Annotated in this window: 62 protein-coding genes, 2 pseudogenes and 2 riboswitches (1 of these 66 cut by a window edge); of the genes and pseudogenes, 2 read left to right on the forward strand and 62 right to left on the reverse strand. The window is 54.9% G+C overall.

Translation table 11 applies throughout. The annotated features are described in order from the left end of the window. From ACVBDQ_RS10190 to ACVBDQ_RS10385, 40 genes and pseudogenes are all read right to left on the reverse strand, one after another. Positions 1–142 (reverse strand): annotated as a pseudogene (locus ACVBDQ_RS10190) (RNA-guided endonuclease TnpB family protein); the annotation flags it as partial. A gap of 4 nt (positions 143–146) precedes the next feature. Continuing rightward, positions 147–545: pseudogene (gene tnpA / locus ACVBDQ_RS10195) on the reverse strand (IS200/IS605 family transposase). A gap of 193 nt (positions 546–738) precedes the next feature. After that, positions 739–1,833 (reverse strand): GerMN domain-containing protein, encoded by a 1,095-nt coding sequence (locus ACVBDQ_RS10200; RefSeq protein ID WP_011231736.1) that lies wholly within the window; start codon positions 1,831–1,833, stop codon positions 739–741. Beyond that, positions 1,811–2,356, reverse strand: a complete 546-nt coding sequence (sigX, locus tag ACVBDQ_RS10205) for an RNA polymerase sigma factor SigX (RefSeq protein WP_011231737.1) — start codon at positions 2,354–2,356, stop codon at positions 1,811–1,813. Before sigX ends, ACVBDQ_RS10200 begins: the two co-directional genes overlap by 23 nt. A 113-nt stretch (positions 2,357–2,469) precedes the next feature. Further along, entirely contained in the window at positions 2,470–3,186 is a 717-nt protein-coding gene (locus tag ACVBDQ_RS10210; protein WP_015375286.1) for an AIR synthase related protein, read from the reverse strand. Then, positions 3,179–3,667, reverse strand: coding sequence for an ECF transporter S component (locus ACVBDQ_RS10215; RefSeq protein WP_011231739.1), 489 nt, complete (start codon positions 3,665–3,667; stop codon positions 3,179–3,181). Before ACVBDQ_RS10215 ends, ACVBDQ_RS10210 begins: the two co-directional genes overlap by 8 nt. Then, a complete protein-coding gene (locus ACVBDQ_RS10220; RefSeq protein ID WP_011231740.1) occupies positions 3,664–4,242 on the reverse strand; it encodes a cob(I)yrinic acid a,c-diamide adenosyltransferase in 579 nt (192 codons plus the stop codon). Before ACVBDQ_RS10220 ends, ACVBDQ_RS10215 begins: the two co-directional genes overlap by 4 nt. 14 nt (positions 4,243–4,256) lie before the next feature. Beyond that, positions 4,257–4,673, reverse strand: coding sequence for a bifunctional adenosylcobinamide kinase/adenosylcobinamide-phosphate guanylyltransferase (locus tag ACVBDQ_RS10225; protein WP_011231741.1), 417 nt, complete (start codon positions 4,671–4,673; stop codon positions 4,257–4,259). Beyond that, positions 4,625–5,257, reverse strand: coding sequence for a histidine phosphatase family protein (locus ACVBDQ_RS10230; protein WP_014196225.1), 633 nt, complete (start codon positions 5,255–5,257; stop codon positions 4,625–4,627). Before ACVBDQ_RS10230 ends, ACVBDQ_RS10225 begins: the two co-directional genes overlap by 49 nt. Then, on the reverse strand, positions 5,215–6,003 hold the full coding sequence (locus ACVBDQ_RS10235) for an adenosylcobinamide-GDP ribazoletransferase (RefSeq protein ID WP_011231743.1): 789 nt from the start codon (positions 6,001–6,003) through the stop codon (positions 5,215–5,217). Before ACVBDQ_RS10235 ends, ACVBDQ_RS10230 begins: the two co-directional genes overlap by 43 nt. Then, positions 6,000–6,557, reverse strand: coding sequence for a bifunctional adenosylcobinamide kinase/adenosylcobinamide-phosphate guanylyltransferase (locus ACVBDQ_RS10240; RefSeq protein WP_011231744.1), 558 nt, complete (start codon positions 6,555–6,557; stop codon positions 6,000–6,002). Before ACVBDQ_RS10240 ends, ACVBDQ_RS10235 begins: the two co-directional genes overlap by 4 nt. Next, positions 6,554–7,624: a threonine-phosphate decarboxylase CobD gene (gene cobD, locus ACVBDQ_RS10245; protein ID WP_011231745.1), complete on the reverse strand. Its 1,071-nt coding sequence runs from the start codon at positions 7,622–7,624 to the stop codon at positions 6,554–6,556. The genes ACVBDQ_RS10240 and cobD overlap by 4 nt, the downstream gene beginning before the upstream one ends. Further along, positions 7,581–8,555 (reverse strand): adenosylcobinamide-phosphate synthase CbiB, encoded by a 975-nt coding sequence (gene cbiB, locus ACVBDQ_RS10250; RefSeq protein ID WP_069304390.1) that lies wholly within the window; start codon positions 8,553–8,555, stop codon positions 7,581–7,583. The genes cobD and cbiB overlap by 44 nt, the downstream gene beginning before the upstream one ends. Continuing rightward, positions 8,552–10,024, reverse strand: a complete 1,473-nt coding sequence (locus tag ACVBDQ_RS10255; RefSeq protein WP_011231747.1) for an adenosylcobinamide amidohydrolase — start codon at positions 10,022–10,024, stop codon at positions 8,552–8,554. Before ACVBDQ_RS10255 ends, cbiB begins: the two co-directional genes overlap by 4 nt. After that, positions 10,021–11,076 (reverse strand): FecCD family ABC transporter permease, encoded by a 1,056-nt coding sequence (locus ACVBDQ_RS10260; protein WP_011231748.1) that lies wholly within the window; start codon positions 11,074–11,076, stop codon positions 10,021–10,023. The genes ACVBDQ_RS10255 and ACVBDQ_RS10260 overlap by 4 nt, the downstream gene beginning before the upstream one ends. Beyond that, positions 11,042–12,001, reverse strand: a complete 960-nt coding sequence (locus ACVBDQ_RS10265) for an ABC transporter substrate-binding protein (RefSeq protein ID WP_011231749.1) — start codon at positions 11,999–12,001, stop codon at positions 11,042–11,044. Before ACVBDQ_RS10265 ends, ACVBDQ_RS10260 begins: the two co-directional genes overlap by 35 nt. Positions 12,002–12,142: 141 nt before the next feature. Next, positions 12,143–12,341, reverse strand: a riboswitch (cobalamin riboswitch). A 337-nt stretch (positions 12,342–12,678) separates the two neighbouring features. Beyond that, positions 12,679–13,293 carry a PH domain-containing protein gene (locus tag ACVBDQ_RS10270; RefSeq protein ID WP_069304619.1) on the reverse strand — a complete coding sequence of 205 codons (615 nt, stop codon included), beginning with the start codon at positions 13,291–13,293 and terminating at the stop codon, positions 12,679–12,681. A gap of 184 nt (positions 13,294–13,477) precedes the next feature. Next, positions 13,478–14,842, reverse strand: a complete 1,365-nt coding sequence (locus ACVBDQ_RS10275; protein ID WP_011231751.1) for an APC family permease — start codon at positions 14,840–14,842, stop codon at positions 13,478–13,480. Positions 14,843–14,855: 13 nt separating this feature from the next. Next, positions 14,856–15,761, reverse strand: coding sequence for an acetamidase/formamidase family protein (locus ACVBDQ_RS10280; RefSeq protein ID WP_011231752.1), 906 nt, complete (start codon positions 15,759–15,761; stop codon positions 14,856–14,858). A gap of 218 nt (positions 15,762–15,979) precedes the next feature. Then, positions 15,980–16,516: a hypothetical protein gene (locus ACVBDQ_RS10285; protein WP_446663203.1), complete on the reverse strand. Its 537-nt coding sequence runs from the start codon at positions 16,514–16,516 to the stop codon at positions 15,980–15,982. After that, positions 16,516–16,626: a helix-turn-helix domain-containing protein gene (locus ACVBDQ_RS10290; protein ID WP_227016043.1), complete on the reverse strand. Its 111-nt coding sequence runs from the start codon at positions 16,624–16,626 to the stop codon at positions 16,516–16,518. The genes ACVBDQ_RS10285 and ACVBDQ_RS10290 overlap by 1 nt, the downstream gene beginning before the upstream one ends. Next, complete coding sequence (locus tag ACVBDQ_RS10295) at positions 16,610–17,002, reverse strand: sensor histidine kinase (protein WP_014196232.1); 393 nt, start codon at positions 17,000–17,002, stop codon at positions 16,610–16,612. The genes ACVBDQ_RS10290 and ACVBDQ_RS10295 overlap by 17 nt, the downstream gene beginning before the upstream one ends. A gap of 225 nt (positions 17,003–17,227) precedes the next feature. Continuing rightward, the gene (locus ACVBDQ_RS10300) at positions 17,228–18,145 is read right to left on the reverse strand and encodes a DUF7916 family protein (protein WP_014196233.1); all 918 of its coding nucleotides are present in this window, start codon (positions 18,143–18,145) and stop codon (positions 17,228–17,230) included. Positions 18,146–18,194: 49 nt separating this feature from the next. Further along, a complete protein-coding gene (gene nagE, locus ACVBDQ_RS10305) occupies positions 18,195–19,559 on the reverse strand; it encodes an N-acetylglucosamine-specific PTS transporter subunit IIBC (protein WP_021322078.1) in 1,365 nt (454 codons plus the stop codon). Then, on the reverse strand, positions 19,559–20,290 hold the full coding sequence (locus ACVBDQ_RS10310; protein WP_011231757.1) for a GntR family transcriptional regulator: 732 nt from the start codon (positions 20,288–20,290) through the stop codon (positions 19,559–19,561). Before ACVBDQ_RS10310 ends, nagE begins: the two co-directional genes overlap by 1 nt. After that, the gene (nagB, locus tag ACVBDQ_RS10315) at positions 20,287–21,048 is read right to left on the reverse strand and encodes a glucosamine-6-phosphate deaminase (RefSeq protein WP_446663204.1); all 762 of its coding nucleotides are present in this window, start codon (positions 21,046–21,048) and stop codon (positions 20,287–20,289) included. The genes ACVBDQ_RS10310 and nagB overlap by 4 nt, the downstream gene beginning before the upstream one ends. Then, positions 21,020–22,240 carry an N-acetylglucosamine-6-phosphate deacetylase gene (nagA, locus tag ACVBDQ_RS10320; RefSeq protein ID WP_069304392.1) on the reverse strand — a complete coding sequence of 407 codons (1,221 nt, stop codon included), beginning with the start codon at positions 22,238–22,240 and terminating at the stop codon, positions 21,020–21,022. Before nagA ends, nagB begins: the two co-directional genes overlap by 29 nt. Positions 22,241–22,379: 139 nt before the next feature. Further along, the gene (locus tag ACVBDQ_RS10325; protein ID WP_069304393.1) at positions 22,380–24,173 is read right to left on the reverse strand and encodes an ATP-binding protein; all 1,794 of its coding nucleotides are present in this window, start codon (positions 24,171–24,173) and stop codon (positions 22,380–22,382) included. Further along, entirely contained in the window at positions 24,173–24,919 is a 747-nt protein-coding gene (locus tag ACVBDQ_RS10330) for a response regulator transcription factor (RefSeq protein WP_014196239.1), read from the reverse strand. The genes ACVBDQ_RS10325 and ACVBDQ_RS10330 overlap by 1 nt, the downstream gene beginning before the upstream one ends. 75 nt (positions 24,920–24,994) lie before the next feature. Further along, on the reverse strand, positions 24,995–26,182 hold the full coding sequence (gene ccsB / locus ACVBDQ_RS10335; RefSeq protein WP_011231762.1) for a c-type cytochrome biogenesis protein CcsB: 1,188 nt from the start codon (positions 26,180–26,182) through the stop codon (positions 24,995–24,997). Next, complete coding sequence (locus ACVBDQ_RS10340) at positions 26,169–27,833, reverse strand: cytochrome c biogenesis protein ResB (protein WP_014196240.1); 1,665 nt, start codon at positions 27,831–27,833, stop codon at positions 26,169–26,171. The genes ccsB and ACVBDQ_RS10340 overlap by 14 nt, the downstream gene beginning before the upstream one ends. Positions 27,834–27,846: 13 nt before the next feature. Continuing rightward, entirely contained in the window at positions 27,847–28,371 is a 525-nt protein-coding gene (gene resA, locus ACVBDQ_RS10345) for a thiol-disulfide oxidoreductase ResA (RefSeq protein ID WP_011231764.1), read from the reverse strand. Positions 28,372–28,513: 142 nt separating this feature from the next. Further along, the gene (locus tag ACVBDQ_RS10350; protein WP_011231765.1) at positions 28,514–29,245 is read right to left on the reverse strand and encodes a pseudouridine synthase; all 732 of its coding nucleotides are present in this window, start codon (positions 29,243–29,245) and stop codon (positions 28,514–28,516) included. 132 nt (positions 29,246–29,377) lie between these two features. After that, the gene (locus ACVBDQ_RS10355; protein WP_011231766.1) at positions 29,378–29,911 is read right to left on the reverse strand and encodes a spore maturation protein; all 534 of its coding nucleotides are present in this window, start codon (positions 29,909–29,911) and stop codon (positions 29,378–29,380) included. Beyond that, positions 29,911–30,507: a nucleoside recognition domain-containing protein gene (locus ACVBDQ_RS10360; protein ID WP_011231767.1), complete on the reverse strand. Its 597-nt coding sequence runs from the start codon at positions 30,505–30,507 to the stop codon at positions 29,911–29,913. Before ACVBDQ_RS10360 ends, ACVBDQ_RS10355 begins: the two co-directional genes overlap by 1 nt. After that, positions 30,500–31,648: a D-alanyl-D-alanine carboxypeptidase family protein gene (locus ACVBDQ_RS10365; protein WP_020278277.1), complete on the reverse strand. Its 1,149-nt coding sequence runs from the start codon at positions 31,646–31,648 to the stop codon at positions 30,500–30,502. The genes ACVBDQ_RS10360 and ACVBDQ_RS10365 overlap by 8 nt, the downstream gene beginning before the upstream one ends. 349 nt (positions 31,649–31,997) lie before the next feature. Next, on the reverse strand, positions 31,998–33,311 hold the full coding sequence (locus ACVBDQ_RS10370) for a superoxide dismutase (RefSeq protein WP_069304620.1): 1,314 nt from the start codon (positions 33,309–33,311) through the stop codon (positions 31,998–32,000). 357 nt (positions 33,312–33,668) lie between these two features. Then, entirely contained in the window at positions 33,669–34,070 is a 402-nt protein-coding gene (locus ACVBDQ_RS10375) for a hypothetical protein (protein ID WP_011231771.1), read from the reverse strand. Positions 34,071–34,088: 18 nt separating this feature from the next. After that, on the reverse strand, positions 34,089–34,742 hold the full coding sequence (gene scpB, locus ACVBDQ_RS10380; protein WP_011231772.1) for an SMC-Scp complex subunit ScpB: 654 nt from the start codon (positions 34,740–34,742) through the stop codon (positions 34,089–34,091). Positions 34,743–34,917: 175 nt separating this feature from the next. Further along, positions 34,918–35,673, reverse strand: coding sequence for a segregation/condensation protein A (locus tag ACVBDQ_RS10385; RefSeq protein ID WP_047752861.1), 756 nt, complete (start codon positions 35,671–35,673; stop codon positions 34,918–34,920). A 194-nt stretch (positions 35,674–35,867) separates the two neighbouring features. Here ACVBDQ_RS10385 and ACVBDQ_RS10390 point away from each other — a divergent pair, with 194 nt between their 5' ends. Further along, the gene (locus ACVBDQ_RS10390; protein ID WP_069304394.1) at positions 35,868–36,407 is read left to right on the forward strand and encodes a DUF309 domain-containing protein; all 540 of its coding nucleotides are present in this window, start codon (positions 35,868–35,870) and stop codon (positions 36,405–36,407) included. 22 nt (positions 36,408–36,429) lie between these two features. On the opposite strand, the gene ACVBDQ_RS10395 is transcribed toward ACVBDQ_RS10390, so the two are convergent. From ACVBDQ_RS10395 to ACVBDQ_RS10425, 7 genes are all read right to left on the reverse strand, one after another. Then, the gene (locus ACVBDQ_RS10395) at positions 36,430–36,786 is read right to left on the reverse strand and encodes a GNAT family N-acetyltransferase (RefSeq protein ID WP_011231775.1); all 357 of its coding nucleotides are present in this window, start codon (positions 36,784–36,786) and stop codon (positions 36,430–36,432) included. A gap of 120 nt (positions 36,787–36,906) precedes the next feature. Next, entirely contained in the window at positions 36,907–37,371 is a 465-nt protein-coding gene (gene ribH, locus ACVBDQ_RS10400) for a 6,7-dimethyl-8-ribityllumazine synthase (RefSeq protein ID WP_011231776.1), read from the reverse strand. Between the two features lie 20 nt (positions 37,372–37,391). Beyond that, complete coding sequence (locus tag ACVBDQ_RS10405) at positions 37,392–38,585, reverse strand: bifunctional 3,4-dihydroxy-2-butanone-4-phosphate synthase/GTP cyclohydrolase II (RefSeq protein ID WP_014196246.1); 1,194 nt, start codon at positions 38,583–38,585, stop codon at positions 37,392–37,394. A gap of 20 nt (positions 38,586–38,605) precedes the next feature. Further along, on the reverse strand, positions 38,606–39,250 hold the full coding sequence (gene ribE / locus ACVBDQ_RS10410) for a riboflavin synthase (protein WP_011231778.1): 645 nt from the start codon (positions 39,248–39,250) through the stop codon (positions 38,606–38,608). Then, on the reverse strand, positions 39,205–40,347 hold the full coding sequence (gene ribD / locus ACVBDQ_RS10415; RefSeq protein ID WP_014196247.1) for a bifunctional diaminohydroxyphosphoribosylaminopyrimidine deaminase/5-amino-6-(5-phosphoribosylamino)uracil reductase RibD: 1,143 nt from the start codon (positions 40,345–40,347) through the stop codon (positions 39,205–39,207). Before ribD ends, ribE begins: the two co-directional genes overlap by 46 nt. A gap of 206 nt (positions 40,348–40,553) precedes the next feature. Then, positions 40,554–40,686, reverse strand: a riboswitch (FMN riboswitch). A gap of 47 nt (positions 40,687–40,733) precedes the next feature. Further along, a complete protein-coding gene (locus ACVBDQ_RS10420; protein WP_014196248.1) occupies positions 40,734–40,862 on the reverse strand; it encodes a hypothetical protein in 129 nt (42 codons plus the stop codon). Beyond that, a complete protein-coding gene (locus ACVBDQ_RS10425) occupies positions 40,849–41,289 on the reverse strand; it encodes a peptidylprolyl isomerase (RefSeq protein WP_011231780.1) in 441 nt (146 codons plus the stop codon). The genes ACVBDQ_RS10420 and ACVBDQ_RS10425 overlap by 14 nt, the downstream gene beginning before the upstream one ends. A 185-nt stretch (positions 41,290–41,474) precedes the next feature. On the opposite strand from ACVBDQ_RS10425, the gene ACVBDQ_RS10430 reads away from it, so the two are divergent. Then, the gene (locus ACVBDQ_RS10430; protein ID WP_011231781.1) at positions 41,475–42,353 is read left to right on the forward strand and encodes a DUF1002 domain-containing protein; all 879 of its coding nucleotides are present in this window, start codon (positions 41,475–41,477) and stop codon (positions 42,351–42,353) included. Between the two features lie 71 nt (positions 42,354–42,424). Here ACVBDQ_RS10430 and lysA read toward each other — a convergent pair whose 3' ends face one another. From lysA to deoB, 15 genes are all read right to left on the reverse strand, one after another. Further along, on the reverse strand, positions 42,425–43,744 hold the full coding sequence (gene lysA / locus ACVBDQ_RS10435; protein ID WP_014196257.1) for a diaminopimelate decarboxylase: 1,320 nt from the start codon (positions 43,742–43,744) through the stop codon (positions 42,425–42,427). A 313-nt stretch (positions 43,745–44,057) separates the two neighbouring features. Beyond that, on the reverse strand, positions 44,058–45,536 hold the full coding sequence (locus ACVBDQ_RS10440) for a spore germination protein (protein WP_446663205.1): 1,479 nt from the start codon (positions 45,534–45,536) through the stop codon (positions 44,058–44,060). After that, positions 45,484–46,095, reverse strand: coding sequence for a stage V sporulation protein AE (locus ACVBDQ_RS10445; RefSeq protein ID WP_011231784.1), 612 nt, complete (start codon positions 46,093–46,095; stop codon positions 45,484–45,486). The genes ACVBDQ_RS10440 and ACVBDQ_RS10445 overlap by 53 nt, the downstream gene beginning before the upstream one ends. 5 nt (positions 46,096–46,100) lie before the next feature. Next, a complete protein-coding gene (locus ACVBDQ_RS10450) occupies positions 46,101–46,451 on the reverse strand; it encodes a SpoVA/SpoVAEb family sporulation membrane protein (protein ID WP_012820684.1) in 351 nt (116 codons plus the stop codon). Positions 46,452–46,490: 39 nt separating this feature from the next. Continuing rightward, entirely contained in the window at positions 46,491–47,519 is a 1,029-nt protein-coding gene (spoVAD, locus tag ACVBDQ_RS10455; RefSeq protein WP_011231786.1) for a stage V sporulation protein AD, read from the reverse strand. A gap of 18 nt (positions 47,520–47,537) precedes the next feature. Continuing rightward, positions 47,538–47,966, reverse strand: a complete 429-nt coding sequence (locus tag ACVBDQ_RS10460) for a SpoVA/SpoVAEb family sporulation membrane protein (protein ID WP_013144836.1) — start codon at positions 47,964–47,966, stop codon at positions 47,538–47,540. 17 nt (positions 47,967–47,983) lie between these two features. Continuing rightward, on the reverse strand, positions 47,984–48,415 hold the full coding sequence (locus tag ACVBDQ_RS10465) for a stage V sporulation protein AB (protein ID WP_011231788.1): 432 nt from the start codon (positions 48,413–48,415) through the stop codon (positions 47,984–47,986). After that, entirely contained in the window at positions 48,402–49,025 is a 624-nt protein-coding gene (locus ACVBDQ_RS10470) for a stage V sporulation protein AA (RefSeq protein ID WP_011231789.1), read from the reverse strand. The genes ACVBDQ_RS10465 and ACVBDQ_RS10470 overlap by 14 nt, the downstream gene beginning before the upstream one ends. Positions 49,026–49,379: 354 nt before the next feature. Then, positions 49,380–50,132: an RNA polymerase sporulation sigma factor SigF gene (gene sigF / locus ACVBDQ_RS10475; RefSeq protein ID WP_014196263.1), complete on the reverse strand. Its 753-nt coding sequence runs from the start codon at positions 50,130–50,132 to the stop codon at positions 49,380–49,382. 13 nt (positions 50,133–50,145) lie between these two features. Next, complete coding sequence (gene spoIIAB, locus ACVBDQ_RS10480) at positions 50,146–50,586, reverse strand: anti-sigma F factor (protein WP_011231791.1); 441 nt, start codon at positions 50,584–50,586, stop codon at positions 50,146–50,148. Beyond that, positions 50,587–50,937: an anti-sigma F factor antagonist gene (gene spoIIAA, locus ACVBDQ_RS10485; RefSeq protein ID WP_014196264.1), complete on the reverse strand. Its 351-nt coding sequence runs from the start codon at positions 50,935–50,937 to the stop codon at positions 50,587–50,589. 125 nt (positions 50,938–51,062) lie between these two features. Further along, positions 51,063–52,238 (reverse strand): D-alanyl-D-alanine carboxypeptidase family protein, encoded by a 1,176-nt coding sequence (locus tag ACVBDQ_RS10490; RefSeq protein WP_011231793.1) that lies wholly within the window; start codon positions 52,236–52,238, stop codon positions 51,063–51,065. Between the two features lie 167 nt (positions 52,239–52,405). Continuing rightward, complete coding sequence (locus ACVBDQ_RS10495) at positions 52,406–53,707, reverse strand: pyrimidine-nucleoside phosphorylase (protein ID WP_014196266.1); 1,302 nt, start codon at positions 53,705–53,707, stop codon at positions 52,406–52,408. A 5-nt stretch (positions 53,708–53,712) separates the two neighbouring features. Next, a complete protein-coding gene (locus tag ACVBDQ_RS10500) occupies positions 53,713–54,549 on the reverse strand; it encodes a purine-nucleoside phosphorylase (RefSeq protein ID WP_011231795.1) in 837 nt (278 codons plus the stop codon). Between the two features lie 29 nt (positions 54,550–54,578). Continuing rightward, positions 54,579–55,696: the 3' portion of a phosphopentomutase gene (deoB, locus tag ACVBDQ_RS10505; RefSeq protein WP_020278266.1), read on the reverse strand. It continues 70 nt past the right edge of the window; only the last 1,118 of its 1,188 coding nucleotides appear in the window; its start codon lies off the right edge, out of view — the gene reads right to left on this strand; the stop codon is at positions 54,579–54,581.

The raw sequence follows: 55,696 nt of genomic DNA on the forward strand, positions 1-55,696 counted from the left end.
TTTTACTCGTCGCTTGATTCAGTTCTGGATGATCCAACAGCCAATTCGCAAACTCTGTGTTCACTTCTGTCATCCGTTCATACATTTCCTGTTTGACTTTCGTTGGGTTGTGCAGTTCCAGCCTTAGTGTGATCGTCGGCATGGGTTCACCCCCTTTTCTTTTGAGATTCCACATAATGTTTGATGGTTTCGCTTGATCCATTCCCTGCTGTACTCACGAAGAAAGAGCGTGTCCAAAGACTTGGCAGATGAGACAAGTGTTGAAATTCTTCCCTTCATCGTCGGGAAGTCACTCCTTTCACTTTTGCCATCATATCTGATGGAGAATCAGAAGGGAGGCCATTCAAGAACAAATGACAATGATCAGGCATCACTTCCATCGCAAGGATGACCCCATCATTCTCTTGGCAAATTTCTTCTACTAACTGCCTGAATCGCTCTTCCACTTTGTTCACTAACACGTTTCTTCGATAACGCGGGCAAAAAACAAAATGATAGTGAATCAACGATACAGTTGTTTTCGTTCTTCGATATTTTTGTTCCATATTATTAATTGTATCAGTTTAATGGTCATACTCAAACAATTAAAGATAAAAAATGGTTGCTCTAAGCAATCCCATGAAGAGATTACCGAGCAACGCCGTCTTTCATCCCACGATTCAAACCGTGGGCTTTCAGACGGCATTTTCTGTAACAAAATGATACCGTCTAAAAACCGCTAAGAGCTCACGCTGGCGGCTACGGGCCGGTTGCCAGCAACGCGGCGTTCGGTCCGGCCGGCACGTTGATCGGCTTCCCAAGCGGATACGGGCCAAGAGTCGATAACCCGCTCGATTCGAATGTGACGTCAAGCAGCCCAAACTCTTTCGCCGTCAGCAGCACGGCCTCCGCCATGCTCGCCGCTTCTTCCGCGCTTGGTCGAGCGGACAAATGAAGCCGGACCGTAGCATGGCGCGCATCGACATCGACCGAATCAACTTCCACCCCTGGTGGAATGGCCGGCTCAAGCCCGTGGATCGTCGATTTTTTCATCTGCTGCAGCGCCTCAGGAAACGAGCGGGCGCTGCCTAGCGCCGGGATGAGCACCGGATAGCCGAAGGAGGAGGAGCGGTTTTGATAATACATTCGCTTCTGCTCATTGATTTTTGTCGTTTTTAGACGACCCAACACTGGCAAATCGAGCCCCTCCTCCTCCCCAGTGAAAAAGCGGATGCTTCGCCCGCCCATCTGCCGCACTGTTTCCATGACCGCGTCGAAAAAGAGGCGCTGTTCCTCATGGCTGGCGGCAAACACGCGATGGCTCGCTGGAACGCGAACAACCCATACGCGCCCATCGCCTGCCGCCGGGGCCATCTTCACACCGTCGAGCCACGCGGACGCCTCACGCAACGGGGAACGGGCAAGCTCACCGAGCGCCGCGGACAGCCGTTCTTTCGGCGCAAAACGGCCAGGAAGGGGAACAACCACTGGCACCACTTGGCCGATTCGCTCATCGGGCAAGGCAATCACCACTGCATTCGCCGGTTCGCTGGCGGCCATCATCGCTTTTGGGTGAGAGGAAGCGCCATCCGCCTCTAGCGTCTGAACAGGGGATGAGGAAGCCTCGTTTTTGTCCGAACGTGTTGGAACGATAAAATGCGGACCGGCATAAACCGCCAATGCAAGCACGGCCGCCGATGCAACCGCTGGGAGCCAACGCCGCTTCCAGCGCGCCATCCGCTGAGCGCGCACCAGCCGGACATACACTTCTTCTTTCGTGCGCCGGTCTTTGATGACGGGCAACTGTTCAAGGCCATGTTCAATGCATCGCTCATTCCAATTGAGCTTTTTCACACCGCCACCCCTCCTGTTTTGCCTCTTCCTCCATATATTGCTTGAGCGCCTTTAGTGCGCGGTGCTGCGTTGTTTTCACTTTACTTTCCGTCCAGCCGAGCGCTTCCGCCGTTTCCGCGATCGACAGCGACTGGATGAATCGAAGGACGAGCACAAGCCGCTGATCAACCGTGCAGCGCGCCAAACCACGGTACATAAGCTGAATTTCCTCTTTTTGAATCGCCATTTCCTCAGGAATCGGCTCGTCGGCGCCGATTTGTTCCTCGCTCCATTCCGCCGAACCAGCCCATTGGCGTCGGCGTTTTTGCTTGCGAAAAAAATCAATGGCCACATGGCGCGCAATGGACAGCAGCCACGTTTTTTCGCTGCACTGCCCTTTAAATCGTTTGTATGAGCGCAGCACTCTGACGTACACTTCCTGAACCAAATCTTCGGCCTGCTCTCGATTCCGCACCATGTAGAATAAAAAATTAAACAAATCATGATGGTACTTTTCATACAACTGTTCAAAGACGGGGTCCATCGCTTCTCTCCCCCTATCTCCTCCATGGACCACGACAAAAAAATCCCATTATCTTCATGATAACGGGTCCGAGCGAAAAAGGGAATGATTTTTTCACCAAAAGCAGCCGGCTTTTACCACTCGACGTGCAGTGGAAAAAAGAGAGAGCCGGCTTGCTTTTTGATTTCACGTTCGCCATCTGGATCATAACTGACAAGCACCGACGTCGCCGGGCCGCCGGAGGAAAAGAGCGGAAGCGGGCATGCGCAGGCCCGCCCTTGGCGGCCGTTAGCGGCTAACAGCTGTGTCCATTCGTAATAAATACCTTTCGAGCCGATGGGAATCAATTCGTAAATGTATGGTGTGCGGAGAAGCGCGGCAAACAGCGGAAGCGGCGCAACCCATTCCGGATGCGAAAGCACGGCCGAGCCGACGAGAGGACGGCCGATGACGGCAAACTTCGCCTCTTCGGGTGTGATGCCGATTCGTTTCCGTTCGTTGGCCACCGTCCCGATGGCCGTCACTCCAAGCGCCGACTGCACGGTGGGAAAATTCGATTCCGTGCTGCCGGTGATCGGGAGATCGATCCCCAGCTCGCGGCACGTTCTCCTGACACCGCGGCAAAGAGCTTCCCACCGGTCATCAGCGATGAAGTTTTGCAGCACGACGACCCTCGCTTCCGCTCCGACGCTCAACAGCTCCATCAAGGCAACGCGGGCGGAAAAATACGCAACAACATCCACCGAGACGGACACCGCATCACCCGGCTTGTCCCCGACCGCCGCCGAACCGTCGGCCGCAACGGCGAGCTCCATGCCGTCGGCAAACGGAAGGAAAAGCACATCACGCATGCGGCGCCTCCACCCCCGCTTTCGCCGCCAACCGGACGACAACCGGCATGACGGCCAAAGCGATCAACACGTTGACCGCCGCGGCTGCCGAAAGCGGCGGAATGACGGCAAAAACAAACGGCCAGCCGAACGAAACGGCAAGCGGCAACGGCGCCAAAAACGCATTGCCGATGAAAAAGACGACAGCGCTGCCGATTTTCCATCCCCGCCGATGCAGCACGGCGAACAGGGCGCCAAGCCCCGCCATTTCAAGAGCGACAAACCAATGAACTGGGCCGAGCGGAAAACCGCCGATCAACGCCGAAACCAAATGCCCAAGCCCAGCGACCGCCGCTCCGGCGCGCGGGCCAAGAACCCCGGCGGCGACAAGCGCCGGTGCGCTGTCCAAAGCGATGCTGCCGACAAACGTCGGCAGCTTGATGAACGATCCGATCGCCGAAAGCGCCAAACAAACGGCCGTCCAAGCCAAGCGGCGGTTCATTGTTTCTCCTCCTTGTCGCGGAACACAATCGCGCTCCGTTCATACTCGATGTCCTTCACCCCTAAACGCGCGTTCACGACCCGGGCAGCGGCGAACAAATAATCGGACAGGCGGTTCATATATTTGAGCACAACATCGTTGATCGGCTCCGCTTTTTGCAAGGAAACGATGCACCGCTCCGCCCGTCTTGCCACCGTACGCGCCATATGGAGCGCCGCAGCCGCCTTGGAGCCGCCCGGCAAAATGAATTTTTGCAATGGCGGCGCTTCTTGCACGTGCGCATCAATGCGCTCTTCTAAAAATGTGACCATCGCCTCGGTCACCTTATACGGAAGCTTGCCGTTGACGATGGCCAGGTCGCCGCCGCAGTCAAACAGCTCGTGCTGGATTTTTTGCAGCTCAGCGCAAAGGTCGCGAAACCGTTCATCGCCGGCCAATAACGCAAGCGCCCATCCGATGAACGAATTCGCCTCGTCAATCGTTCCGTACGCCTCGACGCGCAAATGGTCTTTGTCCACGCGCCCGCCGACTAAACTCGTTTTCCCTTGGTCTCCTGTTCGCGTATACAATTTCACTGTTCCTCTCCCCCTTATTTCAATTGTTCCGCCAGTCCGCACCAAAGCCGGTCGACGCGGCAGCACAAGGAAGCTAGTCGCTGGTAGCACATTCCCACGGCGTCGCGCCAGCGCCGCTCTTGCGGATCAACCGGAACAACGCCTTGCGTCACATCGGTGCCGATCCAAACGACCGTGCGGTTAGGCGCTGCCGCTTCCCACCGCTGCCAAGCGCGGAAATAGGATTCCCACTCGTCTGGGTCCGGACGGGGGCGGATGGCGGCTTCCAACCCGTCAAAGACGACCGTTTTTGCCGTTTCGATGCCATCCGGCGGCCTATACGGCTCCACATAACCGTTATGCCATACAATATGAACCCCATCATTTATTCCATACCGTTCCCTCACCCATTTTCGTTTTCCTTGAAACGCACCACCGATAACGAAATGCACCGCTCTCCCCCTTTCCAACGCTCGATCGTCGATTCCAATGTATATCCGCCGGCAAATGGCACCTCCCATTCCCAAAACGAACGAGCATCGGGCGCATACTGCTCGAGCAGGAGGCGAATCGGGCCGCCATGGGTGATGACAGCCACATGACGGGCGCCCGCCCGCTCAGCGAAAGCAATCGTCTCCGCAAGCGCCTGTTTGATGCGCGCTTGAAAGTCGGCATAACGCTCCCCGCCGGGCGGCGCCGCAGAAAAGGGCGACGCAAGCCATTGGCGGTAGGCGGGCTCCGCTTCCAGCTCAGCAAACGTTTTTCCTTCCCAAGCGCCAAAGTGAAGCTCGCGCCAACGGCTGGTGCACCAATCTGCCCCGCGTCCGCCAAACAGCAAGGCGGCCGTTTCTCGACAGCGGTGAAGGTCGCTTGTAACCATGCAGTCGACCGGATACGGCCGCTCAAGCTGCAAGCGGCACAACCGATTGCGCTCCGCGGCCGCAAGCGGCGCGTCCGTCCAGCCGATATACGCCCGACGTCGGTTTTGTTCCGTCATCCCATGACGGATGAGTGTAAGAGCCAAATGACGCCCCATAGCACCGTCTCTCCTCCTTCGATCAGCGCGCCGAGCACATCACCGGTGATGCCGCCAAACTGTTTTTCCGCCCACGGCTTTGCCGCCGCCGCCAAAACGACAGCCGCTGCAGCCAGCGCCGCCCCTGTTTGCACCGAAATGGCGGTGGATGCACAAAGAAGCGAAAGCAATACAAAAGCGAGTCCAAGCGCCCAAATGGCATCACGCCATGAACTATATTCGCGAAGCGATGCAGCCATTCCTGTCGGCTTTGCCAGCTTGCCGACGGAAAGAAGCCAGGCAGCCCCGGCCCGCGACAACAGCGGAACGGCGGCGAACAGCGCCGGCGGAATGCCTGTCTGGAGCGATTCGTACAGAAACAGCCAACGAAATGACAACAAACAAATAAGCGACAACACCGCAAACGCGCCGACGCGCGGATCGGACATGATCTCTTGCCGCCGCTTGACGTCGCGGTACGAAAAAAACGCGTCGCTCACATCCATAAAGCCGTCAGCGTGCATCCCCCCGGCCATCCAAATGCCGAGCCAAAGAAGAAGAAGCGCCCAAACAAGCGGCGAGCTGAATGAAAACGTGGAAAAGAGTGCATACACTCCGGCCGAAAGCGCCCCGATCAGCGCCCCCGCAAGCGGCATACAGCGCACGAGCCAGCGGACATGGGCGGCGTTCCATGCGATCGAGCGCCGAATCGGGATCGTGGTAAACAGCTGCAGCGCCAACAACCATCCGTTCCATGCTTGCTTCATCCCGGCCACCGCCCTTTTTTCACGCGGAGAAGGCCGCATTCAACGACCGCGGCGGCCGCCGCTTCCGCGACCAACTGTTGGTGAAGCAAGCCAAGCGTTTTCATGTAGCGAAATGTGCCAGGATCATCCGGAACACCCCCGGCAAACAGCTCGTTCGATACAATCACGACCGCACGGCAGGCATCCGCCCACGCCCGCACTTCATCGAGCATGCGGCAAGCAACAGCTTGAGCGGTTGCGTCTGTTTTCCAATTTTCACCAAAGAACAGCTCGTGGGCGAGCCATGTGGTCAAGCAATCAAGCAGAACAACATCATCAGGGTGCAAGGAAGCGGCAATCTCCTGAGAAGAGAACGGGGCTTCCCACACTGTCCAATGCGCGGCCTGCGCCGCGCGCCGCTCTTGATGACGGCGGATGCGCTCCGTCATTTCTTCATCCATTGCCTGCGCGGTGGCGATATAGTGAAGCCGACCGCCGCGAGAAAGCCGGATGGCGCATATTTCCGCCGCTTCACTTTTTCCGCTGCGCGCGGCGCCGCTGACAAACACCATCATCCGCTCCACCTCGCAAGCGCTTCAAGAAGCCGATCGTTTTCCACCTGCGTTTTGACCGCAAGCCGCACGTAACGTCCGTCCAGTCCAGGAAAATTCATTGTATGCCGCGGGACGATTCCTTGCTGCAATAAATAGAAAAACAAATCCTCTGTCCGTCCGGAGAGCGGACGCAGCAAGTAAAAATTGACGACCGACGGCGAGACGGCATACCGGCCGGCCGGCAGCGACCGAAACACGCGCTCCCGCTCGGCGGCGATCCGTTCTTTCGTCCACTTGACAAACGATTCCATCGCCATGAAACGAAGCGCCAATTGTTGGGCGATGCAGTTTGTGCTCCATGGCGGCTGATGCGTTTTCAGCGAAGCGATCACCGCCTCGTCGGCAGCGACATAACCAAGGCGCACGCCGGCCAGATGATGAATTTTCGTCAACGATCGAAGCACAATGAGGCGCGGATAGCGATCCAGCCAACGCATGGCTGTAAATCCGCCGCGCCAAAACGGATAGAACGCCTCATCCACCACGATATACGTCCCCGCTTGGTCCGCTGCAGCGACGAGCGAGCGGAGATCACGCTCCGGCATCACGGTTCCGGTCGGATTGTTCGGATGACAGAAAAAAACCGCGTCGCATTCCGCCGCCCATGCCGCCGCTTGGTCAATGTCGTACGAAAAACCGCGGCTTTCCTCTGCCAGCAAAGACTTGACTTCGCATCCGTAAGCAAGGCAGGCGCGCCGATACTCGGAAAACGTCGGCTCCAAGATGCCGACGCGCCGGCCGGCAAGCAGCGCGGCCAACAAATAAATCGCCTCCGCTGCCCCGTTCGTCACCAGCACTTGTCCGGGTCGAATCTGCTCCTGCTTGGCAACGAGCTCCCTGAGCGCCTTCGCTTCCGAATCCGGATACTCACCGGCCCAGCGAATCCATTCCTCGCCGTTCGGCCAAGCCGACGGCGGCAGGCGATATGGGTTCGTATTGACGCTGAAATCAATGTATTCGTCTGGAGGGGCCAATCCGCATTGCTCATACAACGCGAGCGGATTCGCCCCATGCGCCGGCCAACGCAACGATCATCCCCCCGATCCATAGCAGCAATAACGTAAAGGCGAGCACCGTTCTGATCATGATGCCGACCGCCTGGCGAATATGAACCGAGCGCAGCGGAACATCGGGATCGCCGAGTGTCGGCCGCTCAGAGACGACGCCGCCATATGTATTCGTCCCGCCCAGCTGCACCCCAAGCAATCCAGCCATCGCCGCCTCGAGCCAGCCGCTGTTCGGGCTTGGGTGGCGGCGGGCATCGCGAAACAAGATCGACAGCGCCAAACGAAGGCGGCGGCCGCCGCAAACCAACACCATCACGAGCGCCGTCAGCCGCGCCGGAATGTAGTTGAGCGCATCGTCCAGCCGGGCGGCCGCCCAGCCAAATTCGCGATACGTTTCATTTTTATAGCCGAGCATCGAATCGCACGTGTTCACTGCCCGGTACAGCATGGCAAGCGGCGCGCCGCCCAAGGCTGCGTAAAAGAGCGGAGCCGTGATGCCGTCGCTCGTATTTTCCGCCACCGTTTCGACGCAGGCGCGGGTGATGCCGGCCTCATCGAGCCGCTCGGTGTCGCGGCCAACGATCATCGACAGCGCCCGCCGCGCCTCGGGAAGATTGCCCGCTTCAAGCGGCCGGCGCACATCCTCAGCCGCTTCAGCGAGGCTTTTGGTCGCAATGGTGGTGAAAATGAGCGCCGCCTCGATCGCCACCCCCACGTATACGGACAGCGCGTAGCCCACATAAACGACCAACGCCGATACCCCGTAAACAGCGGCCAACACGACCGCCACGGCCGCCGCCCCTTTCGCCCGCCGCTTTGTTCCTTGATTCCAGCGGCGGTCAAGCCACGCAATCAGCGTTCCCATCCCGCGCACAGGGTGCGGCAGCCAGCGCGGGTCGCCAAGCAGCGCATCCAACAGCAAAGCCAACGTCATTGCCAGCAAATGCGTCATCGCCGCCCCCTCCGCCGCTTGTAGCGGTCAAGCGCCTCGATCGTCGCTTCATACACGAGCCGACCGATCGCGCGCCCGAGTTCCGTCGCCGTTCCGGCATAGGCAAACGTCCGCCCGGTTTGCGTCGCCGCCACGGCGAGCGAATCGGTCGACGTGCCGGTGGCAAGCGTCCCTGTTTCCAGGTCGCAAACCGAACAGTCGGCGAGCGCTTTTACCTTCGCTTCCGTCGCTGTCATCATCGCCTGGACAAACGCCGCTTCCGTCAGCACTCCGTCAATGACAATCACCATATTGATCGTTCCCGGCCTTGCCGCAAGCGGCTTATGCTGCCACGCCCGAGCGGCATCAACCGCATTGCCGACGCCAGCGGTCGTCATGATTGCAACCGAAAACGCTTCCCCTTCTTTCTGAAGCCAAACGGCATCATGGACGTCAACCGCCGTCATCATGCCGATCGTTCGTTCCGGCGAAAACCCGTGCTGCTCCAAATAGCGGCGCATGTCTCCTTCCGCATCGCCGCAATCGTAATCCAACCCGACTTGGCGGTTGACAAAATGGGTCGCCCATTGAAACCCAGCGCCGATCAATGCCGAGGACAGGACGCGAAGCGGCTGGCAGGAGGCCAGAACAGCGGCGTCATCAAGAAAGGACAAACGCAGCCCGCCGGCCGACGATTCTTCTTGTTTCCCTTTCGGCACAAACGAAAACATCGGCTTTGCCGCCGCCGGATGAGCCAGACGCACAATCGGCGCGGCAAACACTTCCTCAAGCAGCGCCGGCGTCATCACATCTGTCGGCGTTCCAAGCGCCGCTGTTTTTCCTTCTTTTAACACAAGCACTCGGTCGCAATATAAGCTAGCGACGTTCATATCGTGAAAGACGGCGACGACCGTCAAATCGCGGGAGCGGGCAGCTTCCGCGAGCCGGTCCAAAAGCCGGACTTGGCCGCTCACATCCATATGGTTCGTCGGCTCATCCAGCAAGAGCAGCTGCGGCTTTTGGGCAAGCGCCCGCGCCAAATAGGCGCGCTGCCGCTCGCCGCCGCTTAGCCGCTCAAGCGGCTCATCGATTTTGTCAGCCAAGCCGACCGCACGAAGCGCTTCTTGAACCGCCGCTTCATCCTCTTTCGTCCACGTCGGAAACAAGCCGCGCTGATGGGCGTAGCGGCCGAGCGCCACCGTTTCTCTCACCGTATAGCCGGGCGCCGCCTCCGCCGTCTGCGGCAGGACAGCGGCAAACCGCGCCCATTGCTTCGCAGACAGCGCCAAAAGCGGCTGGCCATGAATCTTGATCTCACCGCTGGCAAGCGGAAGCTCTTTGCAAATGAGTTTCAGCAGCGTCGTTTTTCCGCTGCCGTTCGGCCCGACGATGCCAAACAGCTCCCCTTTTTCCACGGAAAACGTCACACGATCAAGCACTTGCTTTGGTCCATACCGATGCGATACGGCCCGCACCTCAAGCATCATCATCCCATCTTTCGCTTCATTTTTCGGAAAAACAAGACGGCAAATAGCGGGGCGCCGATCAGCGCGGTGATGACGCCGATCGGCAGTTCGCGCGGTTCAATGATCGTCCGCGCCGCCACATCGGCAAGCACAAGAAACGCACCGCCATACAAGAGAGACAGCGGCAGCAGCACCCGATAGTTTGGCCCGCACACAAGCCGAACCATATGCGGAACAACGAGCCCAACAAAACCGATCGTCCCGGACACCGACACCGCCGCGCCGGTGAGCAGCGCCGCCGCCGTCAAAATGATGACTTTTCGGCGCGTAACATCAACGCCGACATGAAGCGCCGCCGCCTCGCCAAAAGCAAACGCGTTCAACTCGCGGCCGTTGGCGAGAAGCACCGCCGCGCCGATGAGAAAAAACGGCAACAAAAGCCCGCTGTATTTCCAGCCGCGCATCGCGACGCTTCCCATCAGCCATGAGATGATTTGCCGCAATTCTTCCCCGGTCAAAGCGATCATCAGTGAAATGAAGGCGCTGAAAAACGCGCCGAAGATAATGCCGGCTAAAATGATCGTCTCAACCGACAGCTGCGGCTCAACCGCGCGAGTGAACGCCAAAACGGCGACAAGCGTCGCCATGCCGCATAAAATGCTCACGATCGGCAGCGTGAACGTGCCAAAGAGCGGCCATTGCCAGCCGAGAAAGATGACGAGCACCGCCCCGACCGAGGCGCCGGACGAGACGCCGAGCGTGTACGGATCGGCGAGCGCATTTTTCAGCAACCCTTGGAACGCCGCGCCAGCCAGCGCCAATGACGCCCCGACCAAAAAAGCGAGCACGACGCGCGGCAAGCGGATCGCCATCACGATCGGCACCCAATCGGCCGGAATGTCAGACGGAAGCGGCATACCAAACCATTCGGACGCAAGAATGCGAACAATAGAAGAAAAGGGAATCGACAGCGATCCTGTCGATATCCCTACGAGCAACGATAACATGGCCGCCGTGACGGCCAATATATACATCCACGTTTTACTTGAACACATCCGGGTAAACGGCTTTGGCAAGTTCCTCGACCCCTTCGACAAGGCGCGGACCCGGGCGGCTTACTAAGTCGGTGTTGACGTCATACACCCGCTTGTTTTTCACCGCCGGCACGTCTTTCCAAGCAGCGCGCGCAAACACTTGCTTCGCTCCGCCGTATGTCGTGATGATCACATCCGGCTTATAGGCCACTGCTTTTTCTTCCGTCACCATCGGCCAGCCTTCCAAGCTGCCGGCGACGTTTTTCGCTGAAATCACTTGAAGCATCTCATCCATAAACGTCCCTTTGCCGGCCGTATACAGCTGCGGCGGCGGCGACACTTCAATCCAGACGTTCGCTTGTTTGTCCGCCGGGATTTGTTTCGCTTTTTCTTGAATTTGCGCAAGCTTCTCTTTCATCTCATCAATCACTTGCTTCGCTTTGTCCGACGCCCCGGTCGCTTTGCCGATCAATTCGATGGACGCATACACATCGTCGAACGACTTCGCGTCATTCACGACAAGCACGGTGATGCCGGCGTCTTTCAATTGCTTGAGGCCATCGCGCGAGTTATGGGCGCTTGACGCGTGGGCCAAGACAAGATCCGGTTTGAGCGAAATGATTTTCTCGACGTTGAATTCCATGCCGCCGATTTTCGTTTTCGTTTTGACGTCTTCCGGGTAATTGTCAAAATCGCTGACGCCGACGATCTTATCGCCCAACCCCAACGCATAGGCGATTTCCGTATTGCTTGGGATGAGTGAGACGATCTTTTTCGGTTCCGCTTTGATCGTGACATCCTCGCCAAGCCCGTCTTTCACCGTCACCGGAAACGCCGCTTGTTCCGTTTTCGGTTCTTCTTTTTTCGCTGGCTGGGCGTTGCTATTGGCTCCACCGCTGCAGCCGACCAGCACGGCGGCCAGAAGGAAGAACACCGCCACCACCGCCGGCCATGTCCAACGTTTCATCCGTCATTCCCCCTTCAGTGATGTATGTACAATAAAAAACGCCCATTCCGCCTAAATCTGGGAATGAGCGCGAAACAGACCGCCAATGGGCACAACAATGCCCTATGCGACTGTTTCCGCGTCTCACCCCCCGAAGATTCGGAAACTGCGGCAAGCAAGGCAGGTCTACTGGCTCATGCTTCATCCTACTCTGAAGCCTTCCCGTACGGAAAACAGCGCAAGCCATCCGTCCGTACAGTGGCGATTTCATTTCGTCCGCATTGACAGTTGCGGGGACAGCTCCGGATTCCCACCGGATTCCCTATTAAGCCTTTTCGGCGCCTTGCTGCGAGTTGATTTAGTTATCGGATATGGACATTTTTATATTAAAGCAAGGCCTGGCATTTGACAACTGTGAATTTACAGTGGGCTGGCGGCAGGCGGTCATCGATCACTTTTGCGGTCAGGCAGCTCGGCTCCAGTGTCCGTGTTTTGTACGGAACGCCGCATGCGCCGTTGCATCGAGCTCCGCGATGTCAAATGCCGCCATGTTGCCTATTCATCGATTCCCACAAACCTCATCTTTTGAGTTTCTTCCGGCTGCGGAGAAACGTTCCTTTTCCATATGTCGCTAAAAAAATTAGGAAAGACGCCCCACCTCTGGCACGGCGTCTTTCCCCGATACAACCTTCATCTCGTCACTGTTGAATATATTTGTCAAACACAAACCCGAAATCCTTCACCGTATAGTTCTTTTTCGCTTCCGTCAGCCAGCAAAAAGCGTATTCATTCACGGCCTGAAAATCCGCCGACACATTGACGCCGTCGCCGCGCATGTTGGCAAACACCTTGGCCGCCAGTTCCAAACTCCGCTCAGCATAGTGGAATTTCATTTCGTTTTCATGGCAAATCTCCGCGATCGCCAGCAGCGATTTATACAAATCTTTCAATTCCTCAATATGCTTTTTATGCACATCAATCGAATAGCAGTGCGACCCGATTTTAAATTTGATTTCCGCGTCCAAGTCGACCGTCCCGGCTGTTTCGAGCGACACGTCGGAAATCGGATGCTTATAGTAATCGTAGCGGCGCAGCGTCCGTTTTTTGCTCGCAGCGCTCGTGCCGTCCAGATGAATGAGCGCGCGGTTGGTGAAGCAATACTCATCCGATTTCGATTTGATAAGAAAATAGATTTTTTCTCCATCCTCGTGCATCACATAATCATCGGCATCTACTTTGTCATAGTCTTTCGGTTGAATAACCGAGCCGATGTCGCTTAGCCCAAGCACATCGGCGGCGACTTTTCCAAACATGCTCATGTTCCCCCGGCTCCTTCCATGTTTTATCGGCGCCCGCCTATTGCGGATGAACGGTGTTTTGCCTTAACAAGGCGCCGTACTCTCATTCGTAATACGTCGCGATCGAAAAAATGTTTCATCGTCGGCAAAAAACGAAAGACCCAACGCCTTTTATGACGGCGTCAGGCCTTACAAGCAACTACAGTTCCCCGCTTAGACGGGAGTCTTTGTTCGTGAGTCGCAAAAAGACCAGATAAACGAGTCCAATCGCGATCCAAATCAATCCTAGCTTTTTGCTGAGCGGGTCCAGATTCATCCATACATAGCCGATGATAACAAAACCGATGAGCGGAAACAAGAGATGATTAATATAATCGTTACTCTTTTGTTTGCGCAAGAAATAGTTCATCACCGACACATGCAAAAAGAGGAAAGCCGTCAGGGCGCCAAAGTTGACAAGCGAAGCGAGTTTATCAATTTGTGAGGCGAACACCGTCGTGACAATGAGCGAAATCACAGCGACAAGCAATGTGCTGACGTATGGCGTTTGAAATTTCGGATGCACTTTAGCCAGCACACTGGGCAGTTTACGGTCGCGACCCATGCTGTACAAAATGCGGGAGATGGCTGCTTGGGCGACGAGCGCGTTCGCGATCCCCCACGAAAGCGCGGTGGCGACGATCGTTGTCCATTTCAGCCATGGTCCGCCTGCCAGCTCCGCAATCTGATAAAACGCCACGTCCGCGTTTTTAAACGTCGTATAATCAGGCCAAATGAGAGCGGCGACCCATGTTTGCACGATGAAAAGCGCACCGACAACGAGCAAAGCGAAAATGATCGCTTTGCCGATCGATGATTTCCCGTCCCTTGTTTCCTCAGCCAGCGTCGACACCGCATCAAAACCAAGGAAGCTCAAGACGGCCACCGACACCGCCCCCATCACCGTCTCCGCGCTGAAATGATTAGGATCGTACAGCGGTTTGAACGTAAACTGCGCTCCATTGACACCTTTTATAATCGCAATAATTCCTGTGATCACAAACACTGCAAGGACGATGAGCTCTAAAACAACAATCACTTTGTTCGCTTTGGCCGTCATCTCGATCCCGAGAATATTAATGACCGTATTCATGGCAATAAACAGAACGAGCCACACGGAAATCGGCACTTGCGGCACAATATCGGCTAAGGCAGCAGCGCTGACCAAATAGAGAAGAGCCGGAACGAAAATGTAATCAAGCAAAATGACCCAGCCTGCCATAAAACCGACATATTCATTCATTCCCCGCTGGGCGTAGGAATACACGGAACCAGCGATTGGAAACGCCTCGGCCATTCTGGCGTAGCTCAAGGCGGTGAAAATCATCCCCACCATTCCGATTAAGTATGCTAAGGCGACCATCCCTTTTGACCCTTGCGCTACATACCCGTAAATGCCGAAAGGAGCGATCGGCACCATGAACACCATTCCGTAAATCAACAAATCAACAAATGTGAGCGACCGTTTTAATTCCTGTTTATAACCAAGCGACTCGACCGATGTGTTCGTTTCAAGTTGCGCCATCGCCGTTCCCTCCTCAATCCTCAAACAGGCGGATGCCATACGCTTCAAGCACAAATCGCGGTACAAAGAAACGCGCCGTGACGAGCGGGTCAACGACTTGGCTGATTTGTGTCTGACCGGCAGCGCTAAGCACCATCGTCAAATGGTTCAGCGTCAACGGAGTGTGCGGCAACAGCAAATTAACCATTTCCTCAACCGACTGTTTGACCGCCTCATCCAACGTTTTGGCCGAGACGATCGTCGCAATGCCATCATCGTTTTGCAACAGTGGATGGTTAAGCGAATATCCTTTCATCACCCGGACGGTGACCGTCACTTCCCCCGAAATTTCGATACCAGACACGCCGATTTCGCCGTCCCCCATCGCCGCATGCAAATCGCCTAATGCGAACAACGCCCCTTTGACAAAAACCGGGAAGTAAACGGTTGCCCCTGTTGTAATGAGCTTTGTATCCATATTGCCGCCATGCGGCCCGGGCGTCCCGCACGACACATCCTCACCGCTCGGCGCTACCCCGATGACGCCAATCATTGGATTTAATGGAATAGAAAGATGCTCGTCAAATACGGCCCGGTTTTCTTCTACTGGAATCATTTTTGCCTCAAACTGCGGAATCCGGTCGCCAAGCACCCCGAGCCCTGGGCCGACAGCCATGACCCCCTGTCCTTTGAGGCGAATCTGTTCAATTTTTACCGCTAAAATGTCACCGGGTTCCGCCCCTTCAATATAGATCGGTCCGGTCGCCGGATTGATATGATTCCAATCGATCGAGTCAAACGGCGTTTCGCTTGAAGTAATTTGATTTTGGAAACAGTCGTACGTTTCGATGACAAACGTTTCCCCTGACTGGACTGTTCGAACCGGTTGGTGGTTTTTGCTAAATGAATAAATGGCCGTTGTGCATGGAACAAATGACATGTCCGCTTTCCTCCCTTTCGTTTTTGTCTCATTATAACAGGGAGCAAACAAACTGTTTTGCATTTTTTTGATTCATTTTTGTTACTTCTTTATTTTTTGAATTAATCGATAAATCTGAGTAAACAAGAAACCGCCAATCCCATTCCATGCTATGGCCTCCAGCACATTATGGCGCATTCCCCATCGCCAGGCGATAGCAAACAAACATACCCATCCGATCATATATAAACAATGTATAGCAGAACCGTTCCGATTTTCCGCATCCCCAACCAACCGGCGAGCACGGTAAACACGTACACATAGACGAACCAAATGAATAAAAAAGTCGGAGAAAAACGAAAGAGTTGCTGCAACAAATAGGCACATAACACGACAACGGTAAGCAGCCGGCCGATCGAAAGAAGGCGAACAAAAAACCGAAAGAAAAACAAAGCCCGCGCCGTAAAACAGCAGCCCGGCCAGCGATCCCCTTCCTCTGTTAGGGAACGATAGCGCACGGCCGCTGCTGAACGCCAAAGCACAAAAACGGCGGCCCATACCGCCATAGCCGTCACCACTCCCGCCGCCACTCCACCTCGAATAAAAGCATAACATCCAAACAACAGCAGCTCCCCGGATGCAAAACGCAGTAACAGAGCATTGACCCCCTTGCTTAATCCAAGCGCCTCCGCTCCGATAAAACTGCGGCGACCAATATGCGGCACAGCAGCAAGCAGCAGTACGCATGCCATGAATAAAAGCATATACCAGTCCATTATCCATTGGTCTCCTTATACTTCGTAGGCGGGATGCCGACATATTTTCGAAACAAATGACTGAAATGATGTTGACTAGAAAATCCTGTCTCCTCAGCAATGCGTGCCATGGACCCCGCTTAGATAGTTGCTTGTATGCGCCCATTCTTGTTTGAACGGAATAAGCGGCTGTTTCGTCTCATAGCTATCACGCAAAAACAGCGCAAAATGCTCCATTCCCCGAATCATTTCTTCATTTTTTCCTAAGCGCGCCAAGGATAAGAAAGCGTTCAACGCATTGAAAAAGAAATGCGGTCGGATTTGTTGATGGAGCTGCATATACTTGCTTTCTTGAAGTTCTTTTTCCAATCGAAGGCGCGCATGTTCCAACTGCCAATAATCCACTTCTTTTTCTGCTACCCCCAACAGCGCCAACACTGTCAACGATACAAGCGGCAACAATACGCTGAAAATGAGAATGAGATGAAATAATGGCTCGGCAATCATCATATTCTCCCCGCCACTCGCAATGCTTTCCCATTTGTTTTTTCATTTTATCACAAATTTGTTCTTTCATTTGATCACAAAATAAATAGAGGCGGCGGTACAAGGCAAATGTTTCCCACATCCGCAAACTTATTTTTCCATCATCTTGGCTCCCATCCTATCCTCTCCCGGCAAAAAAACGCCCCAAAAGCGAATGCTTTTGGGACCGACTGATCATATTCCACTTTATCTCAACGGCGATCTTGCCATGCGAATATACGTATGGCGTCTGCCGCGAATGGCGATCGAATACGCCATAATATTCTCTGGAACAGCGATGCCATGATAGCCAGCGTCGCCGATATGATGTAGATCCGCCCCAGCCATTTTGCTTGCAAGCGCGATTTGACGAATCGTACTCTCGTCAGCTCCTTCTTGGCTTGTGCCGATCGTCAGCATCGCAAGCGCCCCATGTTCATGCGCCACCTGAACAAGCTTCTCTGTCTTGTCTAATGTCACCCCCGGCACCGTTCCAGGAGCCGGCATCAAAACGACATCCGCACCAGCGTGAATGAAACGCACCACCACTTCTTCCGATACGATCCCGCTTCCCGCTTCATCGGCAACGCCTGCCGCGTGCATTTTCCCAGCCATCACGAGAGCATCCTCGCCTAAAATGGACCGCGCCGTTTCGATGGCTTTCACAATCTCATCATTCGTCACGCCTGTTTTCGGGTTTCCGGTTAGGCAAACAAAATCAAATCCTAGCTGTTTTGCTTGTTGCAGCGACTCGGCCGTTGCCATTCTCCCTTTTGGCAGCGTCGCAAGCTCCTCAAGCTGTTTTGCATTTGGGTCAACCGGCTCCAAATTGACGCCAACCGGGCGCCCTGTCAACTGCTTTAACCGTTCCACCATTTGATTCGGTTCGTTCGTGTCCAACCCGTTCACAACCGGCCGGAACACATCGAACCAATTCAACAACAGCAAATCCGCCCCAAACGCCGTGGCCAGTTCAGCGTTGGTGACCGCCGGATACAGCGGCGCGAATTCCCCGACGACTTCCGCGACGATCACCCTGCCTTCTGACGCTTGAATCGATTGTTTTAACTGTTTTCCTGTCATCCGACGAAAATCGGAGGCGTTGCAATCCAACAGCCGCTTCACCGGAGCTCCCCCTTTCTGGCGTCCCTTAAAAGAACGGCTTCGTTGTTCCTTATTTTCTCATAGCGTTGGCCAGAAATTCGACATCCGTGCCAACGACCACTTGCAAATCCGTTTGGTTGAGGCGAAGCACGCCTTTCGCTCCCAAACGTTTCAATTCTGCTTCGTTGACTTTTGACATGTCTTTCACTTTTAGGCGCAAGCGTGTGACACAATTGTCAATTTGCGCGAGATTATCTTTTCCTCCTAACGCCTCGATATATTTTGCAGCAAGGTCCTCGTATTTGACGCCCAACTGCGCCGCACCGCTGTCGGCAAACTCTCCCTCTACCTCATCTTCACGCCCCGGCGTTTTCAAATCGAGCTTCGTAATGAGGAAATAGAAGACGACGAAATAGACGACAGCATATACAAGACCTTGAACAATCAACAAATACGGTTTTTTCGCAATGCCGTAGTTTAAGAAAAAGTCAATCGCCCCGGCCGAGAACGTAAACCCGTGGTGGATGTCAAGCATTGTCGCCACTGCGAGCGACAAGCCGGTCAACACGGCATGGACAACGTAGAGCAATGGCGATAAAAACATGAATAGAAACTCAATTGGCTCCGTAATCCCGGTTAAAAACGACGTCAACGCCACGCCAAGGAGCGCGCCGGCGACCGCTTTGCGACGCTCTTTTTTCGCCGCCGCGATCATCGCCAGCGCTGCCGCGGGCAGGCCAAACATCATGATCGGGAAGAAGCCGGCCATAAAAATGCCCGCATCCGGGTCGCCGGCGAAAAAGCGGCTTAAATCGCCCGTTTTTCCGTTATACTCGCCAAACACAAACCAGACGAAGCTGTTTAACACATGGTGCAATCCGACTGGAATGAGCAACCGGTTGAGGAACCCGAAAATGCCGACGCCAACCGCCCCGGCACCAACGATCCAATGGCCGACCGCGTTGATGCCATCTTGAATCGGCGGCCATACATAGCCAAAAATCAAGGCAAGCACGAGCATGACAAGCGATGTCACGATCGGCACAAACCGCCGTCCGCCGAAGAAGCCTAGCCAGTCGGGCAACTTGATATCATGGTAACGGTTGTATAAAAGCCCGGCGATCACTCCGGAGATGATGCCGCCTAATACGGACATATTGATGTCTTTATCAATCGCGGCGGCCCCTTTTGTCAAGACAAAGTAGCCGATCGCCCCAGCAAGCGCCGCCGCGCCGTTGCCGTCTTTCGAAAAACCGATGGCCACGCCGATGGCGAAAATGAGCGCTAAATTGGAAAACACTGCATCGCCTGCGGCTGCGATAAACGGAATATTCAATAAATCAGGCTGACCGAGCCGAAGCAACAATCCTGCCGCCGGCAAAACGGCAATCGGCAGCATTAATGCTTTTCCAAGCCGCTGTAAAAAGCCTAACATCATGATCCTCCCCTTTTCATCTCAATCATAAATTTGTACCGGTCGCCGCGGTACACCGATTTGACGACTTCAAGCGGCCGACCGTCGACAAGGTGCGTGCGGCGCTCAAGCAATAGCACCGGAGCCCCTTCTTTCATCTTCAGATGCTCCGCCTCCACCTTGCGGGCGACAGATGCTTCCAATGTTTGAACAGCGGAGCCGATGATCATCCCTTTTTCTTTTTCGATAAATTCATAGACGGAACCGCTTACAACATCACGCGTCAGTCCGGGGACGAGATTGACCGGAATGTACAGCGTCTCCAACGCCATCGGCAAGCCGTCGGCCAACCGAAGGCGGCGGACTTCGTAAAGGTCATCGCCTTCCGTGACGCCAAGCCCTTCAGCGAGTTTCTCGGAAGCTGGAACCATCTCAAAGCTGAGGACGATCGTGCCGGGCTCCATGCCGCGCGCCCGCATATCTTCGGAAAAGCTCGTCAGCCCTTTCAGCGGCTGCTCGATTTTTTGGGCGGCGACAAATGTTCCTTTCCCGCGCCGGCGGATGAGATAGCCATCGTTCACTAAATTGTTGACCGCCTGCCGAACGGTCATCCGGCTGATGTCATACATTTCCGCCAACTCGCGCTCAGACGGGATCATTTCGCCCGGCTGCCACTCCCCTTTTTCGATCTTTTCTTTCATATATTGCTCGAGCTGATAGTAAATCGGAATCGGCGACTGTTTATCGATCACGGCGCATCCACCCGCCGCTTTTCCTTTGGGATGAGCGAGAGCGCCTCGCAGTCGGCGATGATCGTCACGTCCGGATGAAGGTGAAGCGCTGAAGCCGGCAAGTCCGGTGTGACAACGCCTTCGAGAAGCCGGGCCATGGCGTCCGCTTTTTCCTCCCCTGACGCCAACAGCACGATGCGGCGGCTGCGCAAAATGGTCGCAATTCCCATCGTAATGGCATAGCGCGGCACGTCATCAAGCGATGGAAAAAAGCGGGCGTTCGCTTCCCGTGTCAGCTCGGTCAGCTCGACGACGTGGGTGGCTGTCGAAAACGGCGTTCCTGGCTCGTTAAAGCCGATATGGCCGTTGCGGCCGATGCCCAAGAGCTGCAAATCGATGCCGCCCAATTCATCGATGAGCCGCTCGTAACGGCGGCATTCTTCGTCAAGATCAGCGGCCAAGCCATCCGGCACATGCGTCTCGTGAAGCGGGATGTCCAATTGGGCAAACAAATGCTGATTCATATAATAGCGATAGCTGTTCGGATGATCCGGGCCAAGGCCTACGTATTCATCCAAATTGACCGTGCGCACGAGCCGATACGATGTCCCATGCTGCCGATGATCGGCGGCCAATTCGCGGTACACACCGAGCACGGTCGAGCCGGTCGCCAAGCCGAGAACGGCGTTCGGCTTTTCCTTGACTTGTTTGATGATGATGTCCGCCGCCTGACGGCTCATCTCTGCGTAGTCAGCAACTTCCAAAAGCGTTATGGCCATCGCTCTTCCTCCTTTCATCCGGTTTGCGATAGGCAAGGGCGCCGCGGCAAAACGTCATCATGACTTCATATCGTTCATTCAAAACGACGACATCGGCGTCTTTGCCGGGCCGCAAGCTGCCTTTCCGATCAAGCAAGCCAAGCTGTTTCGCCGGATTCCAGCTCGCCATGCGGATCACCTCTTCAAGCGTGCAGCCAGTATAATCGAGCACACGGCGGATGGCCTCGCCAAGCTTGAGCACGCTTCCCGCCAGCGTGCCGTCGGCAAGCCGCGCCTCTTGGCCCCGAACAGTCACCTCTTGGCCGCCAAGTTCATACCGCCCATCACCTAGACATTTCGCCCGCATGGCATCGGTGATTAATATGAGCCCATCGCTTCCTTTATTCCGGTAAGCGAAGCGGACCATCGGCGGCGCAACGTGCAACCCGTCGGCGATCAGCTCGCACATCACTTCTTCAAACATAAGCACAGCACCGGCGACACCCGGTTCACGGTGATGGATGCCGCGCATCCCATTGAACAGGTGGGTCGCATGCGTCACCCCTGCATGGACCGCCGCTTTTACTTCGTCGTAAACGGCATCGGAATGGCCGATCGAAGCGATCACACCCGTCTGTTTCAAGTAGGCGGCAAGTTCCAGCCCCCCGTTCCGCTCTGGGGCAAGCGTGACAAGGCGGATATGGCCGCCCGCCGCCTTTTGCCAGTGCTGGAACAGTGAGATGTCCGGATCGGCGAGATGGCGCGGGTGCTGCGCTCCGGCGCGCTTCGGCGACAAAAACGGTCCTTCCAGATGAACACCGAGCACTTCGGCCGCTCCCGGCCTGTTCGCCTCCGCCATATAGCGAGCGACGTTGCGAAGCGCGGCTTCGATTTGTTCGCTTGGCGCTGTCATCGTCGTCGCCAAAAAGCTCGTCGTCCCTTCCGCCGGCAAGGCGTTGGCCATCTTGTAAAGCGCCTCCGGGGTCGCATCCATGACATCCGCCCCAGCCGCCCCATGAATATGGACGTCGATGAATCCCGGCACGATGAAAAACCGTGAGGAAAGCTCGATCACTTCCGCCCCTGCATCAGTTGGGCATGACGACATCGGCCCGATCGCGGCCACTTTTTCCCCTTCGATCAGCACATACCCTTGTTCAATGTTTCCTGTTTCTGCATACACCTCGGCATTTTTCAATATCCACCGCTTCATCGCGATTCCCCACTTTCTGTCTCTCATTATAACATTATATATTCTAGTTGTCTATACTACTAAAACAAATCCGTCAACCAGCTCGCTTCAGTATGAAAGAAGCAGGGAAGCCGTGGCTTCCCCACTCTTCCAAACGGCGCTACGCTCCTTTCGGTCCGCGGGCCGGCAAATAAAACGAAAACGTCGTTCCTTCGTTCAGTTTGCTGTGAACGGTAATGAGCCCTTTATGCGCTTCGACGATGTTTTTGGCGATGGCAAGGCCTAACCCGGTGCCGGAACGGCCGCGCGTGCGCGCTTTATCGGCTTTGTAAAACCGTTCAAACACAAACGGCAAATCCTCTTCGGGAATGCCGGAACCAGAGTCTTGGACATGGATCGTCACGCCGTCGCCGCTTGGTTCGATGATGAGGCGAACTGTGCCGCCCGATTCCGTATGGCGGATGGCGTTGTCAATTAAGTTCGTCAGCACCTGTTCGATCCGATCCGGATCGAGAGCGATTTCGATGTCCCGATCGCGAAACTCGGCTGTCAGCTCAATCTGCTTTTCTTTCGCCAGCCCGTAAAACTTGCGGATCACCCGCTCGATGTAAGGAACAAGCTTGACTTGTTCGTACTCTAGCTCGATATGGCCAGCTTCCATGCGCGCCAAGTCAAGCAGATCGTTAACAAGGCGGCCCATGCGCAGCGACTCGTCATAAATGACTTTCGCCATCTCTTTCTTCTCTTTTTCGCTCGCCGCGATATCGTCGATGATCGCCTCGCTGTAGCCTTGGAGCATGGCAATCGGCGTGCGCAATTCGTGCGAAACGTTGGCGATAAAGTCTTTGCGCAGCTTGTCAAGCCGCCGCTCTTCGGTCATGTCGCGCAAAACAGCCACCGCGCCGCGCACCATCGTTTTGCCGTACAGCGGCGTCATTAAAATAACCCACGTCCGCCCCTGCAGCGTCACTTCGGTCGATTGCTCCTTCTCCTCGCGAACGACGCGGGCAAACAGCTCTTTCACTTGCGGCGGCAACGGCGCCATCGCTTCCGCGTCGTTCCCTTGCTCAAAATACCACGCCTGCAAAAACCGCTCAGCCGGCGGGTTCGTAATCAAAATTTCCCCGTCGCGGTTAAACGTAATGACGCCATCGGCCATGCTGCTTAAAATGCTGGCGAGCTGTTCTTTTTCCTGGTTTAAGGCGTTGATGTTAAACTGCAGACGCCGTCCCATTTGGTTGAACGCCATCGCCAGCCCACCGATCTCATCGTTCGTTAAAATCGGCACTTTCATATCGAAATGGCCCCGCGCCATTTCGAACGCGGCTTGCCGCATTTTCCGGAGCGGAGCGGTGATGCGCGTCGACAAGAAAAAGGCAAAAAACGTCGTCATGACAATGGCGATAAACGCGGCGAGAAAAATTAACTCTTTCGTCCGCTCCGTCGCGTCGGCGATCGCCTCGAGCGACTGATAGATAAACACAGCTCCTCGGCTGCCATCCGGCATCGACATCGGCACGCCGACAATGATCATATCACGGGGCAGCTTTTCTTTTGGATGCCGCTCCGGCATATACAAACGCTTTTTCACCGTTTTCCCATCTGTCAGCACACGCCGCAAGTCCCGATCTTGGCGAATCGACGACAGCGGCATATTGTCCAACCCAGCATCGCCAGGCGAATACCAATAGTGCGACTCATCGACGACGATGACGGCTTTCGTTCGATTGTCCACAAGCGTCCAAGCGATCGAGCGGGCAAGCTGCTCGTCGCGGTAATCGTGCATCACCTCGGCCACTTTTGTCGCCAGGCGGGTCAAGTCGTTTTCCGCTTCCTGCACATAATAATCTTCCAAAAATTTAATAAGCAAAATGCTTAAAATAAACAGCACGCACGAAACGAGCAACAAAATCGTAAACCATAGCTTGCCGACGACGCTGCGAAACAGCCACATTAGTCGCTCACTGCCTCAAACTTGTAGCCGACGCCCCAGACGGTGACGATCATTTTTCCCGCCTGCGGCGACGCTTTATTCAACTTTTCGCGCAACCGTTTAATGTGGGTGTCGACCGTGCGCAAGTCGCCGAAAAACTCGTAATGCCATACTTCTTTGAGCAGCTGTTCGCGGTCGAACACTTTGTCGGGCGAGCGGGCCAGAAAGAGAAGCAGCTCATATTCTTTCGGCGTTAAGCTGACTTCCTTGCCGTCGACCGTCACCCGGTGGGCATCGTTGTCAATCGTCAAATGCGGAAACACAAGCACGTCTTTCGCCGTCGTCTCCACCGGCGCGTAGGCGGCGTTCGCCGCGCGGCGCAACAGCGCTTTTACGCGCAGCACGACTTCGCGCGGACTGAACGGCTTGACAATGTAATCATCCGTGCCGACTTCAAACCCTTGCACGCGGTTGGATTCTTCGCCTTTTGCCGTCAACATCATAATCGGCGTCGTTTTTTGCGCGCGGATTTCTTTGCACACCTCAATTCCATCTTTGCCCGGCAGCATCAGATCGAGCAAAATGACATCATAATCATTCGTCAACGCCTTCTCCAACGCTTCATTGCCGTCACCGGCCTCATCGATCACATAGTTTTCCCGCTCCAAATACATTTTCAAGAGCCGCCGGATGCGCTCTTCATCGTCAACCACTAAAATACGGACGGTTTTTTCTTGTTTTTCCAATGCTTTGCACCCTCCCATCATCAATGGAAATACTCCCTATTTTCTAGTTTACCGAAAAACCGGATGCTCGCCAACAGAGCATCCGGTTGTTTTCCATTATGTTCCGGCGTACGAGTGCAATCCCGCAATGACGAGGTTGACCGCCACTAAGTTAAACATAATAATGGCAAAGCCGATGACGGCGAGCCATGCCGACTTTTCACCATGCCAGCCTTTTGACAAACGAAGGTGCAAAAAGGCAGCGTAAAACAGCCAAGTGATAAGCGCCCATACTTCTTTCGGGTCCCAGCCCCAAAAACGCGTCCAGGCGATTTGCGCCCAAATCATCGCGAAAATGAGCGCCCCGAGCGTAAACACCGGAAAGCCGATCGCCACCGCCCGATAGCTGATCTCATCGGTCAAATCCAAGTTAACGTTCTTCACGAGCGGCTTGAGCGCGGCGGCAACGCGCTTGCGCAAGAGAAGCCGAAGCATGATGTACAGCGCCGTTCCGGCTATGAGCGACCAGATGACCGTATTGAGCTTTCTTGCATTGATGATCGCCGGCATCTCAACAAGCGGCTCCATGCGGCCGGCGCTTTCTTTCATAAGCTCCCCTTTGTGCGGCCCAACGAGCGCCGGCATATCGTAGATGACCTCAACCGTCTGCTTGTTTTTGTCCACCCACGTGAACTTCGCTTCATACCCAGAAAGACCGAACGCTGTCGAAACGATGACAAAGCCGAGCGTGGTAATTAAGCAAAACATGACCACTTCGAGCCAAAACGTCCGTTTCGACGGCTTCGATTGATCGACGACGCGAATCAAATAGATGAGCCCAGCGACAAAGCTGATGGCCAAAATCGCTTCACCAGCCGCCGCCGTCGTCACATGGATGTGCAGCCAATCGCTTTGCAAGGCGGGAATGAGCGGCGAAATTTCCCGCGGAAACATGCTTGCGTAAGCAATCACAAGCAACGCGACCGGCAGCGCAAACAAGCCGAGCACACTCAGCCGGTAAATGAAATAAATAATAATGAAAGCAGCAACCAGCATCATGCCGAAAAAGGTCGTAAACTCGAACAAGTTGCTCACGGGCGCGTGCCCGGCGGCGATCCAGCGCGTCACAAAATAGCCGACTTGGGCGAGAAAGCCGATGATCGTCACGGAGATGCCAAGCTGCGACCAACGATCCTTCTCTTGCCGTTCTTTTCGCTTGTCGCGAATGGCTCCGCCAAAAAAGAACGTGCCGATTAAATATAGAACGAACGCGATATATAGCAACGTGCTGCTAAGCTGTACCATGTCCATGGACTTGTCCCCCTTGTCCGGCTTTTTTGTCGTTTTCGAGCTGATCAGCCGGCATCATGACGCCGGTGCCGTCAAGCAAACGGCGCAGCTCGTTTTTCAAGCCGAACCAGTTTTTATTCGTGTGCGCGGCAATCCATAGCTCACCGTTTACCCGCTGCACCCAAATGCGGCGGTGGTTCCAATACATCCCTTGGATGAGCCCGATCATGAAAATCGCGCCGCCTACCCCTAAAATCCAAAGCGTAAAGTCGCGGCGGACGGTCAAACCGGAGACATTGCGGGTTTGAAGCCCCGCGAACGCCATTTTGTATTTGTTGTTGCCAAACGGTTCGATCGTCTGCTGGATGGCGACAAAGCTTACTTCCCCTTTCGGACGGTCCGGCGCGTACATTTTGAACACGAACGCCGGATTGTTCGGCACGCGCGACTTCGTTGACGGATTGCCGTCTTCATCAAACTCAAAATCAGGAAAATAGCTTAATAGCTCAACGCGATACCCATGTCCGAGATTGTACGACTCTTTCGGATCATACAAGTCGACCGTCACCGTGCCGAACGTTTCCCCCGACTGCTTGTCCGCCAACTGAAATGACATCGCTTTCGGCTCATTCAAGCGGAAATCGACTTGGTAGAGCGCATAATGGTCGAACTCCAGCGGCTCGTTGACGCGAATCGGATACTCCTTCACTTTTTCAAGCTTCGGCTTGGCGCCGGGGATCACAGGACCGACACGCTTATACAACACGACGTTTGTTTGATAGTTTTTGGCGATCATCCCGTTGCCGACGCGGTCGATGGCAGCGTTGAACACTTCGTTGTCTTTGCCTTTCTCATATGTTTCAAAAATAAATTTTTCACTCTTTAAAAAGTAGCGGCCGTTCGTCCCAGGAATTTCTTTCGTCTCCCCTTCCGGAATCCACATCACCCGATCGATGTACATGCCGGGAACGGAACGAAGCATCGCCCCGATCAAGAAAATGATGAGGCCGATATGATTGACGTACGGCCCCCAGCGGGAAAACCGCCCTTTTTCAGCGAGCAAATGCCCGTCTTCCTCGCGGACATGGTAGCGCCGCGCAGCCAGCCGTTCTTTCAACACAGCCATCGTCTTGTCGAGATCGCTCACATGCGAGACGCCAAACAACCGCTGCCGCTCTAAAAAGCGCGGATGGCGCTTCACCCCTTGCCGCTTCAAGGCGCGGTAAAGCGGAACGACCCGGTCCAAGCTGCAAATGACAAGCGAAACGCCGATTAAGGCGATGAGCAAAATGTACCACCATGAGCCGTACAAGTTGTTAAAGCCGAGCTCATAATACAGCTTCCCTGCCCAGCCGTACTGCTGCTTATAATACTCCGCCGGATCGACGTTCGGCGGAATATACATTTGCTGAGGGAAAATCGTGCCGATCGCCGAAGCGATGAGCGTGATGACGATGAGCGCCACCCCGACTTTGACCGACGAGAAAAACGCCCAAATTTGGTCGATCATCGTTTTTTTGTACGTTTGCGATCGGCGCGCGCTTCCTTCGTAGCGCATGTCCAAAATCAGTTTTTCTCCCAAATCGGCAAGCGGCTTGCCGCACGACTCACAAAACGCCGTGCCGTGCGGATTGACATGGCCGCATTCGCATTTGACGTGTTCCATGGCGCAAAACTCCTTACGGTTTGATGCTTTCTAGATGCCGTTCGATGTCTTCTTTCGTCATCGTTCCGGTAATGATTTGTTTTACTTCGCCGTTTTTGTCAATCAAAAACGTTGTCGGCAGCGGCCCGACGTTATAGGCGTTCAATACTTGATCTTGACGGTCGATCACAATCGGAAATGTCAGGCCGAACCGTTCCGCGAACTTTTCAACGCTCAACTTCGGTTCACCGACATTGACAGCCAAAATTTCAACCCCTTGTTTTTTGTAAATCGGGTACAGCTCGTTCATATACGGCATCTCCCGCTCGCACGGCTTGCACCACGTTCCCCAAAAGTTCAAAAAAACGCCTTTGCCGCGATAGTCTGAAAGACGATGTTCATGCCCTTTCAAATCGGTCAGCACAAAATCAGGCGCCGTCGAACCAACAGCGACAGCCGTTTTCTCCGTGAAAAAATTCGTGTAAATCGTATAGCCGATCGCCGCGAGCAACACGAGCAAAATCGCTGTCCTCATCACTAAGCGCTGTTGTTTTTTCATCGTTCAAACCCCTTTACGTTTCTCCTCCCCCACAGCCAACGGTAGAGGGGAGGCAAGCGGTTCACAATCTCCCATTTTCCATTATAGCAAAGTCCCTCGCTCGTTTATGCGCAAGGATATGAACGTTATGTGACAATCTTCGTCATTTTCTTCCCCCGGATTGGGCAAGGACGCGCAGCAACTTCACCTCATGCGGCGTCAGCTCGCGGTATTCGCCGGGGCGCAGCCCTTTCAAATCGAGAAACGCGTACCGCTCCCGCTTCAGCTTCAGCACCTCGCAGCCGATCGCCTCAAACATGCGGCGCACTTGCCGGTTTCGTCCTTCGTGGATACGGATTTCCACAATGGCTGTCCCCTTCTTCCGGTCGGCGGAGAGCAGCTTCACTTTGGCTGGCGCCGTCATGCCATCTTCCAACTGCACTCCTTGTTCGAGCCGTTTCAGCTGCTCGTGCGTTGGAATGCCTTTCACTTTGGCAATGTACACTTTTTCAATTTCATACCGCGGGTGCATAAGCAGGTTGGCAAAGTCGCCGTCATTCGTCAACAAAAGCAGTCCAGACGTATCGTAGTCAAGCCGCCCGATCGGATAAATGCGTTTGTCCAGATCTTTGAAAAAATCGGTCACCACTTTGCGGCCTCTGTCATCTTTGACGCTGGAAATCACCCCGCGCGGCTTGTACAGCAAATAATACACCGGCTCTTCGCGCTCGATCGGGATGCCGTCGACTTCGACATCATCGCGCGGCCCGACCTTGACGCCAAGCTCCTTGACGACGCGGCCGTTCACTTTCACCCGCCCTTGCAAAATGAGTTCTTCCGCCTTGCGCCTTGACGCGATGCCGGCGCGGGCGATCACTTTTTGCAACCGTTCCATTCTCTCTCACCTCTTTCATCATCTTACCCTTTCCGTCTAACAGATACAAGTGCGGCACTTTTATTTTTCACCTTTCCCGTCCCCTTTGCAAACAAAAAACCCGCCGGACGGCGGGAACGAAAAAAGGCGCCGCTAGCGCCCGAATACAAACAAAACGATGAAAACAGAAACAATAAAGCTGAGAATGTCGGCCAAAATGCCGACTTTTAACGCATCGCCCATTTTTTTGACGCCGACGGCGCCAAAATAGACGGTGAGCACGTAAAGCGTCGTCTCCGTACTGCCTTGGATCGTAGAAGCAAGGCGCCCGATGAACGAATCCGGGCCGTAAGTAGCGATCAAATCGGTCGTCATGCCGAGCGCCGCCGTGCCGGAAAGCGTGCGGAGAGCCGCAAGCGGAACGACTTCGGCCGGCAGTCCAATGGCATCAGCCAGCGGTTTGATCACTTCCATCATGGCATCAAGCGCCCCTGAGGCTCGGAAAATGGCGACCGACACCAACATGCCGACCAAATACGGGATGAGCGAAAACGCGATCTCGATCCCTTCCTTGCCGCCTTCCACAAACGCTTCGTACGTCGGCACTTTCTTTGCTGTACCGTAAAGCAAAATAAAAGCAATGAGCGCAGGGATCAGCCAAACAGAAAGAAGTTGGACGATGGCCATTATGGCTTCCTGCCTTTCCGCATCCGTTTCCAATAATAGTACCGGTCAATCAATACCGCCCCAATCGTCGAAATCGTCGAAGCGACGATCGTCGTCCCAATGATCTCGCTCGGCGCCGCTGAACCGTACGTCATGCGGATCGAGATGACGGTCGCCGGAATGAGCGTAATGCCTGATGTGTTCATGGCCAAAAACGTCACCATCGACCGGCTAGCCTCGTCGCGGCCGCCGTTGAGCTTTTTTAGCTGCTCCATCGCCTTTATGCCCATCGGCGTCGCCGCATTGCCAAGGCCGAACATGTTGGCGACCATATTCGAGACGATATAGCCGAGCGCAGGATGGCCGGGCGGCACCTCTGGAAACAAGCGGCGTACGAGCGGCATAAACAGGCGCGCCGCTTTGTCAAGCAAGCCGGCGCGTTCAGCGATCGCCATCAGCCCGAGCCAAAACACTAAAATGCTGACCATGCCGATGCTGATCGTCACCGCTTCTTTGGCGCTTTCAAACACCGCTTTGTTCACTTCGTCCATCGTGCCGTTGGCCGCCGCAAAGACGATGCCAATGACCGCCATCATCACCCAAATGAGGTTAACCATCTCTTCTCACACCTAAAAAGCGAAATACTTGCCATAAAAACCCTCGGCCGCTTCCTTCCTTTCCCGGTTCATACAGCAGCGGCACCGAATCAACCGCCTTTTGATGCAAATAAAGCACCGCCTTTCCGACCTCTGTCGGCGCCCGTTCTGGGTATTTTTCCCATTCCTTGCGCGGCTTCAGCAAATACACTTTCACCCGCAGCCCGCTCTCCTCTTTATCGGTCACCGGATATCGCAAATCGCGGACCGCCTGCAGCCGCCCGCGGTAAAACGGATCAGAAATTTTGTCGACCACCCGCTCGCTGCTCACTTTGGCGATGTGATAATGAGAAAATCCATATTCGTACATAGCGATATGGTCATTCCAATCGTCCGGTGCATCCAACGTCACGGCGATCAAATCGATGCCGCCTTTGGATGCCGTCGTCACGAGCGTGCGATGGGCCCGTTTCGTATAGCCGGTTTTGCCGCCGGTGCAATATTCGTAAAGACTTGTCAACAACTTGTTTTTATTTCGCCACACACGCGCGCCGTCTTCGCCGGGCGGAGCGGGGGCGCGGTACACCTTCGTCCCCGAGATGCGCCGAAACTCTTTGTTTTTCATCGCATATTGCATGAGCAGCGCCATATCGTACGCGGTTGAGTAGTGGTTTTCCGCGTCATCCAACCCGTGCGGATTGGCAAACTCGGTATCACGCATCCCGATTTCAGCCGCTTTTTGGTTCATTAAAAAAACAAATCCTTCGACGCTGCCGCCGACATGTTCAGCGATGGCCACCGCCGCGTCGTTGCCGGAACGAAGCATCAGCCCATATACCAAATCGCGCAGTTTGATTTTCTCCCCTTGGCGCAAGTAAATTGACGACCCTTCGGTCCGGACAGCGCGGGCGCTGACCGTCACCGTGTCGTCCATCTTCCCCGATTCAATCGCCAAAATGGCGGTCATAATTTTCGTAATGCTGGCGATGCGCCGTTTTGTATAGGCATCCTTGGCAAACAAAACCCGCCCGGAATGCTGCTCTATCAAAATCGCGCTTTTTGCGCTCACCCCATCCATAGCGCGCATCCGCTCTGGAACAAATGCCATAATCCCCGCAGCGAGTGCAAGAATGAGCGCAATGAGCCGCTTCTGCTTATTCATCTCATATCGGCGAGGATCCCCCTCCTTTAAGGAGCGGGGAGGAATCGCCTGTTCCTCCTTTCCGATTAGGCTGAACGGGCCGCAGCCGAAGAAACGTCGCGGCGGAAACAGGCTGAACCCCAAAGCCGCGTTTTGTACAAGTGTATGCCTCGATGGGACAAATATGATGAAAAAATGCTGTTGCAAGGGGAGACAGCCTGAACGATCCGCTCCGGCGCTTGCGCTGGGCGCGTTGATGACATTTTCCCTGCAAAGAGAAAGCCGCTCCTTGAAACGGCGGACAGGTGTCCTGATGGATCGCAGCGCCTGCTCTCCCAAAAAAACGGGCAGGGGGTTCCCCCCCGCCCGTTTAAAACGGCTGCCAACGAAGCTTCTGCGCCTCATGAAAGCGTTCTTCAACGTTGCGCCAATTGACGACGTTCCACCAATGTTCGATGTACGCCGCCCGATCATTTTTGTATTGCAAATAGTAGGCATGCTCCCACACATCAAGCACGAGAAGCGGGATCACATCCCATTGCGCCATGAGCTGGTGTTTTTCCGCCTGCAAAATTTCCAGACGGTGCGCTCGCGGCGCCCAAACGAGCAGCGCCCAGCCGACCCCTTCGGCGCTTTTCGCCGCTTCGGTGAAATGACGGCGAAAGGCGGTAAAACTGCCAAAATCGCGCTCGATTTGCGCCCGCAGCTCCCCGCGCGGCTCGCCGCCGCCCTCTGGATGCATGTTGTACCAAAAGATTGTATGCAAATAATGCCCGGAGCCGTGGAACGCCGCTTCCCGCTCCCAATGTTTCAACAGATCAAAATTGTTCGTCCGGCGCGCCTCGGCCATCATCCGCTCCGCCTGATTAAGACCGTCGACATAGCTTTGATGATGCTTCGTATGGTGAAGGCGCATGATTTCTTCGGAAATATGCGGCTCGAGCGCATCATAACGGTACGGCAGCGGCGGCAAGACATGACGGCCGGGCGCTACTTGTTGACGCGGCTCACCGCCGTCGTCCGCATCCACCCAGCGTCGCTTTCCATCGGTCACGTTGTCCACTTGATCCGGCTCGCCGTCAGCTGCATCAGTCGGCGAGTCGGAGAGCTCCGCCATAAAAGCCGGCTCTTTTGCGTCCTCAACCCGCTCTGCCGTCCCGCTGGTGTCAAGCCATCCGTCTTCGTTCTCTTTGTTTTCACTCTCCAGTTCAGGCGACACCGATTCCCCTTCGACTTGTTCTTGCGTCGCCTCTTCTTCCCGCTCGGCAGCTGACGAATCAGCCAGGCGGACGGCCCGAGTGTATACGTCATCGACAAGACGCTGGAGCTCGTAAATCGCTTCTTCGGTCCATTCATCGCCGTGTCCATCGATGTACGCCAACAAAGACGAAAGCCCAACATCCTCAGCCATCCTGCGTGCAGACAGCGCCTGTTCAACTTGTCTTCCCCACGCAGCCGCTTCCATGACATACTGGCGAAGCGCACCGACATACACGTCATCGGCAAGGCGCTGAAGCTCGCGGACGGCCTCTTCCGTCCACTCGCCGTCATGCTCGGCAATAAACTCGAGCAGCGACGAAGCGCCATCCGTGCTTGCCCCACGCAAAGCGAGCGTCTCCTTGACTTGATTTCCCCATTCGTTCACCCTAGCCGCATATTGGGCGAACAACACCTGATCGTCCATTTGGTAAAAACCTCCTCCTGTTTTGTTCGCCATATCGTATGCTGTCATGGGGAAATCGTTCTTGTCCGCATTCACCCAAATTCCCGGCCGCTCATACATAGAGGAGCGAGGGCAGTCATCATAGGAAAAGACAGCAAGGAAGAACAGAATCGCGGTGATGCTTCCCTGCAGCGGGTCTGCAAATGAGCCATAGATAAACCGCTCAAAAAAATCGGGCTGACCCAAAACATATTCGCGTTTTGGGTCAGCCCCCCCTTTTTTCTGAAAAAGGCAGGCTGCTTTGGCAAACCGCCGGCTGCACCAAACGGTTTCCTTGTCCGGACGCACAGAAAACGCGGCGCCAACCGCATTTTCTCGTTACGCCGACCGTTCAGGCAAGCGGCACTCGCCGGTTTCCGCCCATTCGCTGACAAGCGCCTGCAGCGTTTTGGCGTCTACCTCAGCAAAATAACGGCGCAATTCCTCTTCATCATGAATGTAGACGCGCTTTCGCTTCCGATACGCCGGATTTTTCCATAAACAGACAAGAGCAATGATGTCGCGCAAATGAATGTCGCGCCCGTTAGCCGTAAACAGTGGATCGCTTTCATACGGCAGCCAATCAAGCAGCGCCGCCTCAAAATGGCGCAAATACAACACAGACAGCGTCCGCTCTTCGCCCCCGTCGCGGTACGTGACTTCCGAGCGGTTGAAATAGTCTTCAAACGTGTTCGATTGCGACTTTTGCAGCTCTTCACCGTACAGGCGGCAAACGTTCATGAGCGCTCTCCTTCCCGATCAGCCATTTTTCTTTAGTTTACCATATTCCGGCTGCCCATCGCTCAAATTTTCTGCTAATTTTTCGAAAAATAAATCCGCTTCCCGCTCGGATTCGCCATCGTCCGCCCATTCCGGCAGCGGCGGCAGCTCCTCGAGCGTTTTTAGCCCGAAATAATCGAGAAATTCCGGGGTTGTCCCGTACAAAATCGGCCGCCCGGTTCCTTCGGCTCGTCCAACCTCTTTAATGAGCGCCCGTGCCATCAGCGTCTGCAATGGCTTGTCGCTTTTTACGCCGCGAATTTCCTCAATCTCCGCGCGCGTAATCGGCTGGCGGTATGCGATAATGGCGAGCGTCTCAAGCGCCGCCTGCGACAGCGGCGATGCTCCCGGCGCTTCGACCAACTTCTTTAAATAGGGGGCGTGTTCTTTTTTTGTCGCCAACAAAAACACGCCGCCAAGTTCGACAAGCTGGATGCCGCGCTCTTCCCGTCGGCAGTCTTGTTGAAGCTCCTCGATCACCGCTTTCGCCTCTAGCTCGCTGACTTCCAACACAGCAGCAATTTGTGAAAGCGACAGCCCTTCATCGCCGGCAGCAAACAACAGCGCTTCCACGATCGCCTTTGCCGAATTTGGCGCACCGGCGCCCTTTTTTTCTCTTTCGTTTTGTTCCATCGCCCTTCTGCCACGCCAAACTCGTTGGCGCCCCTCCTCCTTTCCTCCTGTTTTCGTCGTTTCCCAAGTCTTCTCACCCCAATGTGAGTCAACTCTCCGCCTTATCATGGCATGGGCAAACAACAAAAGAAAAGCGGCCCGCCGCAGCAAACCGCCGCGGCCAAACCGCACCGCCTCAACCGGCTGGTTTCACCGCCAGAAACAAATCGCTGAAATTCCGTTCTTGCTCAACGATGATTTCGTCTTGCTTCATCAACTCTAAAATGGCCAAAAACGTCACGACGATATACGAACGATCGTAGGACGGAAACAGCTCGTAAAAGTTTTTCCGCCCGTTCGCCTGCTTTAGTTCATGCAAAATTTCCGCCATGCGCTGTTCGACGGAAATATCTTGGCGGGAGATTTTCGCCCGCATCGGTTTTTGCAGTTTTTTTCGGCGCAACAGCTTCGACAAGGCGCCAAGCATATCGTATACGTTCACATCCAGCGGCGCCGCCTTTTTCTCATCCGCGTATGCGCTTAAGTCGCTCGGCGGCTTTGTAAACAAAAGCGCCCGCTCCTCTTCGCGCCGCTTCAGTTCGCGCGCCGCCTCTTTAAACTTTTTATATTCAAGCAGCCGCTGCGCCAGCTCCTCGCGCGGGTCCCCGTCATCGCCCCACTCGATGTCGCCGTCGACAGCTTCCTCATTGGAGGGCGGCAACAGCATTTTGCTTTTGATCGCAAGCAAGGTGGCCGCCATCACTAAATATTCGCTGGCGATATCCAACTCAAGCTCCTGCATGGTGTGAATGTACGCCATATACTGCTCCGTAATTTGCGCGACCGGAATATCGTAAATATCGATTTCATAGCGGTTGATCAAATGCAAAAGCAGATCAAGCGGCCCTTCAAACGCTTCGATTTTGACGTTGTACGGCAATTGCACATCCATCCCACCATTTTTTCCAGAACCACCGCCCGGTAGGCTCGTCTCCAGCTGCAGTACATTTATTGTATCATAACGAAGCGGCGAAGCGAACGGAAAACAGTCTCTTTTTTGCGCCGCAGACCGCCGAAGTCGTATAATCGAAGAAGAGCCGTCCGCCTTCACATGGCGCGGCCCACTTTTGAAAGGAACGATGGCCGATGTATCCAAAAGCGTATATCGAGTATTTGGTCCATTTCCATAGCGACCGCGATTATTTTGAATGCCACGAAATTTTGGAGGAACATTGGAAACAAGACGGTCGAAACAAAGGTTGGCTTGTGCTCATTCAAACGGCGGTCGCTTTTTACCATTACCGGCGCGGCAACGTCTCGGGAGCGCTGCGCCTCATTCGACGGGCGCGGGCGCTGCTTGACGAAGCGCAAGAGATGATCCGGCGACTCGGCCTCGATGACGAGGCGCTCGCCCGCTTGCTCGACGAGACGGCTGGGCGGATCACCCGCGGCGAACCGTACGAAAGCGTCGAACTGCCGATTCGCGACCGTTCCCTTTATGAGCAATGCCAGGCCGCCTGCGCCCACCGGCAGCTCGTTTGGGGGCAAGCCAGCGACCTAGCCAACCTTGATCTTGTGGATAAACACCGGCGCCGCGACCGCTCGGACGTCGTCGCCGCACGCGAACAAAAAAAACGGGCCAAAGCGGAAGGAGTTGGCTTCCCTCTCCCTCCGCCGCCCGCCTGAGCGCGGAGCCGCGCTAGTTTCGTTATTCGTTGCACGCATGGCATTTATCGAAAAACGAGGCGGTCCACTCGTTGGCGCACAATCGGCAGCCCGGGTACACCTCTTTCAATGCCTTGACCATCTGTTTTCCGATCCCTTGGTGGCGGTGTGACGGATTGACGCTGATGTGCTGGATTTCCACAACATCAGGAGCGCGCAACAGGACGCCGATAATGCCGACGATGTCATCCCCTTCTTTCCATAAAAACAGCTGCCAATCGTTGTTTGTTTCATACTGTTTCATCGTCTGCTGCAGCCGTTTCAGGTCTTTTTCCGTCGGCATAAACGACAACAGTCCCATGGCGATTTTCTCATAGTTTTTTCGGTAACGGATTAACATAAAAATCCCTCATTATCGACAAACGCTTTTCCGAAATGGAAAAGTTTTTGTCATTTTCTCTATACGTATTATAAACATTCTCACCGATATTGTGAACCATTTCATGCCTTTTTACGCAAATTACGCAAGCGTCCGCAAGACGTTCGCCATTTCGATCGCCGACACCGCCGCTTCCCATCCTTTATTGCCCGCTTTCGTGCCGGCCCGCTCGATCGCCTGTTCAATGGTGTCCGTCGTCAACACGCCGAAAATGACCGGAACACCGCTTGCAAGCGCCGCGTGGGAGACGCCTTTGGCCGCCTCGCTGCAGACGTAGTCAAAATGGCTCGTTGCCCCACGGATGACGGCGCCAAGCGTAATGACAGCGTCAAACTGCTTCGATTCCGCCATTTTTTTCGCCACAAGCGGGATTTCAAACGCACCCGGCACCCAGGCGACAGTGATGTCGCTGTCGCTCACGCCATGGCGCGTCAAGCCGTCGATCGCCCCAGATAAAAGCTTGCCCGTGATGAATTCGTTAAAACGAGAGACGACGATGCCGATTTTCAATCCGGTGCCGACTAAGTTTCCTTCAATGATGCGCATGTTCGTTGCTCCTCCCATCATTAAAAATGAAGCATATGTCCTAATTTTTCATGTTTCGTGCGCAAATATTTTTCATTTTCCTTTTTCGCTGGCATCTGAATGGGCACCCGTTCAACGACTTCGAGTCCATGCCCTTTTAAGCCGGCGATTTTGCGCGGGTTGTTCGTGAGCAGGCGCATTTTCGTCACGCCAAGATCTTTCAAAATTTGCGCCCCGATGCCATAATCGCGCAAATCGGCGGGGAAGCCGAGCTTTTCGTTCGCCTCGACGGTGTCATAACCTTGCTCCTGCAGCTTGTAAGCGCGCAACTTGTTCATAAGGCCGATGCCGCGCCCTTCTTGGCGCATGTAAAGCAACACCCCGCGCCCTTCCGCCTCGATTTGCCTGAGCGCCGCATGCAGCTGCGGACCGCAGTCGCACCGGTACGAGCCAAACACATCGCCAGTTAAGCATTCGGAATGGACGCGCACCAAGATCGGCTCATCCGGGATGATCTCTCCTTTGACAAGCGCCACATGCTCTTTTCCGTCGAGCACGTTTGTGTAGCCGATGGCGCGAAATTCGCCGAATTCGGTCGGCAGCCAAACGTCCACCTCCCGTTTCACGAGCTTTTCCCGCTGGCTCCGATAGGCGATCAAATCTTTGATCGTGATCATTTTCAATCCGAACTGGTCGGCGATTTGCCGCAAATCAGGAACGCGAGCCATCGTCCCGTCCTCTTTAATGATTTCGCAAATGACGCCGGCCGGCTTCGCGCCGCACAAACGGGCCAAATCAACCGCCGCTTCTGTATGGCCGGCGCGCCGCAAGACGCCTCCCTTTTTCGCAATCAACGGAAAAACGTGGCCAGGACGTTTAAAATCGCTCGCTTTCACATTCGGATCAAGCAGCGCCTGAATCGTCGCCGCCCGCTCGTAGGCGCTGATTCCCGTCGTTGTCGTTTTGTAGTCGACACTCACCGTAAACGCTGTGCCATGCGCGTCCGTGTTATGAGTGACCATCGGCTCAAGCTCGAGCCGCTCCGCCAATTCCTCCGTAATCGGCACGCAGACGAGCCCGCGGCCATGAGTGATCATAAAGTTAATGACATCCGGAGTAGCTTTTTCGGCCAGCACGACAAAATCGCCTTCATTTTCGCGGTCTTCGTCATCGCAAACGATGATCACTTCTCCGTTTTTCAGCGCCGAAAGCGCTGCTTCAATCGTGTCAAACATCAAGCTTGCCCCCTTTTCCACTATTTATAGCCGTGCTGCTCCAAAAATTCGACCGTCAATTTGGAGGTCGGCGTCGCTTTCGCGGTGAGGAAAGCGGCGACGTACTTGCCGATCATGTCGCACTCGATATTGACGAGATCGCCCGGCCGCTTTTCGCCTAAAATCGTCGCCTCACGCGTATGCGGAATGAGTGAAACGATGAACGTGCGCTCGCTCAGACCGAAAATCGTCAAGCTCGTCCCATCGACTGCGACCGATCCTTTCTCAATCATATAGGCGCGCAGCGAGGCCGGCACTTCGATTTCATAGTAGACGGCGTTCGCTTTCGGCCACTGCCGGATGATGCGCCCGACGCCGTCCACATGCCCGGTGACGAAATGGCCGCCAAACCGTCCTCCAGCCGCCATTGCCCGCTCCAAATTCACCTTCGCCCCCGGCTTTAATGTCTTTAGCGCCGTCGCTTTCACCGTCTCCGGCATGACATCGACCGTAAACTGCCGTTCGGTGAACGATGTGACGGTCAAGCAGACGCCGTTGACGGCGATGCTGTCGCCAAGCCGCACATCTTCGAGCACCCGCTTGGCGCCAATCGTCATCACGATGGCATCGCCGGTTTGCTTCATTTGTTCGATCGTGCCGATCTCTTCAATAATGCCAGTGAACACAACGATTCCTCCTTCCGTTTCGGCGCGGCGACGATTTTGATGTCCGGGCCGATCGTCTCGATGCGGCGGATGTCAAGCTCCACCGCTTCAGCAAGCCGGGCGAAGCCAAGGCCGCCGACCGGCGTCGGCGCCCCGCGGCCGCCGATCAGCTTCGGAGCGATATAGGCGATGACCTCATTGACTGCTCCCGCGCGGAGGAAGCTGTCATGAACGCGCGAGCCGCCTTCGACAAACAGCGACATGACTCCCTGCTCCCCAAGCAGACGGAGCACATCGCGGACATCGATCTGGGCCGTCGGCATTGAAAATACACGCACCCCAAGGCGCTCATACGCCGCTGCTTGTTCCCGACTGACGCCGCCGGTGATGATCCACGTTTCTGCTTCCTTGTCAGCGACGACATGGGCGTCAAGCGGTGTACGCAATTTTGTATCTAAAATGATGCGCAGCGGGTTTTTCCGCTTTTCCCCAAAGCGGACGGTAAGCTTCGGGTTGTCGGTCAAAACGGTGTTGACGCCGACCAAAATGGCGTCATGCTGCGCACGAAGGCGATGGGCATCCTCACGCGCCGCGCTTGATGTAATCCATTTGCTTTCCCCCGTCGCCGTCGCGATTTTGCCATCGAGGCTGCATGCGAACTTCAACGTGACAAACGGCGTTTTTGCGGCGATATAGTGGAAAAACATCCGATTTAATTCGTCCGCTTCGTCTTTTAATACGCCAACATCAACGTCAATGCCCGCTTGGCGCAGCTTGGCAATCCCTTTTCCCGCGACAAGCGGATTCGGGTCGGTCGTGGCAACGACGACGCGACGGACGCCCGCCTGGATGAGCAAATCGGCACATGGCGGCGTTTTTCCATAATGGCTGCACGGCTCAAGCGTCACGTACACCGTCGCACCGCGCGCCTTCTCGCCAGCCATGCGGATCGCATAGACTTCAGCGTGCGGCTCACCCGCTTTCAAATGGGCGCCAAGCCCAACGACCGTCCCACCGTTGACAACGACCGCGCCAACTGCAGGATTGGGAGACGTTTGCCCGACCCCAGCTTTGGCCACATCGAGAGCGAGCCGCATATAATGTTCATCGTTATGCACCGCACTCCCTCCTTCAATAAAAACGAAACCCCCGGGATGTCCCCGGGGGCTCATTGATGAGAGAATGACCAATGATGCGCAAACAAACACACGTTCGCTAAGCAGGCTATACCGGCCGGTCGGAAACAAAAGATACTACCATGCCTAGTCGGCCGACAGACGCTGCCCATGGGTCTGAACCGGCCGAAAACAGCCGTGCGCATATTGGCATCCTTCTCCCATCCAGACTATACTGTCGGCTCCGGAATCGCACCGGATCCTGCCTTTCGGCTCGCGGGCTGAGGGGCGGAAAGCCCCATCACCGCCGGTCGGGAATTTCACCCTGCCCCGAAGGATGCATCACTATATCGTTATGTTCATTATACCACACGAAACGCCCTGCATCATCATTCCGCAACCCAAATCCAATACGCCGCTCCCCACAACAGGCTGGCCGCAAGCAAAAAGAAAAACAAGCGCCAGTTGTTTCGAACAGTCCGATCATCCTCGCTCATGCGCTGTTTACGGTTCGTCAAATACTTTCACTTCCTTCATCACGTCGCCGTTTTTCATCGTCCTCACGACGTCCATGCCCGATGTCACTTGGCCAAAGACGGTGTGCACCCCATCCAAGTGCGGCTGCGGCTCGTGGACGATAAAGAACTGGCAGCTGCCGGTGTCGCGGCCGCGGTGCGCCATGGACATCGCGCCGGTGACATGTCGGTGTGGATTGTTGTCCGTCTCGCACGGGATCGTATAGCCGGCATCGCCCGTTCCGTTGCCGCGTGGACATCCTCCTTGGCTGACAAATCCAGGGATGACGCGGTGGAACGTCAACCCGTTATAAAAGCCTTCGTTTGCGAGCTTCTCAAAATTGGCCACCGTCACCGGCGCCTCGTTTGGGAACAGTTCAAACTCGATTTTCCCGCCGTTTTCCATTAGAATATATCCTTTTTTCGCCACAAGCATCCAGCTCCTTTTCGACATCGAAACTGCTTTTATCATACCATGATTGCCAAGTGAAACAAAAGAAAAAATGTCTTTTCAAATTCGCACGCCGCCTGACCGCGTCGCTTTTTTGCCGATAGCCAAGCAGGCGAGCGTGCGGTATAATGATAATGCATTTTCGTAAACAGGAGGCGAGCTATGTGAAACGAACGATCGCTTCATCGCTGCTTTGGGCGGTGCTCTTGGCATCTCCGGGCATCGCAGCGGCCGATGCCGCGCCGGGCGATGTCATTGTGACGCTCGGGGAAAACTTAACGAATGAACAAAAGCAAAAAGTGCTCGACGAAATGAAGGCGCCGGACGGGGCGCAAACGATCACCGTCTCAAACGTTGAGGAGCATAAATATTTGGACGGACTCATTCCGAAAGCGCAAATCGGCACGCGCGCCATCTCGTCGTCGATGATCACGATAAAAGAGCCCGGCTCGGGGCTTCATGTCGAAACGCACAACATCACATGGGTGACGAAAGAGATGTATACAAACGCCTTGATCACCGCAGGGGTGAAAGATGCCGATATTTACATCACCGCCCCGTTTCCGGTTTCCGGCACCGCAGCGCTGACGGGGCTGATGAAGGCGTATGAAATTTCCTCGGACCAAGCCATCCCTGATGATGTCAAAAAAGTGGCGAACGAGGAAATGGTGCAGACGGCGAAGCTCGCCGATTCGATCGGCGCGGACAAAGCGGTCGCCCTGCTGGCGAAAATCAAACAAGAAATCGCCAACAACCCACCGCAGACGGACGCTGATTTGCGCGCCCTTATTGAAAAAATCGCCAACGACCTTGGCATTACGCTGAGCGAGAATGAAATCAACAACCTGATTTCCCTTTTCCATAAAATGCAAAACGCCCATATTAATTGGGATCAAGTGAACGATCAGCTGAGCAAGGCGAAAGAACAGCTATCGGCGTTTTTGCAGTCAGAAGAAGGGAAAACGTTCATTCAAAACCTTATCGACATCTTCAAAGAAATTTGGAACGCGATCAAATCAGCATTTTCCTCAAATCAACAATGAAAGAAGGCGCCCAAAAAAAGCAGCGGGCGCCTTTTCTTTGTGAAGGCCGTTCTCTTTCCAACCGGCGGCCTTCACTTTTTCACTTTCGTTTTCAAAGGCAAATCATATTGGATCAAATCTTCATATGTCTCCCGTTTCACAACGAGCTGGGCGTCGCCGTTTTCAACGAACACAACGGCTGGGCGCGGCAGACGGTTGTAATTGTTCGCCATGGAATAGCCGTAAGCGCCGGTGCAAAAAACGGCCAAATAATCGCCCGGCTTCGCTTCCGGCAGGGCGATGTCCCAAATGAGCATGTCGCCTGACTCGCAACACTTCCCGGCGATCGATACGACTTCCGTCGGCTCGCCGAACACCCGGTTGGCGAGCGCGGCTTCGTATTTCGCTCCGTAAAGCGCCGGGCGGATGTTGTCGCTCATGCCGCCGTCAACGGCAATATAGGTGCGGACGTTAGGCACCTCTTTGCGCGAACCGATCGTATAAATCGTCGTTCCCGCATCACCCACGAGCGACCGCCCCGGCTCGATCCAAATTTCCGGCAACGGCAAGCGGCAAGCTTCGGCCTGCCTTTTCACCTCTTCCACGATGCAGTCGACGTACGCTGTCACCGGAATCGGGTCGTCTTCCTCCGTATAGCGGATGCCAAAGCCGCCGCCAAGATTGACAACCGCTGGGACAAATCCGTGCTCCTTGTTCCACTCCGCCAGCTTGGCAAACACTTTTTGCGCCGCGAGCACAAACCCAGCTGTTTCAAAAATTTGCGAGCCGATATGGCAATGAACGCCGAGCAGCTGAAACGCGGCCGATGCCATAACACGGCGAAACGCCTCGTCCGCCTGACCGTTGTTTAAGTCAAAGCCGAACTTTGAATCTTCTTGCCCGGTTAAAATGTAATCGTGCGTATGCGCCTCGACCCCCGGCGTCACGCGGAGCAAAACCGGCACCGTCCGACCGGATGACGCCGCCAGCTCTTCGATCAGCTCGAGTTCGTAAAAGTTGTCGGCAACGATGCAGCCGATGCCGTGTTCAAGCGCCATCGCCAATTCGTCCCGGCTTTTGTTGTTGCCATGAAAATGGATGCGCTCAGGCGGAAAACCGGCCGCAAGCGCCGTATACAGCTCACCGCCTGAGACGACGTCAAGCGACAATCCCTCCTCAGCGGCCAGCTGCACGATGGCGACGGCGGAAAACGCCTTGCTCGCATACGCGACTTGCGCCCGCACGCCGTGGCGCTGGAACGCTTCTTTAAACGCGCGCGCCCGAGCGCGGATCAACGCAACGTCATAAATATAAAGCGGCGTGCCATACGTTTTGGCCAACTCGACCACATCGACGCCGCCGATTTCCAAATGCCCTTGTTCATTCACGCGGCTTGTCCCGTGAAGAAACATCGCAAACCCCTCATTCCTCTATCGAAATCGCATGGCAAAAGCAAAAAAGACAGTTTGCAAAATCGGCAACTGCCTTTACAAAATGGAAAACCGCAAAGCGCCATCGGCTCTGCCTTGAAACGGAAGGCCGCACACCCCGCGCTGGGCCATGCCCATTCCGCCCGTGCAAACGTGCGAAGCACTGAGGCAAGCACCATCAGTGCAAGCAATTAAATATAACTTATCATAATTATAAAAAAGTTGCAATAGCGCTAAAACGAAAAAAGCGGCCGCCAATAGGTGGAAACGGCCGCTTCCAAATGGATCGTTCGCGTCATGACGGCTGTTTTTGCCGGTCTTGCGGGTGAACGATGCTCGGGCGCACTCTCGCTCCGGCAACCGAACGGCGGACGACAATTTGCATAAATGCCGCTGGATCGAACGGGATGAACGGCCATAAGTACGGCGTATTAAGCGAGCGGATGCTGGCGAGCCAAAGCAAATAAATGGTCGTGCCAATGACGAGCCCGGGCACTTTAAACAAGGCGACAAGAATGACCAATGCCAATCGAGAAATCTTATTCGCCACGCTCAACTCATAGCTTGGCGTCGCAAAGGAACCGATCGCCGCCACCGAAATGTACAAGATCACTTCCGGCACAAACAGCCCGACATCGATGGCGATTTGTCCGATCAAGACGGCGGCAATCAAACCCATCGCGGTTGATAGCGGCGTCGGGGTATGAATGGCTGCCATCCGCAAAAACTCAATCCCAAAATCAGCGAGCAAAATTTGCACAATGATCGGGATGTTCGTTTGTTTGTTCGGCCCAATAAACGCCCATGATTCGGGCAGCAACGACGGTTCAAGGACGAACAGCACCCACAGCGGCAGCAAAAACAACGACGTCAAAATGCCTAAAAACCGCACCCAGCGCACAAACGTCCCGACCCCTGGCGACTGCCGGTATTCCTCGGCATGCTGGACGTGGTGAAAAAATGTTGTCGGCGTGATGATGACGCTTGGCGATGTATCAACCATAATGAGCACGTGCCCTTCAAGCAGGTGCGTCGCTGCTACATCTGGCCTCTCGGTGTAACGGACGAGCGGGTACGGGTTGTATCCTTGCTTGACTAAAAACTCTTCGACTGTTTTGTCGCCCATCGTCAGTCCATCGACGTTGATTTGCTGCAACTCTTTCTTGACGAGTTCAACAAGCCCCGGGTCAGCGACGTCTTTAATATAGGCGATGCATACGTCCGTTTTTGACCGCTCGCCGACTTGCAAAATTTCAAAGCGCAGCCGCTCGTCGCGGATGCGGCGGCGGGTGAGCGCCGTGTTGACAATGATGTTCTCGACATAGCCGTCGCGGGCGCCGCGCACAACTTTTTCCGTATCCGGCTCTTGCGGCTGCCGACCCGGATAGCTGCGGACGTCGACAGCAAATCCGGTCGATTCGCCTTCAATCAAGACGATGATCAAGCCCGACAGCAGCTTGTCAACCGCTTCGTCGAGGCTCGTCACCGGACTGACTTGCTGATGAACGAGTCGATTTTCGATGATCTGCCACGCTTGGGACGCCTGGCGTTCATCATCGTTGACGCGCACAATTTGTTTTAACAATTCGATAATGTATTGCGTGTCGCATAAACCGTTGCAGTAGTAAATATGTACTTCCCGGTTTAGGACATAGATTTTCCGCACGCCTAAATCAAAGCTTGTCCCGACGCCGATCCGCTGTTGCAAAAACTTCGCGTTGTCAACGAGTCGCTTCGCGATCGGCGCTTTCGGTTTCTTTTCTTTTTCCGGCATGGCCACCACTCCTTTCGAGAATCAACTCGACCGCCTTGCGCGTAATCGGCGCTCCGTATTTCGCATGGTCTCGGTATCCCATTTTGCCGATGTCGCCGATGCCGACGATGAGCGGAATGTTCAGCCGGTCAAGGCAGTAGACGGTATCGCCATTGATCCGCCCGATCTCGAGGTCCCGGAAGCCTTCTTTATCGACCCCATATTCGGTCATCACGCCGTCACGGTCGATGCTCACATGCACTTTTGTCCATTCATGCTGGTGCGTATTGGAGGCAACCGCCAGCGCCCCGAGCACTTGGATTTGCTCATGCGTCGCCACATAGCGAAGCGCCTGCTCTCCGGCCCCCTCCCCGAGGGCGCCGCAATCGTCAAACATGACAAACACTGGATCGTGCGGCGTTTGCAAAATGAGTTCGACCAACTGTTCACCGCTCAGTTTCGTCGGATTGCCTTGCGAGCGGGAAATGCAACGGCCGCCGATCTCGGCGGCAACCCGCTCAATCGCCCGGCAGGCGAACTCGTCCCCATCCGTTACTAAAATGACTCGTCGTTTTTCCATCATCTCTACCCTTTCGGTTTGCAAGTGAGCGCCGCGGCAAAAGAGCCAGCCACGATAAAAGCGAACAAGGCGCCGGCAAATCGGAACACCGCTGCTCCGGTTTCGACAAATCCCTCCGGCCGCGGTTCTGCCATGGCTCCTTTCGCCAACCAATACCCAAATCCGCATAGCGGCATCGTCGCCCCGGCGCCAGCCCAAGCGACGAATGGATCATAGACGCCGCCAAAGCCAAGGAGTACGCCAAAGACGACAAGCGAACCGGCGACGCCAGCCGGCGTCCATTTGCCGCGGTCGATGATGAGCTGAACGATGGCGCACAGCAGCCCGCCGGCGAGAAAGGCACGGACGTATTCCATATCACATTCCCTCCTGATCGTTCCCAAATAAAAGACGTCCTACGGCGGCAAATCCGGCTCCTGTCCAGCCGCTTCGATGACGACGCCGTGAGCGATCGCTGGGATCGACTGTTTTTGCTGCACCATCGTTTGACTCAAGAGCGCCCCGGTAGCGACGACAAACAGGCGTCGAAACGTTCCGCGGGCGAGCTCTTGAAGCAAATACCCGTACGTGACGACCGCCGAGCAGGCGCAGCCGCTGCCGCCGGCGAACACCTTTTGATCTGGCCGGTAAATCATCAGCCCGCAATCGTTGTAAACGTCGGTCACATCGTAGCCTGATTCAGCAAGCAACTCGCGGACGATGACGCTGCCGACGCGCGACAAGTCGCCGGTGACAATCAAATCGTAATCGCCCGGCGAGACGCCTAAGTCACGGAAATGCTGCTCGATCGTATCGGCCGCCGCCGGGGCCATCGCCGCCCCCATGTCGAGTGGGTTTTTCAGCCCGGCGTCAACGACTTTGCCGATCGTCGCCGCCCGGACGCGCCAACGTCCCGGCGCGCGGCCAACGAGCGCGGCGCCGGCGCCCGTGACGGTGAACGTCGCCGTTTTCGGCTTTTGCACCCCCAGTTCAGTCGGGTAGCGAAACTGCCGTTCGGCCGTCGCGTTATGACTGCTTGTCGCCGCAAGCGCCCGATCAGCCAATCCACCAGCGACAAACGCAGCGGCTGCCGCCAACGTTTGCATCGAGGTCGAACAGGCGCCGAACAAGCATAAAAACGGAATCGGCAGCTCGCGGGCGACATAATTCGATGTCGCATTTTGGTTTAACAAATCACCGGCCAAAAATAGATCGACTTCTTCGGCAGAGACGCCCGCCTTTTGCAAGCAGCAGTCCACCGCCTCCCGCATCAGCCTCCGCTCGGCCAGCTCCCACGTCGCTTCGCCGCAATATAAGTCGCGATGGCAAACATCAAAATAACTTCCGAGCGGCCCGTCGGCTTCAAGCGGCCCGACCGCGGCAGCGGCCGCTTGGATGTAAACACCATCGTCAAACACCCATGTCTGCTTTCCGACACGTTTCATGGCCAATCCCTCTTTTCGTCACGGCCAAACAAGGCCAAGCACATAGGCGGCAATCAGACCATAAATGACCGCTGCCCCACCGGCTTTCAACATCTGCCCGGCCACCCCGGCCGTCCATCCTTCGCTGCGATGCTCGATAGCGGCGCTGGCGATCGCATTGGCCAGCCCTGTAATGAGCATCGTCGCCCCCGCACCGGCAAATTGGCTGAAATCATCATATTTCCCGACGGCCGTCAGCACAATCGCCAATCCAGCCATCACCATAGACGCCCACAGATGGGCCTCGAGCGGCGAAGCGGCAAACGTGCCGCCATACCAATCAGCGAGCCATTGCGCCAACGCACAAAACATCCCACCGACAAAAAACGCTTTTACCGCATTGGCGGCGTATGGGGGAGAAGGCTGAAACGCCTTCACCTCGCGGACATAATCGGACTTTAATCCCACGTTTCCTTCCCCCTTTGTCAGCGAAAGTGATCGACAAAATAAAGCCAATGAAACAACGAACCGGCCACTTTGCCAAAGGCGATGGCCATAAGTAAAATGACGATTTTATCATCGACGCCGATCCGCTTCGCTAAAATCGGCCAAACGTTCAACACCTCTGTTAAAGCGGCAGCGAGCATTCCGATAAACACACCATGAAACAATCCGATCGGCGCTAGCCAATATTTGGATAAATGCCAAACCGAATGGCGCAAACTCATCCAACCGCCAACGATGGCGCCGGCTACAGCCCCCCATTCATAGGCGTGAATGCGTTTTGGCGTTTTCGTCAGCTGCGTCAGGCGCGGGATGACGCCAAGCACGACCAAAAAAGCGACAAATCCGGTTCCGACCGCCAACCCTCCGGCGAAGCCGACGAACACTACCAGCAAAATCTCAAGCGTCGTCAAGAGGCCTCAAGCTTTCTTTGTTTTCATGCAAAATGACGTACTGATCGATCGATTGCTGGTAGTTGAACATTTCGACTTCAAGAGGGCTGGGCTCCTCGTTGATTCGTTTGCGGAACCAATGGTTGAAAAATAAAATCATCCCGATGCCGAGCCCAAGCGAATATGGAATTTGCAAAAGCAGCGGTTTATCGACCGCCTGGCCGGTCACCATCTCGTACAGATGGCGATGCACCCGTTGCATGCTGACGTCCTCGTGAAAGTTCATGATCGCCATCGCCGAACCGACGAACAAAAGAAGCCAAACGAGAACGAAGGAAGCGGTCGAAACCTTCCGTTTTTCATAGACGACTTCAATGATCGTCTGCGATGGGCCGATCATCTGCACATCAAGCGAGGAATCCACATCAAACACAGCCCGGATCATTTGCATCATATCGATGATGACGATATTTTTATCGCTGGGCTGGATGCGATAGAGCGGAATCGTCTTCAACCGCCGAATGAGCCCGCCATCCGGCGCAGCGATTTGGGCCGCCTGCCCGAGCGTCACCACCGCCCCCGGCTTGACTTGCACGCGATGGCGCGGCTTGATAAATACGGTGTTGGCCATTTGCTTCACACCTTTGTCCCCATTTTGTTTTTCTTTAGTTTGGTTGGCAAAAACACCGATCATGCGGCCTGTCGGCGTTCACCATCGATTTCATAAAAATAGAAAAGAATGGGCAAAAAATGCCCATTCTTTTTTAGACTTTTGTTGCTTGCTATGGAAAAAGCGTTCCAAGATGCGCTTACAGACCAAAAGGCGGATGCGATTCATGGTTCACCGCCGATGAATTGACATCCGTCCATTTTGAACACACCTGTGCGGACAAAATGGACTATCCGTCCATTTTGTTGCTCACTCCGTGCGGACAAAATGGACTATCCGTCCATTTTGTTGCCCACTCCGTGCGGACAAAATGGACTATCCGTCCATTTTGTCCTTTATGTGCTGCAATATTTTCTTTTCCAGCCGGGATACTTGCACTTGAGAGATGCCGAGCCTCGATGCCACTTCGGACTGGGTTTGGTCTTTGTAATAGCGCAAATAGACGATCAGCCTCTCACGCTCGTCGAGTTCTTCGATCGCTTTTTTTAAGGCGATTTTGTCAAACCATGACGCCTCGTCGGCGTCAGCGATTTGATCAAGCAACGTAATCGGATCGCCGTCGTTTTCGTACACCGTTTCGTGAATCGATGTCGGCGAGCGGACGGCCTCTTGGGCGAGAACGACTTCCTCAGGGGAAATGCCTAAATGGTCGGCGATTTCCGTAACCGTCGGCGCCCGCCCGCGCGTTTTCGACAGCTCATCTTTCGCCTTGCGGATTTTGTTGCCCATCTCTTTCAGCGAACGGCTCACTTTGACGGTGCCGTCGTCGCGAAGAAACCGCTGAATCTCCCCAATGATCATCGGCACGGCGTACGTCGAAAACTTGACGTCATACGACAGGTCAAACTTGTCGACCGACTTTAACAAGCCGATGCAGCCGATTTGAAACAAGTCGTCCGCTTCATAGCCGCGGTTTAAAAAACGTTGAACGACCGACCAGACGAGGCGCATGTTTTTTTCAATAATTTCATCACGCGCTTCTTGATCGCCTTCTTGGCTGCGGCGGATCAGCTCTTTCATCTCCTGATCTTTGATTGGCGACTGATCTTGCTTGACATCGACATCCATAGGCATGTCTCCCTCAGTTACATAACGCTTTGCTTTTCGCAATATGCTTTTTCAAATACACAGTCGTCCCTTTATTCACTTCCGATTCGACGATGACTTCGTCCATGAAGTTTTCCATAATGGTAAAGCCCATCCCTGACCGCTCGAGCTCGGGCTTTGTCGTAAACAACGGCTGGCGCGCTTCTTCGATGTCAGGAATGCCGACTCCTTCGTCTCTCACCGTCAAATGGACGACACCGTCTTCAATGATGACGGAAATGGAGACGATGCCGTTCGGATCGTTGTTGTAGCCGTGAATGATCGCGTTTGTCACCGCCTCAGAGACAACCGTTTTAATTTCCGTCAGTTCGTCCATCGTCGGGTCAAGCTGGGCGACGAACGCCGCCACGGTCACACGGGCGAACGATTCATTTTCGCTGCGGGCAGAAAATTGGAGGTGCATTTCGTTGCGCATTTACGCCACCCCCAATGCTTGCAAGGCGAATTGCTCATCCGCCTCAACGCGGATGATTTTAAACAGACCCGACATGTCAAACAGCCGTTTGACGGCCGGCGATACGGCGCATACAACCATCTGCCCGCCGACGTTTTTGATTTGTTTATAGCGTCCGAGAATGACGCCGAGGCCAGAGCTGTCCATGAACGTCAATTGTCCTAAATTGAGCACGATGTGGCGGACCGCTCGGTTTTCGAGCACATCCGTCACTTGTTCACGCAATTGTTCGGCTGTATGATGGTCAAGCTCCCCAGACAGGCGAACGATGAGCACGTCTTGCTTCACTTCCAAGTCGATCGCGAGACTCACAGCGTGTTCCCCCTTGTCCATTTCAGGATATGGAGACATTTCGCTGCTGTCCGCCCGAAATCCTGCCGTCCGACAAAACTAGTGGTCGTTCGCCAAAGAGAGCGAAAAGACCGCAAAACTTGACATTATCCCGCTTGCACGAAGCGGCCAAACACCCGCTTAAACAAGTCCCAAAAGCTCGCTTCTTCGACCGTTTGCTTGGCGACGATCGGGCTGTGCAAAATTTCTTTTCCATCCTGTTTTAAAATGAGGACGCCAAGCTCATCGCCTTTGCGAACGGGTGCTTTCACATTGTCTTTCACTTTGATCACTTTTTCGATCTGCTCGACCGACTGCCCTTTTTTCGTCAGCACCGACACCGGCTCCGACGTCACCGCTTCGACGGATGACCGTTTGCCTTTGCTTATGTTGACGCGGGCGACTGTTTCATTCCGTTTGTACACCGGGTGAGTTCGATATTGGGAAAACGCGTAATCGAGCATCTTCGTAATTTGCGCATTGCGCGATTTCGGCGTCGGTGCTCCAAACACAACAGCGATGACGCGCATGCCGTTCTTTTTCGCCGTGGCGGTCAAACAATATTTCGCTTCGGCTGTATATCCGGTTTTCAGGCCGTCAACGCCCGGATAAAATTTGACAAGCCGGTTCGTATTGACGAGCCAAAACTTTTTGTCCGTATTTTCGCGCAAATAGTCTTCGTACTTGCTCGTATATTTCGTAATATCTTCATATTTCAACAGTTCGCGCGCCATCATGGCCATATCATAAGCGCTGCTGTAGTGATGTTCCGCCGGCAGGCCGGTCGCATTGGCGAAATGAGTGTTTTTTAAGCCGAGCTGTTTCGCTTTTTCATTCATCATCTCGACAAATGCTTCTTCCGACCCGGCGATCTGCTCAGCCATAGCGACCGACGCGTCGTTGGCCGAACCGATGGCAATGCCGCGCAGCAGCTCATCGACGGTCATTTCCTCGCCCGGCTCGAGGAAAATTTGCGATCCACCCATTGACGCGGCGTATTCGCTCGCCCGCACTTTTTCATCGTAGGACAGCTTTCCTTCATCGATGGCTTCCATGACTAGCAGCATCGTCATAATTTTCGTCATGCTCGCCGGCGGCAATGGTTCATGGGCATTTTTTTCATACAATACTTTGCCGGTGTCGCGTTCAATCAAAATGGCTGATTTCGCCTCATCGGCCAGCTTCACTTTCGCTTCCTTCATCTCTTTCGCCTCGGCATGGGCAGAAAGAGGAAGAAAAAGAAGAAACGGCAATAAAAGAAGACGAGTGACTTTCGTTTTCATCTCCCAAACCTCCATTCTTTATACATGCCATTTTTTCCAGGCGAGATATTTTTATACAAAAAAACAGCTCATTTTCCAAAAAACAAAAAAAACGCCCGAAACACGCGTTTCAGGCGTCTTCTTCTTGAACAACCGCTTTTTTCCTTGCGGATCGCCAGCGTCCCTCTCTATACGATGGTCTCATAAATGAGCGGCGGCCGAGCAACCGGCTGCGGCGACAGACGAACAGCCGCCTCGATCTTTTCTTTCACGTCAAGCACATCTGGCCGGTTGCTGTGAATCGTGGCGAGCGCTTCCCCTTTCTGCACGCGATCGCCGATTTTTTTATGGAGCACAATGCCGACCGCCAAATCGATCACGTCTTCTTTTTTCGCCCGGCCGGCGCCGAGCCACATGGCGGCCGTGCCGATGTCATCGGCGGCCATCTCGGCGACATAGCCGTCGGCAGCCGCCGTGACGGTCGACGTATAGGCCGCCTTTGGCAATTTATCCAGATCGTCAACGACCGATGCATCTCCACCTTGAGCGGCCAAAAACGTTTTGAACGCCGCGATGGCGGCCCCGCTGCGAATCGCCTCTTCAAGCAAACGGCGCGCCTCATCAAGCGATGGCGCCTTCTCCGCCAAATAGACCATATGGCTGCCGAGCGTCAAACAAAGTTCGGTTAAATCGTGCGGCCCGTCTCCTTTTAACGTTTCGATGGCCTCTTTCACTTCCAAGGCGTTGCCGACGGCATAGCCGAGCGGCTGGCTCATGTCAGAAATGACCGCCATCGTCCGGCGGCCGACGCGCTTGCCAATGTCGACCATCGCTCGAGCGAGCCGGCGCGCCTCGTCAAGTTCCTTCATAAACGCTCCGGCGCCCGTTTTCACATCCAAGACGATGGCATCAGCCCCAGCGGCGATTTTTTTGCTCATGATCGACGAGGCGATGAGCGGAATGCTGTTGACGGTCGCCGTCACATCGCGAAGCGCATATAGCTTTTTGTCAGCCGGTGTCAAATCGCCCGTTTGGCCGATAATGGCGATTCCGTTTTCATTCACGAGTCGAATGAACTCGTCTTTGCTGATCTCGACATGAAACCCGGGCACGGACTCGAGTTTGTCGATCGTGCCGCCCGTATGGCCGAGGCCGCGCCCAGACATTTTCGCCACCGGCACGCCGACAGAAGCGACAAGCGGCCCTAAAACGAGCGTCGTCGTATCGCCGACCCCGCCGGTCGAATGTTTATCGACTTTCACGCCGCGAATACTCGACAAATCGAGCATTTCGCCGGAGTGCACCATCGCCATCGTCAGCGCGGCCGTTTCTTCCTCGGTCATGCCGCGGAAATAAATCGCCATCGCGAGCGCGCTCATTTGGTAATCGGGAATGTCCCCGTTTGTATACCCTTGGACGATCCACTCAATTTCTTCCTTCGTCAGCGCCTTTCCGTCGCGCTTTTTCGCAATCAAATCGACCATTCGCATCGCGATCACCTTTTTCGTTTTGATTTCGCCATTTCGGCGACAATCGCTTTCACAAACCGCAAAAAGTCCGTCTTCACCCGCTCGGCCGTTTCAACCACTTCGTCGTGGTGAAGCGGAGCATCCGACATCCCTGCAGCCATATTCGAAATGCACGAAATGCCGAGCACCTCAATGCCGCCGTGGCGGGCGACGATCACTTCCGGGACGGTCGACATGCCGACCGCATCGCCGCCGAGCGTACGAATCATGCGGATTTCCGCCGGCGTTTCGTACGACGGCCCCGTATTGGCGACATATACTCCTTCATGCACGCGAACGCCAAGTCTCGCCGCCGTTTCCTTGGCGAGCTCGCGCAGCCGCCGGCTGTACGCTTCCGTCATGTCCGGAAAGCGCGGACCAAGCTCCGGATCGTTCGGACCAATGAGCGGATTTGTGCCCAGCAAGTTGATATGGTCGGAAATGATCATGAAATCGCCGGGCTGGAACCGTTCGTTGATGCCGCCCGCAGCGTTTGTCACGATCAATTCGCGGACGCCAAGCGCCTTCATCACCCGGACGGGAAACGTCACTTCCTGAAGCGAATACCCTTCATAATAATGAAACCGCCCTTGCATGGCGACAACGGTCGCCCCCTCAAGCCGCCCATATACGAGCCGTCCAGCGTGTCCTTCAACGGTCGACACTGGAAATCCGGGAATATCTTCATACGGAATGCGAACCGCCTCTTCGATTTCATCAGCGAGCACGCCGAGCCCCGAGCCGAGAATGAGACCGATTTCAGGCGGAGTTGGCATCAATGGGCGCAAATGACCGGCGGTTTTTTCAATCGCTTGTCGATCCATTCTTTTCCCCCTCATCGTTCTTTATGAAGTTAGGCCAAATCAGCCAAAAAGCTTGTTCCGTACGGCGGCCGGTTGACTTGGAAGTTATCCGCAATCGTTGCGCCGACATCGGCAAACGTCTCGCGGACTGGGAGCGGCTTGCCGCCGCGAAATCGCGGGCTGTACACAAGAAGCGGCACATATTCGCGCGTATGGTCAGTTCCGTGGTGAATCGGGTCGTTGCCGTGGTCAGCGGTGATGATAAGCAAGTCGTCCGCTGTCAAGCGCGGCAACACATCGGCAAGCCGGGCGTCAAACTCTTCGAGCGCATCGCCGTAACCTTTTGGGTCGCGGCGATGGCCGTATTTAGCGTCAAAATCGACGAGATTGACGAAACTCAACCCGGTAAAGTCCATGCCGAGCGTGTCGACGAGCTTATCCATTCCGTCCATATTGGATGTCGTTCGCAACGACTGGGTAACTCCTTCATTGTCGTAAATATCGGCGATCTTCCCGATGGCAATCACTTCATAACCGGCGTCTTTCAATTCATTCATCACCGTTTTGCCAAACGGCTTAAGCGCATAGTCGTGCCGGTTGGCGGTTCGCTCAAAATGGCCGGGTTTGCCGATGAACGGTCGGGCAATGACGCGCCCGACCATATACGGCTCGTCGCGCGTCAATTCACGAGCGATTTCGCAAATGCGGTACAATTCATCAAGCGGCACAACTTGTTCATGGGCGGCGATTTGCAAGACGGAGTCGGCTGATGTATAGACGATGATCGCCCCTGTTTTCATATGCTCTTCGCCAAGCTCTTCGATGATCGCTGTTCCGCTCGCCGGTTTGTTGCCGATCACGTTCCGGCCGGTGCGCCGCTCGAGCTCAGCGATCAATTCATCTGGGAACCCGTTCGGAAAGACGCGGAACGGCTTGTCGATGCGAAGGCCCATCAGCTCCCAATGGCCTGTCATCGTATCTTTTCCAGCCGATGCTTCCTTCATTTTTGTATAGTACGCGAGCGGTCGCTCGACTTTCGGCACCCCTTTGATCTCACGAATATGGCTTAGGCCGAGCTTCGCCATGTTCGGCATATAGAGGCCGCCGCGATACTCAGCGATATGGCCGAGCGTATCCGCTCCTTTGTCGTTGTATTTCTCGGCATCCG

The sequence above is a fragment of the Geobacillus sp. CCR genome (assembly GCF_052906625.1).

Bases quoted from the DNA above. Each gene is read 5' to 3' on its own strand.
- ACVBDQ_RS10470 (WP_011231789.1), bottom strand. From the start codon at position 49,025: ATGGCCAACACCGTATTTATCAAGCCGCGCCATCGCGTGCAAGTCAAG.
- ACVBDQ_RS10365 (WP_020278277.1), bottom strand. From the start codon at position 31,648: ATGAATAAGCAGAAGCGGCTCATTGCGCTCATTCTTGCACTCGCTGCG.
- ACVBDQ_RS10265 (WP_011231749.1), bottom strand. From the start codon at position 12,001: ATGAAACGTTGGACATGGCCGGCGGTGGTGGCGGTGTTCTTCCTTCTG.
- ACVBDQ_RS10235 (WP_011231743.1), bottom strand. From the start codon at position 6,003: ATGAAGCAAGCATGGAACGGATGGTTGTTGGCGCTGCAGCTGTTTACC.
- ribH (WP_011231776.1), bottom strand. From the start codon at position 37,371: ATGCGCATCATTGAAGGAAACTTAGTCGGCACCGGATTGAAAATCGGC.
- ACVBDQ_RS10360 (WP_011231767.1), bottom strand. From the start codon at position 30,507: ATGGTTAACCTCATTTGGGTGATGATGGCGGTCATTGGCATCGTCTTT.
- ACVBDQ_RS10490 (WP_011231793.1), bottom strand. From the start codon at position 52,238: ATGAAAACGAAAGTCACTCGTCTTCTTTTATTGCCGTTTCTTCTTTTT.
- ACVBDQ_RS10450 (WP_012820684.1), bottom strand. From the start codon at position 46,451: ATGGAATACGTCCGTGCCTTTCTCGCCGGCGGGCTGCTGTGCGCCATC.
- ACVBDQ_RS10375 (WP_011231771.1), bottom strand. From the start codon at position 34,070: ATGAACGTTTGCCGCCTGTACGGTGAAGAGCTGCAAAAGTCGCAATCG.
- ACVBDQ_RS10495 (WP_014196266.1), bottom strand. From the start codon at position 53,707: ATGCGAATGGTCGATTTGATTGCGAAAAAGCGCGACGGAAAGGCGCTG.
- ACVBDQ_RS10395 (WP_011231775.1), bottom strand. From the start codon at position 36,786: ATGTTAATCCGTTACCGAAAAAACTATGAGAAAATCGCCATGGGACTG.
- ACVBDQ_RS10390 (WP_069304394.1), top strand. From the start codon at position 35,868: ATGTATCCAAAAGCGTATATCGAGTATTTGGTCCATTTCCATAGCGAC.
- ACVBDQ_RS10350 (WP_011231765.1), bottom strand. From the start codon at position 29,245: ATGGAACGGTTGCAAAAAGTGATCGCCCGCGCCGGCATCGCGTCAAGG.
- ACVBDQ_RS10500 (WP_011231795.1), bottom strand. From the start codon at position 54,549: ATGGATCGACAAGCGATTGAAAAAACCGCCGGTCATTTGCGCCCATTG.
- ACVBDQ_RS10355 (WP_011231766.1), bottom strand. From the start codon at position 29,911: ATGGCCATCGTCCAACTTCTTTCTGTTTGGCTGATCCCTGCGCTCATT.
- ACVBDQ_RS10280 (WP_011231752.1), bottom strand. From the start codon at position 15,761: ATGTCATTTGTTCCATGCACAACGGCCATTTATTCATTTAGCAAAAAC.
- ACVBDQ_RS10210 (WP_015375286.1), bottom strand. From the start codon at position 3,186: ATGCGTGATGTGCTTTTCCTTCCGTTTGCCGACGGCATGGAGCTCGCC.
- nagE (WP_021322078.1), bottom strand. From the start codon at position 19,559: ATGTTAGGCTTTTTACAGCGGCTTGGAAAAGCATTAATGCTGCCGATT.
- ACVBDQ_RS10330 (WP_014196239.1), bottom strand. From the start codon at position 24,919: ATGATGGGAGGGTGCAAAGCATTGGAAAAACAAGAAAAAACCGTCCGT.
- ACVBDQ_RS10325 (WP_069304393.1), bottom strand. From the start codon at position 24,173: ATGTGGCTGTTTCGCAGCGTCGTCGGCAAGCTATGGTTTACGATTTTG.
- lysA (WP_014196257.1), bottom strand. From the start codon at position 43,744: ATGTTTCTTCACGGGACAAGCCGCGTGAATGAACAAGGGCATTTGGAA.
- cbiB (WP_069304390.1), bottom strand. From the start codon at position 8,555: ATGACGCATTTGCTGGCAATGACGTTGGCTTTGCTGTTGGATGCGCTG.
- spoVAD (WP_011231786.1), bottom strand. From the start codon at position 47,519: ATGAAACGTGTCGGAAAGCAGACATGGGTGTTTGACGATGGTGTTTAC.
- ccsB (WP_011231762.1), bottom strand. From the start codon at position 26,182: ATGGTACAGCTTAGCAGCACGTTGCTATATATCGCGTTCGTTCTATAT.
- sigX (WP_011231737.1), bottom strand. From the start codon at position 2,356: ATGGACCCCGTCTTTGAACAGTTGTATGAAAAGTACCATCATGATTTG.
- ACVBDQ_RS10255 (WP_011231747.1), bottom strand. From the start codon at position 10,024: ATGATGATGCTTGAGGTGCGGGCCGTATCGCATCGGTATGGACCAAAG.
- ACVBDQ_RS10440 (WP_446663205.1), bottom strand. From the start codon at position 45,536: ATGCCGGAAAAAGAAAAGAAACCGAAAGCGCCGATCGCGAAGCGACTC.
- ACVBDQ_RS10445 (WP_011231784.1), bottom strand. From the start codon at position 46,095: ATGGAAAAACGACGAGTCATTTTAGTAACGGATGGGGACGAGTTCGCC.
- sigF (WP_014196263.1), bottom strand. From the start codon at position 50,132: ATGGATGTCGATGTCAAGCAAGATCAGTCGCCAATCAAAGATCAGGAG.
- ACVBDQ_RS10290 (WP_227016043.1), bottom strand. From the start codon at position 16,626: ATGGCACGCATTGCTGAGGAGACAGGATTTTCTAGTCAACATCATTTC.
- nagB (WP_446663204.1), bottom strand. From the start codon at position 21,048: ATGGCCATAACGCTTTTGGAAGTTGCTGACTACGCAGAGATGAGCCGT.
- ACVBDQ_RS10385 (WP_047752861.1), bottom strand. From the start codon at position 35,673: ATGGATGTGCAATTGCCGTACAACGTCAAAATCGAAGCGTTTGAAGGG.
- ACVBDQ_RS10240 (WP_011231744.1), bottom strand. From the start codon at position 6,557: ATGATGGTGTTTGTCAGCGGCGCCGCGCGCAGCGGAAAAAGTGAAGCG.
- ACVBDQ_RS10215 (WP_011231739.1), bottom strand. From the start codon at position 3,667: ATGAACCGCCGCTTGGCTTGGACGGCCGTTTGTTTGGCGCTTTCGGCG.
- nagA (WP_069304392.1), bottom strand. From the start codon at position 22,240: ATGAAGCGGTGGATATTGAAAAATGCCGAGGTGTATGCAGAAACAGGA.
- spoIIAB (WP_011231791.1), bottom strand. From the start codon at position 50,586: ATGCGCAACGAAATGCACCTCCAATTTTCTGCCCGCAGCGAAAATGAA.
- ACVBDQ_RS10270 (WP_069304619.1), bottom strand. From the start codon at position 13,293: ATGTTTGGAAAAGTCGCCGCCGATGTGCTTGGGCTAAGCGACATCGGC.
- ACVBDQ_RS10275 (WP_011231751.1), bottom strand. From the start codon at position 14,842: ATGGCGCAACTTGAAACGAACACATCGGTCGAGTCGCTTGGTTATAAA.
- ACVBDQ_RS10230 (WP_014196225.1), bottom strand. From the start codon at position 5,257: ATGGGGCGTCATTTGGCTCTTACACTCATCCGTCATGGGATGACGGAA.
- ACVBDQ_RS10405 (WP_014196246.1), bottom strand. From the start codon at position 38,585: ATGTTTGACACGATTGAAGCAGCGCTTTCGGCGCTGAAAAACGGAGAA.
- ACVBDQ_RS10295 (WP_014196232.1), bottom strand. From the start codon at position 17,002: ATGATTGCCGAGCCATTATTTCATCTCATTCTCATTTTCAGCGTATTG.
- ACVBDQ_RS10285 (WP_446663203.1), bottom strand. From the start codon at position 16,516: ATGGACTGGTATATGCTTTTATTCATGGCATGCGTACTGCTGCTTGCT.
- scpB (WP_011231772.1), bottom strand. From the start codon at position 34,742: ATGGAACAAAACGAAAGAGAAAAAAAGGGCGCCGGTGCGCCAAATTCG.
- ACVBDQ_RS10370 (WP_069304620.1), bottom strand. From the start codon at position 33,311: ATGGACGATCAGGTGTTGTTCGCCCAATATGCGGCTAGGGTGAACGAA.
- ACVBDQ_RS10340 (WP_014196240.1), bottom strand. From the start codon at position 27,833: ATGGAACACGTCAAATGCGAATGCGGCCATGTCAATCCGCACGGCACG.
- resA (WP_011231764.1), bottom strand. From the start codon at position 28,371: ATGAAAAAACAACAGCGCTTAGTGATGAGGACAGCGATTTTGCTCGTG.